The organism is Lascolabacillus massiliensis, assembly GCF_001282625.1.
Classification (GTDB): domain Bacteria; phylum Bacteroidota; class Bacteroidia; order Bacteroidales; family Dysgonomonadaceae; genus Proteiniphilum; species Proteiniphilum massiliensis.
This window is the reverse complement of sequence record NZ_CTEJ01000002.1, coordinates 694,558-752,228: the sequence shown is the minus strand read 5'-3', so window position 1 is coordinate 752,228 and position 57,671 is coordinate 694,558. Positions and strand designations below refer to the sequence as shown.

Below are 57,671 nucleotides of genomic sequence, written 5' to 3'. Positions count from 1 at the left end.
TCTCCGGAGCTTGTTCAGGATGTGGTGAAACACCATACATCAAGCTAATTACTCAGCTTTATGGAGAAAGAATGATGATTGCAAACGCAACAGGTTGTTCTTCAATCTATGGGGCATCAGCACCTGCAACTCCTTATACTAAAAATGAGGAAGGTAAAGGTCCGGCTTGGGCAAACTCACTTTTTGAAGATAACGCAGAGTTTGGTTATGGCTTTGCAATTGCTCAGGCAAGTATGCGAAACAGAATAGAAAATCTGATGAAGGATGCTATCGCTTCCGATCAGTTTACGGCAGAGCAGAAAGAGCTGTTTAATCTATGGATTGAGAATAAAGATAGTGCTGAACTATCAAAAGAGATATCTGCTAAAGTTGTTGCTTCGCTGACAGGTAGTGATATTCCATTAGCCAAGGAGATACTTTCACTTGAAAAGTATCTTGCTAAGAAATCTATCTGGGTGTTTGGTGGAGATGGATGGGCATATGATATAGGTTTTGGTGGTCTGGACCATGTTCTGGCAAGCGGAAAGGATATAAATATCCTTGTACTTGATACAGAAGTCTACTCTAACACTGGAGGTCAGTCATCCAAATCAACCCCAATTGCAGCTGTGGCTAAGTTTGCAGCAGCAGGTAAGCGCATACGTAAGAAAGATCTTGGTATGATTGCTACCACCTATGGTTATGTTTACGTAGCACAGGTAGCAATGGGTGCTAATCAGGGACAAACTCTGAAAGCTATCCGTGAGGCTGAGTCATATAACGGACCTTCAATTGTAATTGCATACTCACCATGTATCAGTCATGGATTAAGGAAAGGAATGGGACATGCTCAATCGGAACAGAAGGCTGCTGTTGAGAGTGGTTACTGGCACTTGTGGCGCTACGACCCACGTCTTGAGGAGCAGGGACTGAATCCTTTCCAGCTCGACAGTAAAGAGCCTGAGTGGGATAAGTTTGTTGACTTCCTGAAGGGTGAGGTGCGCTATACACAGTTGATGAAAGCATTCCCTGCAGAGGCAGATGAGCTGTTTGAAGCTGCAAGACAGAATGCTCAATGGAGATATAAATCCTATGTACGTATGGCAGAAGCAAACTTCGGCTCATCGGAAACCGAAGGTGAGGGAGTAAAACAGCCTGCTGAACAGATAAACTAAATTTTTAGTAACATATTTTTTTCTAAGGGTATCGCGTAATGTGATACCCTTAGTTGTTTATAACAATATGCGAATATTATAGTATCTTTGTATCCTGTTTCCATATAAAAAAATTATAAAAAGCTTTCTGATTTATGAAAATTCAAATTATAAACGGTCCCAACCTCAATCTGCTCGGAACACGCGAGCCGGGAGTATATGGAAGTATAACATTTACGGAGTTTCTGGAAAATATTAGGATTAGCTTTCCAGATATTGAGATAGATTATTTCCAATCGAATGTAGAGGGTGAAATAATCAATAAAATTCAGGAAACAGGCTTTAACTATGACGGAATTATTCTTAATGCAGGTGGATATACTCACACCTCAGTGGCAATAAGAGACTCAATTAAGGCAGTTAAGACACCAGTTATAGAAGTTCACATATCAAACATTCATGCAAGAGAGGAGTTCAGACATCAATCTATGATTTCTGCTGTTTGCATGGGTGTAATTGCCGGTTTTGGGTTAAACTCATATAAACTGGCAATTAAGGCTTTGCAGTTGGCAAACAATATTTGAACTTAAACGTTAAAATGATCAGTATCGATTACTGATAATCGAATCATTAATATAAAATATGCAGAAACAAACAAAAATAGTTGCAACGATATCCGATCAACGTTGCGAAGTACCGTTTTTAGAACAGTTGTACGAAGCCGGAATGAATGTAGTGAGACTTAATTCCGCACATTTAAACGAAGAGGGTTTCCTCAAAATTATAAACAATGTAAGAGAGGTTTCTGAAGAGATAGCCATTCTAGTAGATACAAAAGGACCGGAAATCAGAACAACGGTTGCAAATAATCCAATTGAACTTAAAACCGGGGAACTTGTGAAAATTGTGGGCGACCCGAAAGGGGTTTCTTCCAATGAAACTATCTATATTTCATACTCCAATATTGCTGAAGAGATGCGTGTTGGCGATGATATCCTTATTGATGATGGAGAAGTGGATCTGAAAGTTATTACAGTTAACAAAGATCATCTTATCTGCAGTGTGATGAATGATGGTGTGATTGGCAGCCGAAAGAGTGTAAATATTCCGGGTGTACGTATCAATCTGCCAGCAATCACAGAAAGAGATAAAAAATTCATTGCATTGTCTGCAAAGCACAATGTTGATTTTATAGCACACTCATTTGTAAGAAATGCTGAAGATATAAAGGTTGTTCAGGAGATACTTGATGAGTTGGGCAGCACAATAAAGATTATTGCAAAGATTGAGAATCAGGAAGGTGTTGATAATGCTGATGAGATTCTTGAATCGGCTTATGGTATAATGATTGCTCGTGGTGACCTTGGTATTGAGGTGGCACAGGAGAAGATTCCGGGCATTCAGCGTGTCCTTATCAAAAAGGCAATTCATCATAAGAAGCCTGTTATCGTTGCAACTCAGATGCTGCACTCGATGATTCATAATCCACGCCCCACACGTGCAGAGATTACCGACATAGCAAATGCTATCTATTACAGAACTGATGCTGTTATGCTAAGTGGTGAGACTGCCTATGGCAAGTATCCTGTTGAAGCTGTAAGGACAATGGCAAGGACAGCCTACGAAGCAGAGCTTACTAAACTGACAGATAATGATATACGTGTTCCGTATGACACCTATAAAGAGGGTGATGTTACTGAATTTCTTGCGAAACAGGCAGTAAAAACATCTAACAAGCTTAGTGTAAAAGCTATTGTAACAGACAGTCACACCGGAAGAACAGCAAGGGTGCTTGCAGCATTCAGAGGTAAGAGCCCTATATACGCCATCACAACAACAAAGAGACTTGCACGCGAACTTGCACTCTCTTATGGTATTATGGCTGAATTCCAGGAGGGTAAAGGAGATGGCAACACAAAAGAGAGTCGCAGGGCATATTTTACAGAGGCAATTCGCCGACTCATCGAAAACAAGATGATTGAACCTGATGACAGAGTTGCATATCTGGGAGGGAGCTTTGGTGAAGTGGGCGGAACAACATATCTGGAAGTTGTGGATGCCTGGAGAATTCTTGAAGCAAAAGAGAAATATAATTTGCCCGACTACACAGCGTAATTTAACCAACTGAATTATTTTAACTCTGATGTAGTAAATTTTAATTCAATTGTTTTAAATACTTGATGTTTTCATAGTAATTTAGTGATTCAAACTAGTTTTGAATCACTAAAAGTATTATTGAAATCATATTCATTTAACCGGTAAATGAGATCGATTGAAGATTATATAATTGAACATATCGATGAGGAGCCTCAGCTGTTAAGTCAGATATATCGTGAGGCTCATGTAAAGCTGCTTCACGGAGAGATGTCATCAGGTCACCTGCAGGGACGATTACTTAAAATGCTGGTACAGATGATTCGTCCTTCAAGAGTGCTTGAAATTGGAACCTACACAGGCTATTCCGCGCTCTGCATTGCTGAGGGGCTTGAAGATGGTGCTTCTCTTGAAACTATCGAGATAGATGATGAGATGGAGGATATAATACGCGAAAATTTTAGTTGCTCCTCCTACAGCGATAAGATCATTCTGATAATTGGTGATGCCAATGAAGTTGTGCTTGATTATGAGGATAGTACCTTCGATTTGGTATTTATGGATGGTAATAAACGTGACTATTGGCAGCTCTACGAGAAGATTCTCCCTAAAGTGAAACAGGGTGGTTTCATACTAGCGGATAATACTCTCTGGCATGGAAAGGTTCTGGAAAAGCCGAAGAGTAATGACTGGCAGACTAAAGGTATTTTGGAATTTAATACTCATTTGAAAAGCGATAATCGTGTCGAAAAGGTTATATTAGCAGTTCGTGACGGTTTAACGCTTATCAGAAAAAAGTAAATATTATGGACTCGAACAGACAACAAAAGATAAATCGGTTGATACAGAAAGAACTGAGCGAATTATTCCTTCTGGAAACCAAGAAGATGCAGGGGGTACTGATCTCGGTGACAAATGTGCGTGTATCGCCCGACCTCAGTGTTGCACATGCATATCTAAGTATTTTCCCATCAGATAAAGGTGAAGAGTTAGTTAAGAATATTAATGAGAACGTTAAATCTGTTCGGTATGACTTGGGTAAAAGATTGAGAAATCAATTAAGGGTAATACCAGAGCTAACTTTTCATGTTGATGATTCACTTGATTATGTTGAGAATATTGACAGATTGTTGAAAAACGACTGAAATCTCTGCTTTGGACATATCACTATTCATAGCACGCCGGTACCTCTTCTCCAAGAAATCGCACAATGCAATAAATGTGATTTCTGCCATATCCGTTTGCGGTATTGCCATTGCAACAATGGCAATGGTGGTGGTACTATCCGTTTTCAATGGCTTCGGAGGTATTGTTGAGGGTATGTTCAGTGCATTTGATCCCGATTTAAAGATAACTGTAAGAGAGGGTAAGGTATTTAACTACAATACACCCCAGTTTGATGAAGCGTTACGGGTTGAAGGGATACAGATGATATCAGAGTCACTCGAAGAGAATGCCCTGTTCAGCTTCAATGGTCAGCAGGTTCCTGTACTCATGAAAGGAGTTTCACAGGAGTTCAGTAATATGACCGATATGGAGAAACTGATGGTCGACGGATCATTCAAACTTCGAGAAGATGTGGTTGATTACACAACATTAGGTACAGGTCTGGCAGTCTCGCTGGGAGCACGTCCCGGTTTCATAAATCCGATTGAGATCTATGCACCAAAAAGAGATGTGAGAGTCAATCTTGCAAATCCAGCGGCAGCTTTCACAACAGGTTATGTGCAGATAGGAGGAGTGTTTAGCCTTAACACACCAAAGTATGATGAGCAGATGGCAATCATGCCAATTTCAAAGGTAAGGGAACTGCTTAACTATAGTAATGAAGTAACTTCACTCGATATAAAACTTCAACCGGGAGCATCAGTAAAAAGAGTGAAAAATCAGATCAGGAATATTCTTGGTGATGAATTTCTTATTGAGGATCGCTTTGAACAGCAACGAGAATCATACAGGATGCTGCAGGTGGAGAAATGGGTAACATTTCTCATTCTGGCATTTATACTGCTCATAGCTGTTTTCAATGTTGTAGGATCACTTTCTATGCTCATTGTAGAGAAGAAAGATGATATTAACAGCCTTAGAAACATGGGAGCTTCCAACACTCTTATTTCACGAATATTTCTTAATGAAGGGTGGTTGATCACTTTCTCAGGGATAGTGGCTGGTATAGTGATAGGACTGGTTCTATGTCTTTTGCAGCAGCATTTCGGGTTAATACGTCTGAGCAATATTCCAGGTGCATATATAATTGATGCTTACCCTGTAATAGTTAAGTTTACGGATATACTGATTGTTATTGCCGTAGTAAGCTTAATCGGGCTGTTAACAGTGCTTTACCCTGTAAACAACCTCAGGAAGAAGTTGACAGGCGAGTTCAATAATATGAGATATAAAGAGTGATTGGTTAATACATAAAGATCTGCTGTTTTTTTAAGATCAATTGAGATACATAATTAATAGAGATACAAGATCTATTTAAAGTTATATGCCAGTCAGCACAGTTGGATAAAAAGATAATATAGCGTATAACTCTTTATAATTTAAATAATTAAGTATAATATAAAACATAAGATATGAGGATAGCAATTGTCGGAACAGGTTATGTAGGTTTAGTTTCTGGTGCCTGTTTTGCAGAGATGGGAGTGGATGTTACTTGTGTTGATATCGACAGCGAGAAGATCGAAGGTCTCAAGAAGGGAATAATACCTATCTATGAGCCCGGATTAAAGAGTATTGTTGTACGAAATTATGATGCGGAGCGACTACACTTCACAACTGATCTGACATCTGTTCTTAATGAAATGGATATAATATTCATTGCAGTAGGCACACCCTCGGATGAAGAGGGAAATGCTGACCTGTCGTATGTTATGACTGTAGCAAACACTATCGCAGATAATATGAACAAACATCTGCTGATAGTAACCAAGAGCACAGTACCGGTTGGTACATCATACCGCATAAGAGAATTAATTCGTAAACGTCTTGATGAAAGAGGACTGAATGATCTTCAGTTTGATGTAGCCTCTAACCCTGAATTCCTGAAAGAGGGAGCTGCAATAAACGACTTTATGAGTCCCGACCGTGTAATTGTAGGCGTTGAGAGTAAAGAGGCTGAAAATCTTATGTCGAGACTGTATCGCCCATTTCTGCTCAACAATTTCAGGGTCATCTTCATGGATATTTTATCGTCCGAGATGACAAAATATGCCTCTAATGCCATGCTTGCGACACGTATTAGCTTTATGAACGATATTGCCAACCTTTGTGAAATTGTTGGAGCTGATGTAAATATGGTACGCAGAGGTATGGGAAGCGATTCCCGCATTGGCAGAAGCTTTCTCTATCCCGGTTGCGGTTATGGCGGCAGCTGTTTTCCAAAAGATATACGTGCAATAATGAAAGTAGGAGAGGATGTGGGATATGAAATGACTGTAATCAAAGCAGTCGAGGAGGTTAACAACCGACAGAAAGGTATACTGTTCCATAAATTCAACCGCTATTATAACGGAGATATTAAAGGTAAAACAGTAGCAGTATGGGGATTATCATTCAAACCCGAAACAGACGATATGCGGGATGCACCCTCACTGACATTAATTGAGAGTCTTTTAAAGGAAGGTGTAAATGTTCGTGCATATGATCCCGCTGCAATGCAGGAAGCACGCAAATATCTGGATGACAGGATATATTACGCTACAGATATTTATGATGCTGCCAATGAGGCTGATGCACTGATAGTACCAACAGAGTGGAAGGAGTTCAGACTACCCAATTGGTCGATTCTAAGTAAAATAATGAATAACCATTTGGTAATTGATGGACGTAATATTTATAATAAAGAAGATATGGCTGCCTATGGTTTCGAATACAGAGGAATAGGGCAGAAATGATCATGATCATATAAATATCATGATAAATTCAAATTTTATATATTAACTTAATACCAGAGATAATGAGCGTAAACAGGAGAGATTTCATTAAAAAGATGGGAGCCGGAGCCGCAGGCTTAGCCGTGGGAGCACCCGCCATCACTGCATCAGAAAAAGCTGCAGTAACAAGAACATCAGCAAAGAGCTACAGTAGAATAATTGGAGCGAACGACAGAATCAGGGTTGCTGTTGTTGGGCTCGGAAGAAGATTAGGTGGATTTATTGAGCCAATCGCAATGAAGAGCGCAAATGTTGAACTTGTTTATCTGTGCGATGTATATGATAAACAGATGGACAATGCGGCAAAAATATTTTCAAAGCATATAAACTATACACCAAAGCTTGAAAAAGATATCCGTAAGGTTGTTGATGATAATAAGGTAGATGCAATCTTCAATGCTACACCCGACCACTGGCATACACCAGGTTCAATTATGGCAATGAAGAACGGCAAACATGTATATGTAGAAAAACCATGTAGTCACAACATGTTCGAAAATGAGCTGCTGGTAGCCGCTTCAAAGAAGTTCAACAAGGTAGTGCAGATGGGAAATCAGCAACGCTCTTCAGACCACACAATTGAGATTATCAATGAGATACATAACGGAATCATTGGTACACCATATAAAGCGGTGGCATTTTACAGCAATACAAGAGGAGAAGTACCACTGCAGAAGAGAGTGCCTGTGCCTGCAGGACTCGACTGGGAGCTATTTCAGGGTCCGGCACCACGTCGTGAATATACTTCGGAGACATGGGATTATAACTGGCACTGGTATGGCTGGGATTATGGAACAGCTGAAACAGGCAATAACGCCACTCACGAACTGGATGTTGCAAGATGGGCATTGCAAGTTAACTTCCCCACACGTGTTGACGTAGAGGCTGCAAAGCGTCACTTCATTAATGATGGATGGGAGATGTATGACACTATGGACGCAACCTTCCGTTTCAAAGATGATAAAATCATCAAATGGGATGGCAAGAGTCGCAACGGCTACCTGACCTACAATAGTGACAGGGGAACAATAATTTATGGCAGCGAAGGTTCTGTTTTTGTAAATCGTGATAAATATTTCCTGTACGACAGAGGCGGAAAAGTTGTAAAAGATAATAAATCATCAGGAAGCGAGGCAGGCAATGTTTTAGGCGGAGGAGGCGATATGACTACAGGTCATGTTATCAACTTCTTCGAAGCAATAAGAGGCAAGGAGAAACTCACTGCACCAATTGATGATGCAAGCATAAGCATGGCCATGGTACACTATTCAAACATAGCCTACAGAATAGGCAAAGGGTTTGATATCGATGAAACCAACGGCAGAATGTTTGATCGCGATGCAATGAATTTATGGAGTCGCGAATATGAGCCAGGTTGGGAACCGGAATTATAGTTATATTCTGCAAATTTATTATTAAATTTGCAGGCCCGAATCGTTAGCTCAGCTGGTTCAGAGCGCTGCCTTGACAGGGCAGAGGTCACTGGTTCGAACCCAGTACGATTCACTCATTTGAATACCTTCATTTCAACAATATTATCCAGAACATCGTTTCTGGTTAGCAGAGCTGTTCGCAATCTATTCTCATACAGCATTTCAAGCTGATCACCCACAAACCTGCTGCCTGGCTGAGATGAGTTGCCATAACTCAGTAAAACTTCAGCTCTTACCTTATCTCCGAACTCAACAACAGCTACAAATGTATCTCCGTGATACACATAATTTCTATAGCTCCCCTTTTTAGGTTGGAAATACATAGTTCTGAAAACACCATAATCACTCTTTCCTCCATTTGCAGGGTACTCAATATTGCCAACACTGAAGCGGTTTACATAACCCCATTCAACATCCATAAAGCCATACTCCTCTTCAATCTCAATAGCCGCTTTTCTTAGTAAGACAACAGCTTTTTCAGGATCACTCAAACCATCAGGAGTTGTAACAGGACTATCGGCGCTCCATGGTACTGCAAACATGCTGTTATCAAGTTTATCAAACCATTGTGCAAAAAGAACGGCGCCTTTACTGTCAGCATCAGTAGTTCCATCCCATCTCTTTAAAATATCGGCAGCCAGTAAAGTTACTGAGTCGGGATACTGCTCCACAGCCGCCAGGAGATCATCCAGAAAGCGATCCTCAATCTCCATTCCAGTATTCAGCTTGTAGTCCACCAGTTCCTCAAAAGTGACCGACTCATCATCCTTAATAAGGTTTATAGCCCTCTGAGCCCTGAAAGATGTAGGATACTCCTCCAGTTGCGGCGACATAGAAGCAGAGTACTCCTTACTATCAAATAAGAGAGGATAGGTTGCAGTCCACGGCACATCATTTGCATTCTGCACAAACCCCGTTTCAGGGTTAAGAAGCTTAGGCAATTCATCATAATCAAGATAACTGTTCCATATCAGATCAGAACGCGTACCATCAACCTTATCTCTCCAGAAGCTCCAGTCACCCTCACTTCTATCAGGCACATTACCATTAAAAAGATACATAATGTTTCCCTCTTTATCAGCATAAATCAGGTTAAACATAGGGATCTGCATCATCTTTACAGCATCTTCAAACTCATTAAAATTATGAGCCTTACCCATCTTGTGATACTGATAAAAATAGGAATCATTCTCCATTCCCGCAATTCTGACAGAAAAAGCTACATCACCCTGCTCACCAAGAACAGGACCATGCTCCGAATACTTCATAACCAGCTCCCTCTCAGCGAAACTGCTATCCTCCTGCAAAATATTTATTGTTACGCTCTTCTCCTCAAAAGGCTTTACCTCACCATCAAGAATATACCCATCACCCTCAAGCTTCAATTCATACCTGTCAGATGCATCAATTGTATTCACAGTATGAGTCCATCCGAGGTTCTCATTAAAAGCGATATTAAGTATAGGCATACCTATTAGAGTAACCCCATACACATTAAAATCAGGAGCATTCAGATGTGCCTCATAGAATCGATAAAAGTCACCCCACGGCAAATGAGGATTAGCCACCAGCATAGCGTTGCCCGATTCAGATTTCAAAGGAGCAATTGCATAAGAATTAGATCCGGGTATAGCTGCACCCTCCATATCTTTCAGCTCGTTATAACCTGTAATCAGATCGCTAACAGCCAGAAACTCAATATTGATAACCCTCTTGCTGTGAGCCAAAACATCAATGGCTGTCAATGGCAGAAAACCCCTGTATATCACATCAATCTCATCAGGATGAGCCGCTGCATAGTCGTTCAGCCCCTTCACAAAAGCATCCAGAAACAGTTTTTCATCACCCTCAAAACCAGCATACTGAGCAGCAGCTTTTCCAGGCAGATCATATAAGTAGACCAGTCTATCCATCTGCAAAGACTTCTCACCACGAATCTCACTGCCTTTACCTCGCGACTCAATATACAACCTCATAATCTCATTAGCATGACTCTGCATCTGAGCCCATCCGAAAGCATAATACATCTCAGCCTCATTCTGAGCATAAATATGCGGCACCCCCCAGTTATCCCAAACAATCTCAGTACGATTAAAAGACCCCCGCTCATTGCACGACATAAATAACAGTGCAACGAGAACAGATAAAACAGTTGATGTTCTCATAGTTGTAAGTTCTATAATATTTAGGAAGCTCTATGATAAATTGTAATCTCAGCAATTCTCCATTTCAACAATATAATAGCCCTTGGTCTTTATCTCCTCCTCATGTTCAGGTTTCAGGGATTCGATATGGCAAAACGTGCACTCTTCAGAGGTAAGCGGCTGACCCTCCTCACCTTTGCTCTTCAAATACTCCCTGCCGTAATTATATATAGTTTCTGCATCTTTAACCTCCTCAGGAGCTATAATATCAAAATGCATAATCATGCCATCCTTTTTAGTTACATAGGTGTCCCAGACTGCTACTTGCATAATAAATTGAATTAAAAAACGTGTTTAGTTCTCATTGATGACTATATAACAATCGCAGTTTGAATTAGTTTATCGCCAATAAACGTCAGAGAACCTTTTAAATATAATAGTCATTGATTATGATTATAACGATAACTGAATCTACTAAAAAAAATTATTTATTAGGTTAACATAATGCAAAAACTTTAATAACCCATCCTTATTTGTTAATTTTGCAATTCACAAAATAAAACTTCATGTCAAATAACAAACTACCCTTTTATAAAGGGGTCACTCTCATTGTATCACTATCACTGGTGGCACTATTAATATCATCGTTGCCATTTGTTAAAAGGTTATCACTTAGTCCCCTAATCATAGGAATCATTGTAGGAATGATTTACGGCAACACCCTGCGCAAAAAACTACCCGACAGCTGGGTACCGGGCATCCTGTTCTGCAGTAAGCAGATACTCAGGGGAGCAATCATCTTTTACGGATTCAGGCTCACATTCCAGCATATTGTGGCGGTAGGACCTGCAGCCATCATTGTAGACATAATAATGGTACTCTCCGTTTTATTACTAGGCTATTTCGCAGGGCGAATGCTGAAGCTAGACCCACACATTACAACACTCACCTCAGCCGGTAGTGCTATATGCGGAGCAGCAGCCGTACTCGGTACAGAACCCGTCTTAAAAAACCAACCACATAAAACCGCCATAGCCGTCTCAACGGTAGTCATCTTCGGAACCATCTCAATGTTTCTCTACCCCCTGATGTATAAGATGGATTGGCTCAGCCTCAATCCCCATCAAATGGGAATATACATAGGATCAACAGTGCACGAGGTAGCACACGTCGTAGGAGCCGGCAATGCCCTTAACAACCCGATTATTGCCGAAAGCTCAGTAATTGTGAAGATGATAAGAGTCATACTACTTGCCCCCTTCCTCCTGATCCTAAGCATGCTTGTAGGCAGAAAAAACCGCAAACAGGGAATAGAAACAGCGGAGAAGTCCAAGATCACCATTCCCTGGTTCGCCTTCGGCTTCTTAATAGTGATAGGCTTCAACTCATTAAACCTGCTCCCCGAAGCAGTAGTAGATGGAATAAACAGAGCCGACAACTTCGCACTAACCATGGCAATGACAGCATTAGGAGCAGAAACAAACTTCAAAAAGTTCAAGCAGTCAGGCATCAAACCCTTTGTCCTTGCATTTATACTATTCATCTGGTTAGTAGTAGGAGGATACTTTATCAGCTCCCTAGTACAGTTTTAGTCAAAAAATCGATATAATATCGACCGTAAATAGATATTTATTCTAAAAAATTAAACATTGCGTCCACAAATATGTTTATAATTGAAAACATCAAAACAGTTAAAAAAAACAGGATAAAACATATATGGGAATATTACGCAGACTGTTAGGGTTACCCGATAAAAGCTTTATCAGAGATAAACTTAACAAAGGCGCCATTCTGCTGGATGTACGCACCAGAGAAGAGTATCACTACGGACACATAGAAGGGTCGATAAATATTCCGGCATCAGAAATACACAACAAGATCGACAGGCTAGACAAGGACAATGTAATAATAGCCGTATGCGAGAGCGGCGCAAGAAGTGCACAGGTAGTCAGATACCTGAAAAGCAAAGGATTTGAATCATACAATGGCGGAGGATGGAGTTCCTTCAGATAACAAATAAGAACTTAACTTTAAAAAAACTCAGCATATGGAGACAGCTAAGATCATAGTTCAGTCGGCCATACATGCCGATGTAGTAAAAGTCTGGGAATACTATAACCAGCCCGAACATATAACAAAATGGAACTTTGCCGATCCCCTTTGGCATTGTCCCAGTGCAAAGAACGATCTTCGTGTAGGAGGTAAGTACGTAGCACGCATGGAAGCAAAAGATGGCAGCTTTGGCTTCGATTTCAGTGCAACCTACACCGAAGTGATAGAGCATGAAAAAATTGCTTACAGATTAGATGATGGCCGTGATGTTGAAATAATATTCGACAATCAAGACGGAACCACCTTCGTTACAGTAACCTTCGATGCCGAAAACCAGAACCCCCCTGAAGTTCAGAAGCAAGGCTGGCAGGCAATATTAGATAATTTCAAAAAATATGCAGAAAATGAAAGAGCTTGAATACGGATTCACAGTTGACAAACACAACAACACCATAACAATCATTCGTGAATATGATGCCCCCTTAGAGAAAGTATGGAAGGCATGGACCACCTCCGAGATGTTAGATCAGTGGTGGGGACCCAAGCCCTGGAGAGCCATTACCAAGTCGCTCGATTTCCGGGAAGGCGGTCACTGGCACTATTTGATGAACGGACCCGAAGGCGAAGTTCAGTGGGGCAAGTTCGATTACCTCACCATAGAGCCTAACGAGTCGTTCACAGGAAAAGATGGCTTCAGCGATGAGAACGGAACATTAGACACAACACTCCCTCAGAACCACTGGGAGCTCAGGATGAGTCAAACAGGCAATACAGTAATGGTTGATATGCTGCTTACATTCGAAAAAGCCGAAGATATCGACACCTATATAGACATGGGCTTCAAAGAAGGCATAACACAGACATTAGATCAGTTGGAAGAGATACTATGAACAAATTATTTTTAGTGATACTGCTCTGCCTTACAGGCAGCATCACCCTTGCGCAACAACCAGAAAGAAAAACAGTTTTCATAATAACAGATGGTATACCGGTAGACATAATCCACAAAGCAAGCACCCCCAATCTCGACAGGATAGAGCAGGAGGGCATCTTTTTGGAATCATACGTGGGAGGCGAGAGAGGAGGCATCACACAGACCCCCACCATATCCTCAAACTGCTATGCAACACTTATCACCGGAACCTGGGTAAACAAGCACAACGTATGGGACAACAACATTGCCAACCCCAATTACAACTATCCCACCATCTTCAGGCTATATAAAGATGCCTATCCCGATGGCAAAACAGCCATCTACTCAACCTGGCTCGACAACAGAACCAAGCTGCTTGGCGAGGGACTCGATGCAACTAAAAACCTGAAGATCGATTATACCTTCGACGGGTTAGAGCACGACACCATCAACTACCCCCACGACAAGCATAGCAACTACATAAAAAAGATAGATGCCGCCATAGCCTCAGAAGCCGCCAGCAGCATCTCTAAGAACGGACCAGACCTCTCGTGGGTCTATCTGCAGTACACCGACGATGCCGGTCACCACTACGGCAACAGTCCCGAATTCTACAACTCCATCACCTATCACGATGCGCTGATAGGCCTCATATACGATGCCGTAAAACAGCGTGAAGAAGAGTATAACGAAGAGTGGCTGTTTATTGTAGCCACCGATCATGGTCGCACCCCCCTCACCGCCCGCAGTCACGGTGGTCAGAGCGACAGCGAAAGAAATACATGGATGGTAATCAGCAAGAAAGACATCAACGACTATGCCCTTAACTACAGGACAGCCGCAGTAGACCTTCTTCCCACCATTGCAGACTATATGAATATAGCGATAGATCAGAGCACCCTCTACGAGCTCGATGGCCTGTCTCTATTCAGCCCCGCAGACGCCTTCAATCTTAAAGGAGTACTGATAGACAACAGCAAGCTTCTTCTCAGCTGGACCTCCATCAGCAAGAACATCGATACCACAGCCGAAGTCTATATCAGCACAACTAACAACATTAAAGAGGGCAATCCCGACAGATACATAAAAATTGGCGAAGTACCATTAAAAGAAGAGCTTGCCCTACTTTCCATAGAAATGCCCGAAGTATCAGACTTTCTTAAAGTAGTTCTTAAAACCCCCAATCATACTTTGAATTATTGGGTTAGGAAGGTTGGGAGTGAGAAATAGAAAGATATATACTGTCAGAGTTTTCCGATAAGTCGTAAGAGGTAATAAATATCCAGAAATTAAGATCTTCAGGCTTCCAACCGATAGGGAGCTCAAAAAAAGCTTTACCATCAGATCGTTTAGAAATGTTGAATGTGTGCATTTCTGCCAGAAAGATTGAATTCAGACACACAATGTTCACATGATCGTCAGGTCTGCTATTAATAGCAGTATCCGCAATTTGTGTATCCCATATGAAGCCAACTATGTTAGAGCCTTCCTCATAACTCATTTGAATGTTGGAAGGAAGTTGAACCTTACCCTCAGCAACCTGAATCCTGCTATAATCCATTGAGAAATTCGGATATTCGCCAATTATAGCATTGTGATAAGCCTCACCCACAAGCTTTCTGTAACTCTTTTCACTATTTTTAAAACCAATTTTTATAACATTATTAAGTGGAGAAAGACCTTTATTAGCCAATGAAAATTTTAACCTGTGAGCCAACTGTGCCGGAGTTTTCGGATCGCGTTGCTTAGGGTTTGATCTCACAATTTGCTTGCCATTCCTCTCATAAACAACCACATTGCCAATCTTACCCGATAGGGTACCAAAAATCGAACCTTTTGCCATAATATTAAGATTTATATATAGTCCAATATAACCAAAATTGTGCACAAAAGCAACCTTCAGAGGCACTATCTTAAATATTATATATCCAGAAAAAGCTTATACTATGTATAAAATATGCTTATTCAAACATAAGCCGATAATAAAGGTAATATAAACCGGATATAAGCGGATAATAAACGGGAAGTGGAATAAGTATAAACCATTTATACTTATTGATACTGTCTAGTTCTGAAATAGGTTTACACTTAAATCAAATTAATGTAAATTAAAAACAGGACAATACAATACATATTAGTAAATAACTCTATTTCTCATTAATTCTGAAAGAGAAGCAGTAAAGGGGTATGCAGATACTCTGTGAGATTTGTAATTTTTTAGATTTCTGAAATTCCATCTCATGTTTTGGAATTAAATGTTGGTTACTTTTTCGATTTGTATAGACCTCCAGGATTTTATATTTCTATCCTATTTCATATTACAATTTTAATATGAGAAAGAAATATTCCAGAAAATAGCGCTTGGTGTTGCAGTCTCAGCAGGTGTGTTTGCAGCATTTAATGTTGGTGACAATATAACCTGGCTGGAGGGGGTGCTGACATTTGTTGGACCATTATGACTGCAGCTGTTAAAATAAACGCTTGCTTCATTGTTATAACTATTTTTTCGTTAAACCAGTTATCTTGATGTGTTAATATATATCCAGTATTGTAGGTGGTTTTTTATGTTTTAATATTCAGTAGGGAAATATCATTACATTTAACAAAAGTAGTATTTTTTTGGAAAAATGATTCTATAAAGCGACATTATTTTCATGTTTTAGACAAAAAAAATTACTGGGCACAGGTTAGCACCTTGATATTTACAAATATTAAGTATTTATTATGTCGGTATCTGGATTTATCGTATGGGTTATGTAATTTATACTCTGATAATTGCTCTGAATCCTCTTGAAGCATAATAAGATTCGGCTCCATTGTGGTAGATGAAAGTGCGACCGTATCGTTTGTCACCAAATAGTCCCCCTCCTCTCTCTCGCACACTATCTGGTGCTGTTACCCAACTGGATGTTTTGTTGTCGAAATCGCCCAGCTCCTGAAGCTTTTTGTATTGCTCTTCATTGAGCATCTCAACACCCATCTCCTCCGCCATGCCAAGGGCGCTGCCTTTGGGCTTGTACTCTTTCCTTGATTTAAGTGCAGCTTCGTCGTAGCAGAGGCTGCGGCGACCTTTTGGGCTCTCTGTTGAGCAGTCGCAAAAGATATACTCTTTGGTTTTGGGATCGTAGCCTATTACGTCGGGTTCTCCACCGGTTTCTTCCATCAGGCTGAGTGTGTGGAGTTTGGTGGGACTCTTTTCAAGTTTTTTTTGTACCTCTTCCCATTTGAGATCGGGATGTCTATTTATGTTTTTTTCGAAGCGCTTTTCCAGTGTCTGAAGCAGTTCGGTGTAGTTAGTTTGTGAGGGATTACTGTTGCTCATATTTGATATCACTTTAAATGGATATCAGACCAAACGTTTTTTCTGATGTTTTGGTTTGGTATGATTGCTGAATTAACAATAGGTCAGTATCGCCTTGTTCGCATTGTTTGCTGTGATGTGCCTACTATGTTTGATTTGTGGGTGTTGCCGACTGATCTTGGGGTTGTTGGTCGTGACTGACTTACCTCTTGTTGCCTTAATCTTTTTTCAAAATCGATAAGCTCCTGTTCTATCCTCTCTTGTTCTGCTTTCAACTCTTCAGGGGTTGTTGTCTGTTGAGAGAGGGTTCTGTTTCCGGGATTGCCTGTTTTATAGATCTCCCCATTATATCTGCGGGCTCTGAAGAAGTCGTCGATAGTGCCTCTTATACTGTTGTTGAGGGGTGAAAGCATTACCGGCATCTGTTTGGCATGGGGTGCTATTTCACTGTATGGAATCCAGAAAAGCGGGTATCGGGTGGTGCCTTCGATGTTGTTGAATCTCTGTATGATGGGGCAGATTGCTAAAGGTGTTACGCGCAGACTGGATGTTGGTGTATCGAAGTAATATACCTCTTTGAGATAGTAACCCTGAACTTCGTCTAACGGTATGTCGGTCGACTGAATGCCAAACCGTTCTGTAAACTCTGTAAAGTTAATGAGATAGTCTTCGGTGAACAGTTCTTGGCCATCGAGGTACTCATAAGCTTTTATCTCATTATTTTGCAGCAAGGTAAAGATCTTAGTAAATAATAGGAGAGGTGAGTTCTCAGGTTTTGAGAGATCGAGGTAGCGGTAGATTATGCGTGACCATCGTGAGTTCTCGAGAATGTAGGTCAGCTCATCCTCACTATGACTGATGTTGTATTGGCTGGTGGAACTGCTTCTGGCGGCTTCTGCCTGTCGTCGCTGTTCTATCCTTTCTCTGGCTGTCTCTTGTGGGTAGGCGATCTGTGCTGTTGCTGCCAGCAGGAGAATTACAAATATTTTTGTTTTCATTGCATGTAATGTTGTCATTTCTTTTGATATGTTTCTCTCTTTATAGAGTGGAACCTGTTATAATTGACAGAGTTTTCGAAATTCATGTTTTTTATCAGTTTACTCTAACTTCAATAACTGCAATTTCGCGCTCTACTCCATCAGGACCTGCAGCACGAATGCCTGAAATATAGAAATAGCTTCCACGCGAAAGTCGCCTTATCTGCTCTCTCTGCCTCTGGGAGAAACGACTGCCGTCGGAAACTTCAGGAATTGCATTCCCCATTGAGTCGAAGAACAGTGTGCGAAATTCTGTAACTCTGAATGGTATGTTGAGAATTCCGTCATCAATGGCTGCCTCTATTCCATCTGCATTGATTAGTACCGATTTTGCAATGCTTCCTCCCTTAAATATTACAGGCTTGCCATCCGAATCCCTATATATAATGTAAGGAGTGGGGTCGGGCAGTGCTCTTACCCCGAACTCTCTGGAGGTTAGCTGTTGTGCCGCTCCTGAGGGTGTGGTAACTGTTACTGTAATTGTTGCATCTGTACCAACTTGTGATGGTGTTGCATACCACATATTTCCTCTTCTTGTGACTGTTCCGTTGGTCATGACAGCACTTATATTTTGTGGGGAAATTCCTGGTACTGATATGCTTACCTCATTTTCGATTCCGGCATATAACACATTCATGAGTGAGGGGGCAATTGTTGCCATTGGCTCGATGACTGTATAGCTGCTTTGGAAATCTCGACGGATTACAGTGCCGTTGTTTCCGCTGATTTCAAGATGGCCATCAATAGGGAAAGTTCCAGTGGTGTTGGCGGGAAGTGTGAAGCTGTTGTTTCCCTCAATTACAGGGGTTGCTGAGCTGTTTATTATTAGCTGTGGCTGTTTGGTTGTATCTTCAGCTGTAAGCACCACACGGGCTCTGTAATTGCTTCCACGGAAGACTATATCCGACTCAGGAATGAGGTATGCATTGAGTTGATTAACGCGAAAGTCTCCTGCATCTACACTGTTTAGGATGTTTTCAAGGGCTTCGCCTTCGGCTGTTACGATATCGTTTTCAATTTTAGTGAGTATTGTTACTGCTGCTGCAAGTGGCATGTTTTCGAAGTGTGATGCTTCCCAGCTTTTGCCTGATGTTTGCGTACTCAGACTCCTTTCTATTATTTCTCTGCGTGCTGGGTTATGAACAAATTGGGTGATGTTGTTGCGATAGTTATCGATTGCGTTTTTAAGCTTTTTACCTTCTCCTTTTACGGGTGATAGCATTACTACTGATGCTGCTTCGAGATCATCTTTGTGCCTGATGTTACTGATGTCTGCTTTGCGGCCATCGGCTTCTCTGACCATGAGATATTTGAGCTGCTGAATATATTTGGTTAGTGAATCGGTCATTGTGCGTACTTCCATGCCACGGTTGTACCACTCTTCAGCCTTTTCAGGATTTAACTCTTTGTACTGTGCAAGTTCATTCAGGATGAGATCATTCCTGCTGGACAGGGTGGTGGAGGAGTCGCGCAGACTGTTATCTACCAGACCAAAGCCGTCGAGTACCTCTGCCGACACGTTGAGAGCCAGCATGGCAATGAAAACCAGATACATCAGGTTTATCATTTTTTGACGGGGGGAATTGGGACTGTTTACTGCCATTTGCTGAGTTTTGAATTATTTCTCACGATTGGCTGACATCGCCTTTAGCATCCGAGCATATATGTCGTTAAGCTCCTGTATCTGCTTTGTCATCTTTTCTGTTTCTGCAGTGAGATCTTCAAGTTGTTTTGAGTATTTCTCGTTCTGTGGTGTTATATCAACTCGGTTATCTGGGAAAACCGACTGCCCATAAGTTTTATATGTTTCTTTATAATGTTGATGATCATCAGGTTTATGAGATGTTTCTGTTTGTTGATCTTTTAATACTTTTTCTGTTGTGGAATTTATATTTATATTGGGCTGATCATCACTGTTATCTGATGTGAGAGCCGGGAATATCCTGTCCCAGTTATAATCCCTTATGGGGGTGTCGAATGCTGAGAGTGTAAATACTATTACCTCTGTTATCATTCCAATGAATAGAAGTTCATTGCCATATGGGAAGTGGAGCAATTTGAACATGGCTCCGAGAATTACGATTGCCGCACCGATGCTGTAGGTGAAGTTGATGAGTCGTTTGCCTCTCTCTGTTTGCAGGTACTTCTCGATTCGGTTTCTATATTTTTTATATGCGTTCATTTTACTTTCATTAATGATTATTGTCTTTAATCCATATGGTTTATCTGCAGAATTCTGAATCTTGTTTAAACTGTCATATTCAACGCAGTTAAGCAGATTGTTACTTATTCATCTCTGTTTAAATCATCGAGATCCGGGTATTTGAGTTCTGACACAGCGGAATCCTATATATGACCTGCCTCTGTTTTGATATTCAGAGTCTCTCATATCGGCACGGATAAAGAGTGCATTGTCTTTCCACGATCCCCCCTTAACAACTTTCCTCTTCATAAAAGGAGGGGCATCTTCTGATGCACTGTAACTGTATTCCGGGTTGATATTACTCATTAGCTCATTGCCCGATTCGCTATAGGCGGTTGAAGTCCATTCTGCCACATTGCCCGCCATATCATATAGTCCTATATTATTTGGCTTGAAGCTTCTGACAGGTGCGGTTATTAGGAAGTTGTCGGCGGCATAGGCACCGTCACCGGGACTAAAATTGGCTTGATAGCATCCATTTTCCGCTAATGTTCCATCTGATCCCCAGGGGTATATGTTGTCGGAGCTTCCACTGCGTGCCGCAAGTTCCCATTCAGCTTCGGTGGGTAGTCGGTATTTTTCAACCTGTACTCCTGCACTGCTAACGCTTCTGCGAAGGAAGAGTGTGCGCCATTCACAAAAGGCTGTGGCTTGCTGCCAAGATACTCCTACAACAGGATAGTGGGCATAGGCAGGATTTGAGAAGTAGTTACGCATGTATATCTCATTGTTGCTATTGTGAAAGTCGTTTATCCAGCATGTTGTGTCGGGATAAACGTTAACTATGTAGGTGTGTACGAAGTCGTAGTGACTACTGAAAGGGCGTGTAATTGTTTCGTTTACAATTGAGCCATCCTGTGCTATATATGCTGTATCTTTTGAGATTAAGATTGGGGTACTGCCATTGCCTGATACGTTGCGGTATTTGCTCTTTGCGGCCTCTGCAGCGTCGTACAGTTCGTAGCGGAAGTTAAGCTGACTGCCATCAAGCATCTTTTCTCCTGTTATTGGGTGTGTGATGTAGAGGCTGTTTATGGTTGCTTCTTCTTCCTCTGTATTTCGGGTCCAGGGTATGGGTATCGACCAGTTTAAATGTGGTGTAACAGGATCTCCATAGATATCTTCAGTGATTTTGTAGAAGTCGTCACCCGCATACCTGGGATCAGCCATCCGCTCACGAATTATTGAGTCGCGTACCCAGTAGACAAACTGCTTATATTGTGAGTTGGTGATTTCTGTTTCGTCCATCCAGAAGTTATCAACTGAGACTCCGCGTGTTGGGATATTAATTCCCCAGAGAGAATCAATCTCGCCGGGACCCATTGTATAGGCTCCACGGGAAACTAATACCATATTATATGGTGTTGGCTCATCCCAGACTCTGCCCACAGGTACACCAGTAAGTTCTCCGCCAATTGTTCCAATTCTCCCCATTCTTCCACCACCACATGAATAGGTTAGAGTGATTATCAGCAACAATAAAAAATATTTCCTCATGTTTATATTATAGTTTATTCTCTATAAAAGTCGTATGCTTGTAACCATAACTTCTATTAATCCCAGCATATATGGATTCTTAGGAACCTTATCTGTAAGTTTGAATAAGCAAACATACTACCGGTTGTATTTCTAACGAGTTAAAAGGTCCGTTATTGTATCCTGCAATAAAATTAATGTGCATGTGATCTGTTTGCCACGCACAACTGTATGGTTATTACTAAATTTCACCACCGTTTCTCCATTATCTATATAACTGAGAAACGGCGGTGAAATTGTGTTATAAGAGATGTTTATTCTCCTATAAGTTCTCGGATTATTCTATAAGCTTTCAGGTTTGACTTTCATAAATCTAAGCATTCCCAGCATTTTCTTTGACAGTGGTTTTCTGGGATCACGTTTACGGAGATCAAGATAGAGATTGAGTTTTTTCAATAGTGGTATTTTGTGTGCTTCAACTAACTCTATGAGTGTGCCATCGGGATCTTCGATATAGGCAAACTGTCCTGCAGCTTCTCCCATGTCGAACGATTCTCCCTCCTTGAAACTTTGTGAGCTGTCTACTGTAAATGGGTAGCCCATCTCTTCGCACTTTTTTCTTAAGACGTCTGTGTTGCGTACATCAAAGCAGATTTGTATAAAACCTGGATCGCCCCAGAAGCGACCTTCATATATCTTACGGGGTGCACGTTCGAGGGGTTGCACCAGCTCTATGTATGATTTTCCAAATAGTTCACTGAAACTGCCTTGTCGCGGTTTACTGTGTGAAAGTATGCGGCGACGGAATTGTCCCTCGCCGGAAGGGAGTACTTTTATATCATTAAAGGTGCCGGTTTCATCTGCTATAACTATATCATATCCAAGGATGTCGCGGTAGATTGGCATTGCTTTTTCTATGTCTGTAACTCCAATCATTGCTCCAACTATTCCTCCGGTTAAACGACCCTCATTTCTGTATATTGTTGTGTCATGAACAATCTGAAAGATATTTCCATAGGGGTCTTTCATGAAAAAGGTTTTATTACCATCGATACTGATTTCGGGTTTCCCTAACAGGTTAATATTGGGTTTTTTACTAAAGAGCTCGTATGTCTTTTCTACATGCTTGCTTTTTATCTTTGCAGCAAATACTCCAAGATCGCCTGCCTGAATCTCGAAATCAGCAGGTTTGGGTTTGCGATCTGAGTACTGCCATATCTCGAAACCACCACCTCCCTGAAGGTTGAGTGCTATTGCTGCTCTTCGCTTCTGAGGTTTGCCTCCTGTATATGGAAGCATCAGCTCTGCTACTTTATCATCTTCAAGGATTCGGATATCCATATTAAATACTTCGATGTAGTACCTCCAAGCTTCAGCAAAATTCTCTACTCCAATACCAATCTGTTGAATTCCGGATATTATATAATTTTCTTTCATTGTTTTAATCTCCTTTTATTTTCTTCATTGAAAGGATTACAGTTAGAACATAAAATTAATTTACTGTAGAGTTGCGAATTTATTTTCCTTTCAATGATTCGTGCAGAATGAATTATTAAGTTGAACTGACTCTTCTTACCATCTTTCTGGATAATCCGGGCAGGAACCGTTTGATATATATCATCAGGAGTTCTTTACCACCTACAAGCACTTCTGGTTTTTGCTTTATAATTGCTTTTACTATCTTTTTTGCCGCTTTCTCTGCTGACATTCCGCTGTTTTGCCCTTCATCCATTTTGGCATGCTTGCTGCCATCAGCCTCCAGAGCATTGTATGATATGTTTGTTTTGATGCGGCCGGGGCATACCATCACAACGCGTATATTGTTGTCGTAATACTCAGCATGTACTGTTTCAAAGAATCCGTAAACAGCAAACTTTGATGATGCATAAGCTGAACGCAGAGGAAATCCGAATTTTCCTGAGATACTGCTGGTTACCGCTATTGTGCCTCCTCCGTTTTCTATCATTGATGGTAAAATACGCTTAGTTATCTTTACCGGGGCAAAGAAGTTGACATTCATTATTTTCTCATCTACGGAGAATGAGGTATCGAGTGTTTTAGAGCGCTGACTGATGCCTGCATTTAAAAAGAGTGTATCAATTTTGCCAAAAGCGGCTAATGCATTGTCGGTTAGTTCATCAATGTTTTCGAGATCGGACAGGTCGTATGGAATTATGACACAACGTGCGCCCAGATTAACACATGTACATTGCACCTCTTGCAGCTTGTCAACACGTGTTGCAGTAAGTATAAGATTAAACTTCTCCTTAGCGAATTGATATGCACAAGCTTCGCCAATTCCTGACGAGGCTCCTGTAATCCATATTGTTTTACTGTTTTGCATTAACCTTCCAGAATATCATTCCATAGTTTGGTGCGGAAGTCTTCAATATGGTGAGGTGCACAATCTTCCACACTATTTACACTCTTAGTTGTATAAATCATCTGTTCCAAAAAGTAAGGTGCGCGATTTGCACCCTCGCCTAAGTTGATTAGTACAGTCTCTCCATCTTTGATTTTATTCTTTTTCAGTGCTATGAAGAAACCAGCCATACAAACTGCCGATGCGGGTCCCGGTATCACCTTCTTCTCATATGCCATAATTTTACCTACAGAAAGCAGTTTGCTCTCATGCATTCTGAGAAAACTTCCACCTGTTTTCTGAACTAGCTTTGCTAGTATTGGATATGTGGCCGGATTACCCGTTGCAAGTGTTGGTACCTCTGTCTGTGGGTTATATATAATGGGGTATTCATTTTCGAATCCTTCCGGAAATCCTTCTTTTTCAGCTTTCTCCCAGGCTTGTACCATAGGGTCGCACCCATCTGTCTGAACAAGCAGAAATCGTGGATTCTTAAGTTTAGGATATATTCCCTTTAACTCTCTGATACCTTTATCTATGGCAAGAGGCCCTGTTCCTCCGCTAATAGCTTGAATGTATACATCAGGAAATTTGTCCATCTGACGTATCCACTCGAACACCATTGTCTTTTTTGCTTCAATTCGTATTGGGTCGATATTGCCTGTTGACATAGGTATATTATGTATCCTGGCGTAGCCTGCAGCAATCTCCTTTGCTTTGGCATAGTCGCCAAGCACCTTGAACACCTGCTGTCCGTATGAGCTGATAGTTGCTTCAGAGGCTTTTAAAGTATCTTCGGGCATGAAAACCGAGCAGTTTACTTTTGCCATGGAAAGATATTTGGCATAGGCTGTTGCAGAGTTACCTGTAGAAGCGATACAATATTGATCTATTCCTATTTCTTTAAAGAGACTTGCCGCTAAAGAAGCAGCAATATCCTTAAATGTGCCTGTTCCACCATTTAGATCGTTACGGTAGACATGAACATTGATGTTCAATCCAAATTTTTCTTTTGCAAACTCCTCAAGGAAAGTCCATTTTTCAACAGGTATAGCGCCTTCTTTAAGTGAGATTATGTGTCTTCTGCGTAAAAGAGGAAGGTATGGGAAATAGAGCCAGAAGCTGTCCGGTTCACGTTTCATGATACGGGGCAACCTCTGGTACCTTCTGTTGTATGATACTTCCGAATGTTTACTACCACACTTTGGACATTGCTGGTTTTGATCAAACCATGTCCAGAAGTTGGGTGTTACGTAACCGCATTTGGTACAGGTTAACTTGTACTTATGCTGAACTTTTACTCGTAGCATCTGGTATGTTTTTTTATTCGACTGACATCGACGGCATCTCTTCGGATTTATATTTTCCGGCTTCGAGATTTGATTTTATAATTTTGAAAACTTTGATTGTCTCTTCTACTTCCTTTACTGTATGTGCAGCTGTGGGAATAAGTCTGAGCATTAGTACATCTTTAGGAACCACAGGATATGCAACAATTGAACAGAATATTCCATGGTTTTCACGCAGGTCGACTACCACATTTGTTCCTTCAGCTACATTTCCTTTTACATATACAGGAGTAACGGGTGACTCGGTATCACCGATATTGAATCCTTCTTCAATCAATCCATTCTGAAGCATTTTGGCTACTTTCCAAAGATTTTCTTTGTGTTGTGGCTGATTCTGCAGAATATCAAGGCGCTTGAGTGCTCCTATAACCATCGGCATAGGAAGAGACTTGGCAAATATTTGTGAGCGCATATTGTATTTGAGTGAATCAATAATATCCTTGTCTGTAGCTACAAAAGCGCCAATGCCTGCCATGGATTTTGCAAATGTTGAGAAATAGATATCAACCTCGTCCATTAGTCCAAAATGCTCACTTGTGCCTGCACCTGTTTCACCCATTGTACCAAATCCATGTGCATCGTCTATCATTATTCTGAAGTTGAATTTCTCCCTTAGCTTAACTATTCCGGGCAAGTAGCCCAATCCTCCAGACATTCCAAAAACACCTTCTGTTACAAGAAGTATTCCTCCACCGTTCTCTTCTGCTTTTGTTGTTGCAAAACCTAGCATCTTTTCACAACGTTCCATATCGTTGTGTGGGAATACATAACTCTTGCCACCCTTTGCTTTATGAAGGAAAATACCATCCATAATGCAGGCATGACATTCTGAATCATATACAATTACATCGTTTCTTGAAACTAATGAGTCGAGTATTGAAACCATTCCCTGGTAGCCATAATTAAGCAGATAAGCTGCCTCCTTTTTCTCAAATCTGGCTAGTCGTTCTTCAAGTTCTTTGTGATATTTTGTTTGTCCAGACATCATTCTGGCACCCATGGGGTAAGCCATACCCCAATCGGCTGCAGCTTTAGCATCAGCTTCACGCACTTCGGGATGATTGGCTAGACCGAGGTAGTTGTTCAAACTCCATGTTATAACCTCTTTGCCATGGAATATCATTCTAGGTCCTATTTCTCCCTCTAACTCAGGAAACATAAAATAGCCTTCAGCTTTTCTGCGATACTGCTCAAGTGGTCCCTGAACACTTTTCAGTCTGTCAAAAATATCAGTCATGTTTTTTAGTATATGATGTTAATGATTTTCCAATAATAAAGTAAATAGCTCTGTTCCGTTATTTTTCATTTATCTCAATAAACTCGGCATCTTCAGCTTCGGTAGATTCAAATGTCTTTTTCTGGTACTCAATGATACGATCCTCCTGTGATTCAGGCTGTTTGGGTTGCTCAGGCCGAGATCTGTATTGTCTGTATGGATTTGATTTACCGGATCTTTTGCCACCTAATACGAAAGCCACAAGACCTTTAAGTATAAGGTATATAAATACGAAGAATAAGAAAAATTTTATTAGAATACCCATAAGTATATAATACTTTTATATTTAGTAAAGATACAATGTTTACTTTGAACCTTTCAACTTTATTTAATTATTTAACGCTTCGGCTCGATATGCCTGTTGTAAATACTGAGATTATTATGTACATAGTTATCACTCCTGCAAGTCCTGAAATACCCCATAGTGATGTGAATATTATGAACAGGGCAACCAGTAAGAGTTGTCTTTCATTTCCTTTGATTGTCAACTTTTTAATCTTAAGTGAGAACATTGGAATTTCTGAAATCATCAGCCATGAGAACAGAAAAATCAACATTATAGTAAGGTAGAAAATCAGATCGTTTAATGGTGTTAGCTTATGTAAACCATAGCAATAACTTATCCAGAAGAGTCCGTTCGCCGGAGTAGGCAAACCGAAAAATGTAGTAGACTGTCGCTCATCTATATTGAATTTTGCAAGTCTGTAAGCCGCAAACATTGGTATAATGAAAGAAAGATAAGGAGCGAAATGACTTATTGTATGTGGTGATACGTATAGAAGAAAGTGATTATTCATCAAGATGAATAATGCAGTTGCGGGAGCTACTCCAAAACTTACCACATCTGCTAATGAGTCAAGTTCCTTGCCAAGAGGAGAGAATGTTTTTAGAATTCTTGCTGCCATCCCATCAAGAAAATCAAAAAGAGCTGCAATGGCGACCCAGATTACCACTCCCTCAAAATTGCTTTTAAAGGCCATTGTTATCGCAATACAGCCAGAGAATAGGTTTAGGAGTGTTAAGATATTTGGAACATGTTTTCTCATTTGTTCTCTTCTTTGGTTAAACGTGCAAGAAATGTAACATTAGCTCTGACCTCTTCCCCAATATTTACTAGTATCTCACTATCTAAGGGAAGATAAATATCCATCCTTGAACCGAGTTTGATAAATCCTAAAGGAGAGCCTATATGCACAATCTCGCCCTCTTTTACATATGTTACTATTCTGCGGGCAATAGCTCCTGCTATCTGTTTAGTGAGAATAGTGCCATGTTCAGGGGTTTCGATTAATATGTTTGAATGCTCGTTTTCTGTACTTGATTTTGGCAGATAGGCAGCGTAAAAATTACCAGGTACATGAGAGCAATGAACTACTTTACCTGATACGGGAATCCAATTTGAATGGGCATTGAAGAAAGTCATGAAAATGGAGATCTGTATTCTCTCATCATTAAAAAAATCTTTCTCAAATACTTTCTCTATTGCTACTATTCTGCCGTCTGTAGGGGCATTTACCAATCCATGTAAATCACCTTTATATTCTCTGTTTGGCTTCTTGTAAAAGTTCATTGACAAACCAAACAGTATTAGTGAAACAGCTAACACTATTACTGCGAAAAGTGTATCAGGTAGAAAATAAGTTATTACGACATTTATCAGAAGCAAAACGATAAATATCCTGATCAGTGGTTTTTTTCCTTCATTATGTATAGCCATACCTCTAATCTACCTTAAAATGTCTTTGCTGAAAAGATGAATCAATATTGATATAACCAGGCATTTCATGAAGTAAACTGTCTCCTTTATTTTCTATCTCATTACGATAATTTTCGGGTATAAATTCTTCCCATAACTCTTTATCCAAGTAGGGAACAATTGCTGGAACAACTGCTTCAACACGTTCGAAGAAAAAAGACTCCTGTTTTATCTCTTTAGTAATAATGTTTTCTCTCTTATCAAGCATAAGTACCAGGTTCAAGACGATACTTAAAATTACCATTATTGTTCCTAACGCAATTACACAACCCAAAAGCCTGTTTAAGAAACTCAAGGATACTAAATCAATGAACTTCTCGATAAGTCTTCCTATAATTGAAATAACAACAGCAATAAGTCCAAAGGCAATCAGAAAGGATAGTACTCTAGCAAAGCTTGGAGAGATCTCCATAAATCGGTTAATCTCCGGAAGGATTGAAGCTGCTAGCTTACCACCGAATATTGCAGCGAGTACAATAGTTGCCAGTCCCACCAATTGCATAACAAAACCTTTCTTATAGCCATTTACCAAGGCTATCAATAGAAAAATAAGAATAGTTAAATCAAACCAGTTCATAGTAATAATTATAACATTGCATATTCGGCAACTATTTGTTCTTCTAAAAATATTGAAGCCTGATGAGTGAATTTGTCAGGTGAATCGGTTGTAAAGTAACGTGTAGTACCTCCTTTAGTACATTTTTCATCAATTTCAGGATGCCTTCTCAGATAATCTTTTAGACTGTAGGCTACAACTTCTCCTTGCGAAATTATAGAAATGTTTTCAGGCAGATACCTTCTTATTTTTTCCATTAAAAGAGGATAATGTGTGCATCCCAATATTATGGTATCTATCTGAGGATCTCTGGTTAAAAGATTATCCACATGTTGTTTAATGAAATAATCTGCACCCGGTTTATCATACTCTCTGTTTTCCACTAATGGAACCCACATAGGGCAAGCTTCACCGATAACAGTTATATGAGGATGCAGTTTTGATATCTCAATCTGATAAGATTTTGATTGAATAGTGCCTTCTGTCCCCATTACGCCAATATGTCCGCTTTTAGAAGCGAGTCCTATCTGCTCTGCAGTTGGGCGTATTACGCCAAGAACTCTTTTCTCAGGATCAATCTGAGGCAGATTTACCTGCTGAATGGTACGAAGTGCTTTTGCAGATGCTGTATTGCATGCCAGTATAACAAGATGGCATCCCTGTTTAAAAAACCATTTTACAGCTTCGAGTGTAAACTCATATACTCTTTCAAATGAACGGTTTCCATAGGGTGCTCTGGCATTATCTCCAAGATATATATAGTCGTATTCAGGCAAAACTGATTTTATTCCCGATAATACCGTGAGTCCACCGTAGCCGGAATCAAAAATTCCGACTGCACCTGATCTATCGGGATCTGTCTTTTCCACCTGCTACCACTTATTTGATACCTAACTTTTGTTTTACGTAAATATTGGCATCTTCAGCAAGAGGAGAAACAAAGGCTATTCCAGGATTGGCTAAATCGTAAATTACTGTATAATTACGCTCAATACCTACCTGTCTGATAGCTTCCTTAATCTTTTGCTGTAATGGTTCAAGTTTTTCTTTTTCCTGATATTCAATATCTTTTTGGGCCATACTCATGAACTCCTGAATTCTGTTCTCCAGTTCAGTTAGCTCCTGCATTCTGCGTAGTTTGATATTTTCTGCTAGAGATGCTTGATAAGTGATATAGTCGGAATATTTCTTGTTATACTCACTCTGCATTAACTGTAATTCACTTTCATACTCTTTACTTAAGTTAAGCAATTGCTCAGTAGCCTGATTCTTTTCAGGAAATTCTTTAAGAATATCATTTGAGTTTACAAATCCTATCTTTATCTGCTGAATATTTTGCTGTTGGCCAAAATTTTGTGTTTGATTAAAATCTTGAGAAAAGACCTTACCACTAAATGCCACTATAAACAAGCAAAGACCTAAAAGTTTTATTTTTCTCATAAACATATTATTAATGAAATGAATATTTTTTCTTATAAAGTTTTCTTTACTTCTATCTCCTCATAAGCTTCAATTATATCACCCACTTTTATATCGTTGAAATTATGTATTGTTATTCCACATTCGTAGCCTGAAGTAACCTCTTTAACATCATCTTTAAAACGTTTAAGAGAATCAATTTCTCCGGTGTAGACAACAATTCCATCACGAATTAGTCTAATCTTACTTGAGCGTTTCACCTTTCCGTCACGTACCATACAACCGGCTACAGCACCAATTTTAGATACTTTGAATACTTCCAGTACTTCTACGTTTCCTGTTACCTCTTCTTTAATATCAGGTGAAAGCATACCTTCCATTGCAGCAGTAACCTCTTCAATAGCATCATATATGATTGAGTAGAGTCGTATATCAACACCCTCTTTTTCAGCTTCTTTACGTGCATTTAGTGATGGACGTACCTGGAATCCGATTATAATTGCTTCTGATGCTGCAGCTAGTGTAATATCAGACTCTGAAATCTGTCCCACTGCCTTATGAATTACATTTACCTGTATTTCTTCTGTTGACAGACGAATAAGTGAGTCAGAAAGAGCTTCTACTGAACCGTCCACGTCACCTTTCACGATTATATTTAATTGCTGGAAGTTACCGATTGCAATTCTTCTGCCGATATCATCAAGTGTAAGTAATTTCTGCGTACGCATAGACTGTTCACGCTGTAATTGCTCTCTTCTATTAGCAATTGCACGTGCTTCCTGCTCAGTATCCATAACATTGAATGTATCTCCAGCCTGAGGTGCTCCATTAAGTCCCAGGATAAGTGCCGGCTCTGAAGGACCAGCTTCGGTTATTCGCTGATTGCGCTCATTAAACATCGCTTTAATGCGACCAAAATAAGCTCCAGCAATTACAATATCTCCCTGTCTCAATGTTCCGTTTTCTACCAGTACAGTGGCGATGTAACCACGACCTTTATCAAGCTCAGACTCAATTATCGAACCTGTTGCCTTACGATTAGGATTTGCCTTAAGCTCTAGCAAATCAGCTTCAAGAATTACTTTTTCCAACAGTTCGCGAATTCCAGTACCTTTCTTTGCTGAGATTTCCTGTGACTGATATTTACCTCCCCAGTCCTCAACAAGGTAGTTCATCTCGGCCAGTTTCTCTTTAATCTTTTCAGGATTAGCTCCTGGTTTATCTACCTTATTAATTGCGAATACTATCGGAACTCCTGCTGCACCGGCATGGTTGATCGCTTCAACTGTCTGAGGCATCACATTGTCGTCTGCTGCAATAATTATTATAGCTACGTCTGTAACCTTAGCTCCTCTAGCACGCATAGCAGTAAATGCTTCGTGACCCGGAGTATCGAGGAATGTGATTTTTCTACCATCTGATAGTTCTACATTATAAGCACCAATATGCTGAGTAATACCACCAGCTTCACCGGCAATAACATTTGTACTTCTGATACTGTCAAGAAGTGATGTTTTTCCGTGGTCTACGTGACCCATCACCGTTACAATAGGAGAGCGAGGTACCAGATCTTTAGGATCATCTTCCTCTTCGGCTATTGCTTCAATAACATCTGCACTTACATATTCTGTTTTGAATCCATATTCTTCAGCAACAAGGTTAATAATTTCAGCATCAAGACGCTGGTTTATAGCCACCATAACGCCAAGACTCATACATGTAGATATAACATCTGTCACGGATACATCCATCATGTTGGCAAGGTCATTTGCAGTTACAAATTCAGTAAGCTGCAATATGCGGCTTTCTCTTTCCTGCTGTTTTAGTTCCTCTCTTTGTCTTGTTGCACTTGCTTCACGTTTCTCTCGACGATATTTGGCCCCACCTTTCTTGCCTCTTTTTGCAGTTAGTCGTGCTAATGTTTCTTTAATCTGTTTCTGCACATCCTCTTCACTAACCTCCGATTTAATTGGCTTTCTAAGTGTAGCTCTTCTGTCGCTTCTTGGTGTCTGGTTAAATGTTGCAGGTTTATCTATATTTACTTTACTAGAACGTATTCTTTTACGTTTTTTCTTTTTGCTGTCTTCTGTAGCTTCAGCATCATCTATATGTTTCTTCTTTTCGTCAATAGCCTCTTTCTTGAGAAGTTTAACTTTTTCTTCTTTCAGTTTTTTGCTATCGAGGAGCTTCTGTTCTCTTTCAAGGCGTTCTTTTTTGCGTTGAGCACGGGATTTTCTAGGTGGACGAGTACGGTCATTAATTGTACTTAAATCAATGGAGCCTTTTACTACTATGTTCGATTCCAGTTTATTTTTATGTAATCGGAATACCTTTTCCGACCTGGAACCTTCAGCAGCAGTAGTAGTATCCTCTGATACTTTTTCCTGTTCACCTTCAATGTTTTTGTCAACCTCCAGTTCTGTTTCTTCAGCAGCTTTAATTTCAACAGTTTTTACGTTCACTTCTTCTTCGTCCTTAGAATATATTTCTTGTTCTTTAATTTCTTTTTTAATTGAAGGTTTTGATTCAGTATCAATTTTACTGTCTGTCTCAGCTGCTTTTTCTACTGTTTCTTCAACTTCAGTTTTCTGTTTAGTTTCAGCAGAAGTTTTAGTTTTAACCTCTTCTTTAACCTCCGCTACTGGTTTACTCTTTGATGCTGTTTCTTTTACTACTTCTGGAGCCGAATCTACTTGTGGTATCAGTTTTTCTTCAGCAACCTCTTCAATTTTGCTCTCTTTTTTAGCAGTAGCTTCAACTTTAGGCTCTTCTTTTACAGGAGTTTCTGCAACAATTTCTTCTTTTACTTCAATTTTAGGTTGAATGTTTTCTTGAGTCTGAACTTCTTCTTCCTTGTGAGCTTTTTCAACTTTTGATACGCTCTTTTTAGGTTCTGTTTTTTTCTTATTCAGTTTATCAAGATCGATACTGCCAATCACATTTACCTGTGGTTTCAGTTCTTGTGGAACTTCTGTTTCAATAGTCTCTTTTTCAACGGCTTTTTTAGAAACATTATCTTCTGGCAATTCATAACCTTCTATAGCTACAGTTTCACGCTTATCATCACGACGATGCATCTTTTCACGTGTTTCTGTAGCCTCTTTCCGGATATTCTTATCCTTGCCAAATTCAGCGATCAGTATATCATAGTGCTCATCCTCAATCTTAATATTCGGATTTGCTTCTATTTCAATACCTTTCTTGTGCAGAAACTCAACAAGACTGTTAATTCCCACATTTAAATTTTTCGAAACTTTAATTAGTCTAATAGGCATATATATATCTTCTAACCTTACTCTTTTTTTGTTGATTTTACAATGTGAAACGATTTAAATTATTCTTCCACATTATCATCCTCTATTTCCGGCTCCTGCGCCTCATTTAAATCAATATCAGCAGAATCATCAAATTCTTCAGAATCTTCTTCATCCTCGAATTCATATCGAAGAATAGCAAGAACTTCATCTACTGTACTCTCTTCTAGATCAGCCTCTCTGATCAGCCTTTCCCTGCTTGTTGCAAGTACATTCTTGGCTGTAGAACATCCAATCTTCTTTAGCTGATCAATTACCCAGCCATCAATTTCATCGCGAAACTCATCCAGGTAAATGTCCTCTTCATCCACTTCATCAATATCTCTGAACACCTCAATATTATACCCAGTAAGCATAGATGCAAGTTTAATGTTTGCACCCCCTTTGCCAATTGCCAGTGAAACCTCTTCAGGATTAAGGAAAACCTCTGCGCGGTGTTCTTCCTCTTTAACTGTAATTGAATTGATTTTTGCTGGGCTCAGAGCACGCTGTATATACAGAGAGGTATTGTTTGTATAGTTAATTACGTCAATATTTTCATTGCGCAATTCACGAACTATACCATGAATACGAAATCCTTTCATACCTACACAGGCACCAACAGGATCTATTCTGTCATCATAAGCTTCAACAGCCACTTTTGCACGTTCACCAGGAATTCGGGCAATACCTTTTATTGTTATTAATCCGTCTGCAATCTCAGGTATTTCCTGTTCAAATAAACGTTCTAAAAATACTGGAGATGTACGTGAAAGTATAATTTTAGGGTTGTTGTTTTTATTCTCCACTCTGGCAACTACTGCACGGACATGCTCTCCTTTACGGAAGAAATCACTTGGAATCTGCTCAGTTTTTGGTAGTATGAGTTCATTATGATCATCATCAAGAAGTAAGAGTTCTTTCTTCCATACCTGATATACCTCTCCAGATACAATCTCTCCAACCTTTTCTTTATACAGATTGTATAAATTATCTTTCTCAAGTTCCAGTATCTTAGAAGAAAGTGTTTGTCTTAGATTAAGTATGGTGCGGCGACCAAAATGCTCAAGTGGCACCTCGTCTGTTACCTCTTCACCTACTTCAAAATCCTCATCAATCTTTAAAGCTTCTGAAAGCTTAATTTCCATGTTTGGATCCACCAGTTCATTATCCTCAACAATTACTCTGTTACGCCATATTTCAAGGTCACCCTTATCAGGGTTAATAATTATGTCGTAATTTTCGTCAGTACCGAGTGACTTGGAAATTACAGTTCTGAATGCTTCTTCCAGAACGCTGATAAGTGTAGCCTTATCGATATTTTTCAGCTCGTTAAATTCAGAAAATGTATCTATGAGACTTATGGATTCTTTCTTCTTGCCCATGTGTTATTAAAATCTTAAAAGATATTTTGTATATTTTACTTCATCAAACTTGTAATGGATATCCTCTTCGATTTCCATTTTACGTTTGGCTCCCTCAGGTTTAACCTTTTTGATCACCGTTATAGTAAACCCGTTGTCATCTGATGATTTTAGAACTCCAGCCAGTTTAACACCTTTTTTGTCTACTACCTCAATTTCTTTGTTTTCATACTTCTTATACTGACGTATTGTTTTAAAAGGCGATGTCAGTCCTGCTGAGGTTACTGTCAGTTCGAAATCTTCCGATTCACGATCTAATTTAGACTCAATGTCTCTGCTCAGTGCTACACAATCGTCAATATCTACTCCATTATCATTATCAATTTCTACCGTAATAGAATTACCAGTACCCAAAATGACATCCACCAGGTAATTCGATGAATCTTTAAGATACTCCTCGACAATATTGACAAGTTCTTTTTTATCAACCATAAATTTGGTATGTATTGAATAAAAAAGGAAGCCATTTTTCCTGCTTCCCTTCATTCATTTCAGATGCAAAGATATTGTTTTTAAACGTATTCACAAAATGTTTGGGATTTTTTTTAAACTATATGAATGTATGAGGTGATAGTTGATGTTCACTTTATATCATTATCGAAAATATTATGTACTTTTGTTCATACAGATGGTTGACCAAATGACATCTTAATGAATTTTTATAATATGAAAAAACGTGACATAGATGAAATAATTTATGATAAAAACGTAATTGAATTTCTGACTGTGGCAGTCAATTTTTGTTCATATCTTGAGGCAGAAGAAAAGCTTTCTCGTTCAGAATGGATCGACAAAATGCTTAAAATTCTTCCACTTATGTATATGAAGGCATCTATGCTCCCGGATACAATAGAAACTTTTGAGGAGCCGCCTGCACCTTTCGTTCGTGAAGAAGATTATGCAAGGGTTGTTTATACGATAAGTGAAATTATGGGAGAAGAGGATGTTTATCTTGATGTTTTTATGGATGAAATGAAGTATAGCGAAAGACCTATTTCTGCTACTGTTTCTGAAAACATTGCTGATATTTATCAGGATGTAAGGAATTTTGTTTCTGTATATCAGATGGAGCTCACAGAGCAGATGCAGAGTGCAATAAATATCTGCACTGTAAATTTTCGCACATATTGGGGACAAAAGCTTGTAAATGTTTTACGCCCATTACATTCAATCAAAAGCAGAGAGTTTGAAAATGAAGATTATGATGATTTCTTAAATATGGAGGATTCGTGGGATTAACTATTACTAAACAGGAGTTGGCAGAGTTGGAAAAGGTAAATTTTGAAGGAGAAATTTATGTTATAGATCATCCGGCTGAAGTAGACAATGCTGTTGCATATCTTTCTACTAAATCTGCTCTGGGATTCGATACCGAAACTAAGCCTGCTTTTAAACGCGGTCAGGTTAATAATGTTGCCTTGCTTCAGCTTGCAACAGAAGATGAGTGTTTTTTATTCAGGCTTAATAAAATTGGCTACCCGGAATCACTTGAGAAGTTATTGTGTAATGAGTCAGTTAAGAAAATTGGACTTTCTCTTAGAGATGATTTTGCCGCACTGCGTAAAAGAACTGGAAAGAAACCACAAAACTTCATCGACCTTCAACTTTTTGTAGATAAGTTTGGTATAGAAGATAACAGCCTGCAAAAGATTTATGCAATCATATTTGGAAAAAAAATATCAAAAAGTCAGAGACTTTCTAACTGGGAAGCAGCTGAATTAACTCCGGCACAACAGTCCTATGCCGCCATAGATGCCTGGGCTTGTCTGAAAATATATAATTATCTAACTCAATCTAAGAAGAATAACAATAGAAAGAAACAATAGATAATACTCCAATAAATTAAATATATAATTCATATGAATACCTACAAAGAAGTTGTTCTGAAACCCAAAAAAGATGAATTTTTAAAAAGATTTCATCCATGGGTGTTTTCAGGTGCAGTAGCATATAAATCCAAAGAAATAGAGGAAGGCGAGATAGTCAAAGTGTTGTCACATGAAAAAGAATTTCTTGGTGTAGGGCATTATCAGATAGGGAGTATCTCAGTTCGTATTTTATCGTTTAAAGATGTTGTTATAAATGTAGATTACTACATAGAGCGTCTTTCTGAAGCCTATAAAATGCGTAAACATATCGGATTAATTAATTCTGAAAATAATACATACCGCCTTGTTCATGGTGAAGGAGATAATCTTCCGGGATTAATAATTGATATATACGGTAATACTGCAGTGTTGCAGGCTCACTCTGTAGGAATGCACAGTGACAGAGAGAAAATCTCAGAAGCATTGAGAGCTGTTTATGGTTCTGATAATCTTAAAAATATATTTTATAAATCAGAAGGGACCTTGCCTTTTAAAGCTGATATTGATCCGGAAGATTCATATATTTTTGGTGGAGCAGATGTTGATGATATTGCGGTTGAAAATGGACTGAAATTCAAAATTGACTGGCTAAAGGGGCAAAAAACAGGTTTCTTTATTGATCAGAGAGAGAATCGCACTCTTCTCGAAAAATACTCACATGGTCGCACCGTACTTAATATGTTTAGTTATACAGGTGGATTTTCTGTATATGCACTCAGAGGTGGTGCTGTAGTAGTGGATTCTGTTGACAGCTCTTCTAAAGCAATATCGATCACAGATAATAATGTGCAACTAAATTTTGGCGATGAACCGCGTCATAATTCATATTCGGAAGATGCATTCAGGTTTTTAAATGAAATACCCGATGGTAAATATGATCTGATTGTACTTGATCCTCCTGCTTTCGCTAAACATAGAGGAGCTGTTAATAATGCACTTCAGGGATATAAAAAGCTGAATCATTCAGCATTCGCAAAAATCGCTAAGGGAGGTATTCTATTTACGTTTTCATGTTCCCAGGTTATCTCCAAAGAGCAATTCCGCCTGGCAGTTTTCAGTGCTGCAGCAATAAGCGGTAGAAAAGTACAAATTCTTCACCAACTTACTCAACCTGCAGATCACCCAATTAACATTTATCACCCAGAAGGGGAGTATCTAAAAGGTTTAGTTTTGTATGTAGAATAATCAAAATTATATAAAAAACCAACATAGACTAACAAAATTCTGTTTAATCATCTTTTTAATGGTTAAACTGTGTAAAATGTAGAGTTTTTTCTTTCAAATGTTTTGGAGGATATAAAAAAACATACTATATTTGCAACGTGTTTTTCATGGTATTAGATTTAAGGTTAACAATGAAGATTGGTTGTCGTGAGACAACCTTTCCTTTTTTATAGAAACCATCTTCCTCACATTCAATCTCATTTTCAAGTTTCACAATTTATAATCCTTTCAATTAGTTAATTGGTCTCTTTATTTATATTTTTGTATTGATAAAAATAAAGAGATGGATTTCAGAACACGTATACATATTCCTGAGGTGGACTTCAAAATTGATCATACCTCTAAAATGATGCTGTTTGGATCATGCTTTTCCGAAAATATAGGAATAAGACTTCAACAAAGCAAATTTAATGTAGATGTTAATCCATTTGGCATACTCTACAATCCCATGTCTGTCTCATCATCAATCAGAAGACTCCTGGATAAAACAGAGTTCACAAAATCTGATCTTGTATTCGGTAATGAAATGTATCATAGCTTTATGCATCATGGTAATTTTTCAGATACTGATAAAGATATATGCCTTAAAAACATATCAGACAGATTTAATAAAGCTTCTGATTTTATAGAGAAAACAGATCTGCTTTTTATTACTTTCGGAACAGCGTATGTATATCGATTAAATCAATCTGTCGAAGAAGCGAGAAATGATGTGGTTAGTAATTGTCACAAATTCCCAGCAGATAATTTTGTTAGAGCCAGATTAACAGTTGAAGAGATAACAGAAGATTGGATAAATCTGATCACTGTATTGAAAAGTGTTAATCCGAAACTTAAGTTTATTTTTACGGTAAGTCCCATTCGTCACTGGAAAGATGGTGCACATGAAAACCAAATCAGTAAATCCATTTTACATATTGCTATTGATAAGTTAATTAGTAATTTTATAGATGATATGTACTATTTCCCAGCTTATGAGATAATGTTAGATGAGCTTCGTGATTACAGGTTTTATGAAGAGGATATGAATCATCCTTCATCATTTGCTGTAGATTATATATGGAAGCAGTTTTCGAAGACCTATTTTACTGATATTACAATGACAATAAATAAGGAGTGGGGGCAAATAATGAAGGCTGTAAATCATAAACCTTTGTTTCCAGCTACCAGCTCATACAGGAATTTTCTAAAAAAGACTGTTAGTAATATGAATGATTTTGCTCTGAAATATCCTTTTTTAAGTTGTGAACAGGAGATTAATCATGTGTTATCTCTGCTGAAATCACAAGATAATTGAGATTAGTTTAACTGTAAACAATGAATGTTTTTTTATGAAATACGAAATAAAAGAAATTGCATCTACTCTTGGAGTTTCATCAAGTAATCTTAATTATTCCGAAATAACCACACTCTTAACGGATAGCAGAAAGATTACAGACCCATCAAAGACTCTCTTTTTTGCTCTGGAATCAAAGAATAACGATGCTCACAATTATATAAGTGAATTGTATGCATCGGGGGTGCGTAATTTTGTTGTTTCCAAACAACGAAACGAATGGAAAGATCTCAAAGGTGCAAACTTTTTCAAAGTAAGGAATTGCCTGTCTGCATTACAAAAGCTGGCTCAGCATCACAGATCAAAATTTAATATACCTATTATAGGTATAACCGGAAGTAATGGTAAAACAGTTGTTAAAGAGTGGTTATATCAGTTATTGGAAAAAGATTATAATATTGTTCGTTCCCCAAGAAGTTACAACTCTCAGATAGGAGTACCACTTTCGGTATGGCAACTCGATAATGATGCAGAACTGGGAATATTTGAAGCGGGGATATCCAAACCTGACGAAATGGAGAACCTGGAACCAATAATCAGACCTACTATTGGGGTGTTAACTAAAATAGGGGATGCACATCAGGAAAATTTCGACTCACTTCAGCAGAAAACTCTCGAGAAACTTGAGCTCTTCAAAAATTGTGAGGTCTTTGTTTATGATGAGGACAATGAACTGGTGAGTAGTTGTGTCGACCTTAAAGTGCTATCTCAGAAGACCTTCTCATGGTCAAGAAAAAACAGAGAAGCTCATCTTTTTATTTCAGATATTGAGAAATTAGAAAATAGCACTAAGATTGAATATTCATTCCTGAATTTCTACTACAGCTTTGAAATACCTTTCATAGATGATGCATCAATAGAAAATGCAATTAATTGTCTTGCAATTGCACTATATCTTCATGTGTCACCCAATGAGATTTCAGAACGTATGAGTACACTTGAGCCTGTTGCGATGAGACTTGATGTCCGTAAAGGCAAGCATGGTTCACTAATCATAAATGACAGCTATAACTCTGATGTGAACTCAATCAAGATTGCTCTTGATTTTCAGCATCAGCGTAAAATGGATCGTAAATTAAAAAAAACTCTTATCCTGTCAGATATTCTTCAGTCGGGTGTTCCACCAAAGCGACTTTATAAAAGAGTTGCTGACATGGCAGAGCAGAGTGGGATAGAAAGAATAATAGGTATTGGAAAAGATATTCTTGCAAATGCTGATCTGTTCACAATGCCTGATAAAACTTTCTTCTTAACTACTGATGATTTTCTCAAGTCATGTATTCAAGACTCATTTCGGGATGAGCTGATTCTTCTTAAAGGTGCAAGGAGATTTAACTTCGAAAGAATCAACAATATTCTGGAAGAGAGAATTCATGAAACCGTACTTGAGGTTGATCTTGATGCAGTGGTGCACAATTTTAATTTCTATAAATCTAAGCTCAACTCCAATGTAAAGCTGGTATGTATGGTCAAAGCCAATGCATATGGTGCAGGAGCCGTAGAAATAGCAAAGACTCTGCAGTATCATAGATGCGATTATCTCGCAGTTGCTGTGGCAGAGGAGGCAGTCACACTTAGAAATGAAGGTATATCACTTCCAATAATAGTTCTCAATCCAGAGGTAAATGGCTTTGAAGAGCTGATTACGAATAATCTGGAGCCAGAAGTTTATAATATGCGCATACTTGAGAGTTTTATAAATAATTCAGAAAGAAGCGGTATAACTAATTATCCAATTCACCTGAAAATAGATACAGGTATGCATCGCCTGGGGTTCCTTCCTGAGCAAATAGAGGAGCTTGTTGAGACTCTAAAGAAGCAGAAGGGGCTTAGGGTTAGCTCCATATTTTCACACCTCTCAGCCAGTGAGAGTTGGTCTTTCGATGATTTCACACATCAGCAGATGGAAACTTTCAGAGCCGCTGCACAAAAAATTGAGAATGAACTTGGATACAGTGTGCATAAACATATACTTAACTCTGCAGGTATTGAGCGTTTTAATGACTATGAGTGGGATATGGCACGATTGGGTATCGGTCTGTATGGTGTCAGCCCAAGTGGTCTTTCCGGACTCAAGAATGTTTGCACTTTAAAAAGCACAATACTGCAGATTAAAAAGATATCAAGTAATGAGACCATTGGTTACGGTAGAAAGGAAAAGCTGGACCATGATGCCCGGATCGCTACAATAAGATTTGGATATGCAGATGGTATGGACCGACAGTTTGGCAATAGAAAAGGTAAAGTACTTATAAACGGGCAGTATGCACCTATTGTGGGAAATGTATGTATGGACCTCTCTATGGTTGATGTTACCGATATAAAAGCAGAAGAGGGTGATACTGTTGTACTGTTCGGAGAAGGGTTACCGGTTACTGATTTAGCCGAGAGTATTGGAACAATCCCGTATGAAATACTTACTTCTGTTTCTCCACGTGTGAAACGTGTTTATATAAAGGAATAATCTATTATTTAGCTTTGTTCAACTTATCTCATATAACCTGTTAATGAATAGATAGTTTAATATCAAGCATAAAAAAAGCATCTCGTACGAGATGCTTTTTTTATTTATATAATCTTGTTGATTAGTCAACGAAGAAAATTGCTACACGGTTCCAGTCGTTTTCTGCATATGGCTGTTCAGTGTCACCTTTCCAGTCAATTGAGATACGATCGCTGTCAATTCCGTACTCGTTGATAAGTGCATCAGCAACGGCTCTTGCACGTTTTTCAGAAAGTGCGAAGTTGTATGCAGGTGTACCAGTCTGTTTGTCAGCATAAGCAACGATGTTTACTTTTGCATCTGGGTTAGCCTTCATGTATTCAGCAGTGTTGTATACACTTACTTGCTGACCTCTGTCAATTTTTGCAGAGTTAATACGGAAGAATACTACGTTAGGTACATAAACTGCTTCATTAACAACTGGCTGTACTTCTGGACATTCTGGGCAAGATTCTGGTCTCTGTCTCAGCTGTTCGTTTTCAGCACGAAGTCTGTTAATCTGGCTGTTCAGGTCGTTGATCAGGTTGTAATCCATAAGTTCAGCTGGTGTGAAATCCTGTTTGCCACCTAAACCAAATTTGATACCTGCAGTTCCTGTGAACATGCTGTCATATTCATAATCACCACTTACTGGTGAACCATCAAATGATTCTTGTAAAACTCTCCAGCCTAATTCAACAAAAATACCTACGCTTTTTGAAACCTGGAAGTTGTTGATTAAACCAACATTGTAAGTAAGTGTTTGATTCTGACCTTTGAAAAGATCACCATCAGGGTTTGGTTTTTTCCAATCTTCATCAAGTCCATACATGTAACCAATACCTAAATAAGGAATCAGACTGTATACTCTGTCAGGATTGTAAGAACCCCAAGCGTTAATAATATTGTACATCAAGTCAACGTGTCCGCCTAGCCAGTTTTGTTCTGCTGGGATACCTGCTGCTACGTGAGCAATGTTACCACCATCAACTACTAAACGAGCTCCCCAGTTTGGAGAATTCCAACGACCAACCTCAAGTTGACCCATCCAGCCTAAACGGTCTCCGAAACTTGCATCAGCGTCATTTTCACCCTGAGTCATATAAATGTTGGTTCCGCCACCTAGACCGATGTACCAATTGTCACTTGCTTTGTTTTTCAGATACACGGTACCTTGAGAAACGTTTTGTACTTCTTGTGCACTTATGCTAAACGCAACAAGAGCAGTAAATAAAAGTAAACTAAACTTTTTCATAAATTTTCAATTCTAATTAAACATTTTTTATTACAATAACTCGATATTTTTTTGTCATGGTGCTTCTGTACTTCAATGCAGAACCACTTTATAAAGTATTATTTATAACACTCCCGTTATAAAAAAGTTCGGAAAAATTAATGAAAACTAATATAGTTCCATAATTAAACCTTAATAGCCATGCATTTAACTTAACATTAAAACTATTAAACGCAAATATAAAACTTAATTTTCACATTTATCCCTTTTTGTGTAAAAAATCTTCAAAAAACAGAGATAATGGGTGATTTTTCTACATTTATTTCTTTAAGTAAAGATTTATCAACCCAGGTAGCTTTTCAGCAATTTGCTCCTTGAGTCTTGTCTTAGCCTGCGAATAGCTTTTTCTTTTATTTGTCTAACACGCTCACGGGTTAGTTGGAATTTATCACCAATTTCTTCAAGTGTCATTTCCTGGCATCCAATGCCAAAAAACATCTTAATGATATCACTCTCTCTTTCGGTTAGTGTAGATAGAGCTCTGTCAATCTCTTTTTGAAGTGATTCATTTATGAGTGTCCTGTCGGCTACCGGTGCATCATCATTTACGAGTACATCTAACAAACTGTTATCTTCACCTTCTACAAATGGTGCATCCATTGAGATATGTCTACCTGATACCTTTAATGAGTCGGTTACCTTATCCACAGGTATATCCAGAACAGCAGAAAGCTCCTCAGCGGAAGGACGGCGTTCGTTTTCCTGTTCAAATTTTTGAAAAGCTTTGCTGATTTTATTAAGTGAACCAACCTGATTTAAAGGTAGTCTCACAATACGTGATTGTTCAGCAAGTGCTTGTAGAATCGACTGACGAATCCACCATACTGCATAACTGATAAATTTAAAACCTCTGGTTTCATCAAACTTCTCAGCAGCTTTTATCAACCCAAGGTTGCCTTCGTTAATCAAGTCAGGTAAACTCAACCCCTGATTCTGGTACTGTTTTGCTACTGAAACCACAAATCTGAGGTTAGCTCTGGTTAGTTTTTCCAATGCCTGGCGGTCACCCTTTTTAATAGCTTGCGCCAACTCCACTTCTTCTTCCACAGTGATCAGGTCTTCGCGACCTATTTCCTGCAAATATTTATCTAAAGAAGCACTCTCACGATTAGTGATCGATTTTGTAATTTTTAATTGTCTCATCTATATCTTATCCTTCTGAATATTTTCTTATTAAAACACTTTGGGGGGTGCAAAAATACAAAATATTTTTATCATCCCACAAGTAATGAATGCAATAGTATAAAAACTAAAGCAAAGGAAGCCGAATCAATCCCGATTTCCTTTGCATAGAAACATTTATAGATCTGATTTTGTTACTTAAAAAGCCTGAATTAACTTTGCTTAACTTAATGATTTATTGTCCGGACAGATCGATAGCAATGTATTGTGTTCTACCATTGGGATAAAAGCCTGCGATCAATAGTACTTTATCCTGTCTGTTTTGAGTAGAAGCAACTATAGATTTTATATCATTTTCCGTGTTTACAGGAGTATTGTTTATCCTCATAATGATAAATCCTTTGTTAATACCCTCTTTTCTGAATAAACCGCTGGGTTCAACAGTTGCAACTTCAATACCACTTGAGATTCCAAGTTTTGCTTTTCTTTCGCTGGAAATTTGACTGAATGTTGCTCCAAGCTGACTCAGGGCATCTGTACTGCGTGTAATTTCAGTATTGCCTTCATCATTCTTGAGTTCAATGTTGAACTTATGTTCCCTGTTATTTCTTTTTGCTGTAACAGTTATTTTGTCACCTGGTCTGTATCTGTTCAGCTGATTCTGCAGTTCTCCAAAATTACGGATAGGTACATTGTTTATTTCAGTAATTATATCTCCTTTCTCTATTCCAGCAGCTTTAGCTGCACTTCTGTCAGAGAAATCTTCAACTAAAACTCCTGATATTTGTGATAATTCTCTAGCCCTTTCAGGATCATCACGTCTGATATTCTCAATGTTAGGTACCTGAATTCCGAGGTATGCACGTTGTACTGCTCCATATTCCTTTAAGTCTGCAGCAACCTTGCCTGCAATTGAAATTGGTACTGCAAAAGCATATCCGGTGAAATTACCTGTCTGAGAGAATATAGCAGTGTTTATACCAACTAATTCTCCTCTTGTATTTACTAGTGCTCCACCACTGTTCCCGGGGTTTACAGCAGCGTCAACCTGGATGAACGACTGAATACCTCCATTCATCACATTGCTTCTGTTTTTGGCACTTACTATACCGGCTGTTACTGTTGATGTAAGATTAAATGGGTTCCCTACTGCAAGTACCCATTCTCCAACCTGTAGCTCGTCTGAATTTCCAAACGTCAGGTATGGGAAATCATCGCCTTCTATCTTAATAAGAGCGATGTCGCTCTGTGGATCCGTTCCAATAACCTTAGCTATGAACTCTCTGTTATCATTAAGTGATACAGAAACCTCATTTGCGTTTTCTACTACGTGGTTATTTGTGATTATATATCCATCACTTGAGATGATAACACCTGAACCAAAACCAACTCTTTCGCGAGGCTGAGAGGGCATGCGATCACCAAATCCAAAGAAAAAATCGAATGGATTGATGTATTGCTGCTGACTAACAGTCTTGGTTTTTACGTGTACAACACCGTCAACTGATCTTTTTGCTGCTTCTGTAAAATCAGGGTATCCATCTGAAGTTGTAAGATTGGTAAGGACAACATTTTTGTTCTGATCAAAAGTTGCTGAGTAAGCTCCAATCTCTTCAGAAGTTACTGTATTGCCTGAAGTGTTAGCAACACTATTTCTGTTTATTACATTATATCCAAGTAAAGTAACTACAGAACTTACAACTGCTATCAGTACAATGAAAAGTACATTTTTTGTTTTATTTGTATTCATATCCTAGTTAATTAATACTTATAACTCTATTACACCAAATATAACGCAAATAATATACAATTTTATTTTTACAGGACTAGCTTTTAACACTTTTAACTGAATAAAAATCGGATTAACCCGTTTTAACCTTAAAAGTAACTATTTATACCACTTCTTTACTGACAAAATGGCGCGATTTCGACTATTGGCATATTTTGTAAAACGTTGATTACTTATTGGTTGCAGTAGGTCAAATATAAGCAGCCGGATGTTAAATTTGCCTGAACCAAATTGCTTACTGTTTTTATTGATTACAGATATTCTGATAAAGAGGAGTAGTAAAAAAAGCAGAATAGCCGAACCAAGCAAAATATAGTTAGTAGTATAGACAGACAATAATATTGATGATATAAATAAAAGGGCAAATGAGTATTTTGAGAAATTTTCAAACCCAAAAAACAGGTGAGAAAACCCCTTGTAAAGCTGTTTTGTATAGAGATGCTTTGATTTAAATGATCTCCAGGTTGAGAAGTTCTCCACGCTGTCTGTCTCGGTTATACTCTTAGTGGAAACTACAACATCTGTATTTCTTTTATTTGCTATACGGTTTATAAAGAGATCATCCTCTCCACCATCAATTCCCAAAATAGATGAAAAGCCTTTGTTGGAGAAAAACAGCTCTTTTTTATATGCCATGTTTCTTCCTGTTCCCATAAATGGTTTGCGTGAAATGGCCCTTGATAAAAATTTAATCTGGTGAATCAGATTGTCATACCTTATAAAGCTGCCCCGCATAATTTTCTTAGGTAAAAGCAGATTGCTATAACCAAGTATAATATCCTTACCTCGTGTAAATTGCTTGCCAAACTCCCTTATCCATTCCGAAGAACAAGGTCTGCAGTATGATTCAGTAAAAAGAAGATAATCATACTTTGCAGCTTTTATACCCACAGTCAATGCCAGTTTCTTTTCATTAATCTCATCAGCTTCAGGAGGTATGAATGTGTGATAAAGCCGAGGATATTTAAGTGAAGCAGCCTTTAAAACAGTATCTGTTTCATCTGTTGACCCACAATTAACAACTATCACTTCAAAGTTGGGATAATCCTGCTCTAATATAAATGGAAGATTCTTCTCTAACTGTACTGAATCGTTTTTCGAACTTATTATTACTGAAATTCCGGGCAGATTGCTGTCATCAACAGATATCTCTTCTCTTTTCATCTCATATTTGTACGGCTTTCTATATACAGTGAGATTATAACACAAAAGTGTTAAAAAGAAAAAAAGAAGAAAAGCCCCCATAATCCATTCGTATATAGAGAATTGGGCAATATAAGAAAAAATAAATTCCATTTTATATCAATTTTCTAAGCAAATATGAACAGATAAGATTATAATGTGTCTGAAAAATATGAAGCCGGCAGATCCCTGCAATTATACCTGGATACCATTGTTTCTCCATAAGCACCCGCAGATCTTATTGCAATCAGATCACCTCTTTTAGAACGGTTTAGCATAATTTGTTCGGCAAACATATCACTTGACTCACAAATTGGTCCTACAACATCATACGGGGTGTATTCTTCATCTGAACTGATATTTTCTATATGGTGAAAAGCTTGGTAGAGAGCCGGTCGGATCAGGTCAGTCATACCTGCATCAATGATAAGAAAATTCTTTTTTATTCCCTCTTTAATGAAGACAGCGCGACTAATCAGCGATCCGCAGGGGGCAACTACCGACCTTCCCAACTCAAAATGCAGGGTCTGATTTTCCCACAAATCAAGATATTTTTCAAAAAGTCTGAAATATGATTCAAAGTCAGCCATTGGAAAATGATTAGGGTGCTGGTAATTTATACCCAGTCCTCCACCAACATTCAAAACAGGCAGGTCAATTCCTTCCTGTTTAAACCAGTTACGAATACTTTTTACCTTAACACATAAATCCTCAAATGATGTGAGATCAGTGATTTGTGAACCTATATGAAAATGTATTCCTATAAGTTTAATATTTGGTGATGATTTTACAGTCTGGATGGTATTGGGAAGATCCTGCTCATTAATGCCAAACTTATTCTCGTAAAGTCCTGTGGTAATATATTTATGTGTTCTGGCATCTACATTAGGATTTATTCTCAAAGCCACGGATGCAATCTTTCCCTTTTTTTCTGCAAGTTTGTTTATTACTTCAATTTCAGGAATTGACTCTACGTTAAAACAGAAGATGTTGTTGTCCAGACCAATATTTATCTCTTTATCTGTTTTTCCAACTCCTGCAAAAGCAATTTTTGAAGGATCAAATCCACACTCTATTGCTCTGAGTATTTCATTTCCACTTACGCAGTCGGCTCCAAATCCAAATGATGCAATCTCCTTCAGTATTATTGGATTAAAATTTGCTTTTAATGCATAGTGTACATGAAATGGTTTATTTTCAGTTTCTTTTGTTATTGCTATCAATGTTTTGCGAAGCAACTCCATATCATAATAGTAGAACGGAGTTTCAAGTTGTTCGAACTTATCGTTTGGGAATTTTCCTTTTATCATTTATAATCGGTTTATGTAGTTTAGGGAATGGACCGATCACAAAAATACAAAAAATGTATTCAAATTTCACAGAACATTAAAAATTGAGTGATTGATATTTTAATCATTTGTATATTCCAGGATATCACCCGGCTGACACTCCAAAGCTTTGCAGATTGCTTCCAGTGTACTAAAACGAATTGCTTTAGCCTTTCCTGTCTTCAGTATAGAAAGGTTGGATAACGTTAAACCAACTCTTTCAGATAGTTCATTAAGAGAGATTTTTCTCTTTGCCATCATCACGTCTAAGTTTACAATTATTGGCATAGCTTAGATAGTTAATTCATTTTCAGATTTTATATCGATAGCATTTTGTAGAAGTTTCTCAAATATTGCAGCTGCAGTTGCCACGACTACAGAAACAATTGCGGCCACAAAGCATAGTACTATAAAGCCTGCAGGGTCATCCTCTTCAGGATGAAATATTTTTATATATAGTCCACCACCAACAATCAGTATACTTATTGCTATTGCACAATATTTTATACTTCTTAAAGCCTTTACCGCATTTATAGAGAATATACTGTTTTCTCCTATATAACCAAGTAGTTTGAAGGCTTTGTATAATGCAACAAAGTAAATTATTGATGATGCATAAACATACAAAATGAGTGGATCAATATAAACATGAAGCAGGTCTAAATTTTCTGCCCGCCCTTCAACTAAAGGAAACCATATCAGAGCAGTTATTGAAAGGAGAGCGATAATTACAATTACAGCCTGAAGGAAAAAAGTTGATTTCTTTTTCATGATTATTCTTTTTTATCATTTTACCATTATCTTAGAGAACTAAAGTAATATGACACAAAAATAATATATATTTATTGATAAACAACAAATATATATCTTAATTCAAAAAAAATATTGCATTTTATTTTTCTTGTTGAGTTGGAATATACTCAATCAATTTTAGGGATTCTTCAAGCTTTTTCTCAATTGGGAGAGTTACATCTATCCAGTTTATTGTGAATCCTCTTCGTTCCATTCCTCTAAACCAGGTCATCTGCCGTTTCGCAAACTGGTGAATTGCAATCTCAAGACCTCTATACATCTCATCATAGCTTATCTCACCTGTTACATATAGTGTAACAAATTTATATTCTAGTCCATAATATATCAGATCTTCTGCAGAGACTCCAGAATTAAGAATACCCTCCACCTCTTTAATCATTCCCTCCTCTAATCTCGCCTTTAATCTTTTTGAAATCTTTTCCCTACGAAGTTCTCTCTCAATATTCAATCCTAGAATTATACTTTCAAGTGGTGGGAACTCAAGTTTGGAGAGATCCTGTTTCGATTGAAAATCAGCAATCTCAATAGCACGTATTGCACGCTTTTTTGTATCTGTATCTGTGGTATTATGCAGAGAACGATAACTTTTAAGAATCTCGGTCAGTTCTTCAAGCGACCGATGTTGAAGCGACTCTCTAAGCTCAGGATTTGCAGGTACATCAGGAAGGTTATATCCTTTTAGAACTGATTCGATGTATAGTCCGGTTCCACCGCATAGAATAGGTGTTTTGCCCCTTGACAATATATCTTCGTACACTTTATGGAAATCGTGCTGATAATCGAATAGTGTATATTTATCGCCTGGTTCACGTATATCTATAAGATGATAGGGTATTGTAACATCATTGATAATGTATTCCGATAGATCCTTACCTGTACCAATATCCATTTTTCTGTAGATCTGACGAGAGTCGGCACTGATTATCTCACCATTAAGCCTATACGCAAGCTGCACGGCAAAAGCAGTTTTACCACTGGCAGTTGGTCCAAGGATCGTTATAAGTTTGCTTTTCATTTTACCAGCTTCCACCTGCTCCTCCACCGCCAAAACGACCTCCTCCTCCGCCACCGAAGCCTCCTCCAAAACCTCCGCCTCCGAATCCGCCAAATCCATCGCCAAATCCACCACGGCGACGTCCTGACATTGGAGGAAAAAAGATAGGAGGAAAGTTTGTCGTGTGGTGACCACCGCCACCAATATTCTGATCACCTCCACCGGTTATGATAACAAGTATCACAATTATTCCGGCAATAATTATAATAACTGCAACCCAGGGAAATTCTTCTGCTTCGCTCTCTTCCGCAACATATTCACCCGAAAGTCTTTCAATCATCACATCAACAGCAGCATTTACACCACCAAAATAGTCATCTACGATAAAGTAGGGGATCATAACGTCCCTTACAATCCTGCCTGCATAGGCATCATTAATTCTGGCTTCCAGACCATAGCCGGTTGCAATAAAGGCCTGACCTCTGCTATTTCCTATTTTGGGTTTAATTAGAATTACTGCTCCATTATCTTTGCTTTTCTGTCCTATTTCCCATTTTTCACCTAGTCGGAATGAGAAGTCTGAGGCAGCATAACCACCAAGATCAGACACAGTAATTACATATATTTGTGTGGAAGTAGAATCATTATAGGCAAGCAGCTTCTGCTCCAGCGCCTGCGATTCAGCACCTGAGAATATATTGGCGAAGTCATTCACCAAACGGTAGGGAACCATAGGGTCCGGAATGTCCTGGGCCGTAACCTCAATAGAGAGTAGTAAAAGTGTAAAAATAAGAAGAAATTTATTCTTCAATAATAACCTCATTGTCAAGTTCGTTTATGTCGTTCTCCAATAACGGGAAACATGATCTTAAAACTTCTCCTACCTTGCCAACGCCTTTACAGACACCTTCCGTAATAAGCTCCTTTTTAAAATAGGAAAGCATCAAGTCGAGAGTTTCCTGCCAGAAATCAGAATCATCAATCATAGCATTAATGCCTTCATCTGCATAAATAGCAGCTTTGTGATCTGATGGTGAAAGGTAGATAAGAACACCATTTCTCAACTCAGTTGCATCCATTTTAAGCTGATGAAATACTTTATGTGCAGTCTCCAGAGGAGATCCCTTACAATGCCTGGCAATGTAAACACGTATCTCGGCAGAGGTGTCGCTTTCTGCTAATCTTATCGATTCAGAAATCTTATCTAACTCTTCTTTCTTTAGCATACTCTAAAATTGTACTTGCGGAGCTGTCTGTGCATCAGGTTGTGCCTCAAAATATGCTTTGGAGTCAAACTTAAACCACTTGGCATATATAACCTGAGGGAATTTTCTGATATATGAATTATAGTCCTGCGCAAGTTGATTAAACCTGTTGCGTTCTACCGATATTCTGTTTTCAGTTCCGGCAAGTTCATCCTGAAGTGCAAGAAAATTCTGGTTTGCTTTCAGTTCAGGATAGTTTTCCTGAATTAGCAATAACCTTCCCAATGCCTGGCTCAGTTCGTTTTGTGCCTGCTGATACTCCTGCAGACTTTCTGCTGTCAGATTTTCAGGATTTATAGTTGTCTGAGTTGCTTTTGCCCTTGCCTCTGTCACCTGAGTGAATGTTTCCTGCTCATGCTCTGCATAACCTTTCACAGTGTTCACCAGATTAGGAATAAGATCAGCCCTTCGCTGATATGCATTTTGAACATTACCCCATTGTGCAGTCACTGCTTCCTGCTTTTCAACCATTCTGTTATAGCCTGAACAGCTCGTGAGTGTGATTGCACTTATAACAATTAATAAAAGGTAGGATATTTTCTTCATAACTTTAATGAATTAGTTTATCTAATTATTTTATACAAATATATCATTTTTTTGGTGAATTATATATCACATTGTACTCTTCACTCCTTAAATATATATTTTTTATATATCTTTGTAATTAGATGGGGCTCTGAGAGCCGACGCAAGTCTTAACCAAATTTTCCCAATTATGAAACAACTGTTTTTATCTCTGATTATATCTGTTTTTTCATTGTCTGTCACAGCAGCTGATCTATCTCAGGTAAATGATAGTCTGGATTTATTTGAAGATATTACCGATATCAGCCGTTTAATTCAAAATCGTACCACCCATGGTGAGATTATTGTTAATGACACAATTTTACCAAAGGAACGAGTTACAGATTATGTTATACCTGCTCAAGTGATTCAGCCTGTACTGCCTGTTTCCAGAAATCCTCTCGACTCAATCTACGTCAGGAATGAGAGAGGTATTCTGCAGTTACCGGAAAACTATTATAATCCTGATGCATTGAGAGGTTTAACTTTCAGAGATACTCTTTTTTATAACCCGTTGTTCCTTCCAATGATTTTTAATGGCAGGATGTTACCACGTGATATATCTTTCTATAATCCTGATAAAGATTATGAACCGGGAAAACTCATTGACAAAGATAAAACTTTTGAACCAAGGCTGGAGAGATCCGATTTTATTCAAAAGATAAGACGTAACTATTACACCGACCATCCAGACAGAGTTAAGTATTCGATTTTAAATTTTGAATCTCTTCCGCAAGTGGCAACTGATGATGAGATTGTAAGAGAGACTTTTAATCCGTTCCGCGAACTTCTGAGATCTGAAACAGCATACTCTCTGGAGGCTCCTGGAGTGGAATTAACTACAATAAATAGAAAATACTGGGTTCGTTCCGGCGAGCACTCTTTTCAATTCGCACAGAACTATTTCTCTGATAACTGGCACAAGGGTGGTACAAATAACCTTAACTTCAATAGCTATCATGTGTTAAGGGCTAACTATAAAAAAGATAAGGTTAGGTTCAACAATACACTTGAATGGAGACTGTCAGTATTTAATGCTCCTGATGACTCTCTGAGAGAGTATAGAATTGGTAATGACCTTATTCGCTATTATGGTGATTTTGGACTTGATGCTTTTGCAAAAGGATGGTCCTACTCAATGAATATGGAGGCTAAATCGCAATTGTTTAATTCATATCCTACAAATTCAAATCAACTGCGTTCAGCGTTATTGTCTCCTCTATATGTAAATGCTGGTGTCGGTTTGAAATTTAACCTTGACAAAAAATCAGAAAAGGTACGTGGTCGTCGTGTTCGCTGGGATCTGGCATTAGCTCCTATTTCACTTAATTTTAAATATGTATCAAATGATTCGGTAGATGTTGTACGCTTTGGTATACCAGAAAATAAAAAATACAATCTAGATATGGGTACCACGGTAACATCAATACTCAAATATGATATAACTAGATATATTACCTGGGATTCGCGTCTGACATACTTTACAAGCTACGATAAGGTTGAGGCGGAATTTGAGAACAGTTTGAATATGGCTTTGAGTAATGCATTCTCTACAAGAATTTATTTAAATGTGAGGTTTGATGATGGTGTTCCGCCACATCCCGATTTAAAATATCTGCAATACAACCAAACACTTAGTTTTGGACTTAACTATAAGTGGTAATTATACTACAACTGTTTATAAAAAAAGATCCCTTATTTAATTTTATAAGGGATCTTTTTTGTTCAGACTATTGGAAACTGTCTTTATTATCCAGCTTATATCCATTCAGGAAATCCACACTTTTCATTCGCTTCTTTCCTGAAAGCTGCAGATCTGTTATCCGGAGCAGTCCGTCACCTGTTGCTACATCAATATAGGTTTTATTATCGGTTATAATTGTTCCGGGAGTTAATGAATTAATCCTATAATCTTCTGTGAGTGCAATCTTTTCGCTTGCAAACAGCTTTATACGAAGAGTTTCATCTGAATCATGGCGCTGTAACTCGGTCCAAGCAGCAGGATAGGGCGACAAGCCCCTTATGAAATTAAATATTTCAGCACTTTTCCTGTTCCAGTCTATTTTGCAGGTCTCAGTAAATATCTTTGGAGCCGGTTTAAGTACTGTTTCACTGCCGACAAGCTCTTCCTGAGGAATTGCCTTAGCATTATCTTCAAGAATTGCATCAATCGTCTTTTTCACAAGTGATGCACCCATAACCATCAGTCTGTCATGCAACGTTTCTGCGTTATCGGACTCACTTATCTCTGTTTTCTCACGGAATATTATCTCTCCTGTATCAATTTCATGGGATAGGAAAAATGTGGTTACTCCTGTCTCCTTTTCTCCATTTATTATTGCCCAGTTGATGGGTGCTGCACCCCTGTATTGAGGGAGTAAAGAGGAGTGAAGATTAAATGTTCCTTTCTCAGGCATACTCCACACAACTTCAGGAAGCATCCTGAAAGCCACCACAACCTGAACATCAGCTTTTAATTTTCTAAGCTCACTCAAAAACTCTTCATCCTTAAGCTTCTCAGGCTGTAACAGATGCAGACCTTTTTCCAATGCATACTGCTTCACAGGTGATGGTTGTAATTTATAACCTCTACCTGCCGGCTTGTCGGGCATTGTAATCACACCCACTACATTATAACCATTCTCAACCAATGTTTTCAGTGATTCAACCGCAAATTCCGGTGTACCCATGAAAACTATCCTTAAATCTTCTTTTTTCATCTTACTAACTTACATTTCACCTTAATTACTATTCATCACCTTCAGAATAATTTTCCACTAACACCTCGCGGTATGAGTTGAAAACTGATGATTGCGAAAGCAATCCCTGATACACCCCTTTGTCATCAACAACAGGCAAGTTCCAAGCTTTTGTCTTTTCAAACTGATCCATCACCTCCTCCATACTGTTGCTGATATTTATTATGGCGGGAGATCCAACCATAAATTTATTCACCATAAACCGATCATAGAGCTCAGACCTGAACATTATATTGCGAATATCATTCATTAGTACCAAGCCCAGCAGTTTGTTTTCTTTGTCAACAACAGGGAATATATTTCTATTTGAGTTAGAAATAACCTTAACCATATCACCCAGCGTCATATCAGGTGTAACAGTTGGTATATTCTTTTCAAGAAGGTTCTCTACCTTCAGGAATGTGAGTACAGCTTTATCTTTATGATGTGTGATAAGTTCCCCTCTTTTTGCAAGCCTTATAGCATATATACTGTGCTTCTCAAAAATAAGAATTGTACCGTAGGAAACAAGGGATACAATCATTAGAGGCAGGAAAAGGTCATATCCCCCGGTGAGCTCAATTATAAGAAACATTCCAGTCAACGGTGCATGCATAACCCCCGCCATTAGCCCCGACATCCCCATAAGCGCAAAATTCTCCTGGGGTAAGTATGTTGCAACTCCAATATGATTTAATGTATATGAGAATATGAAACCTGCAATACAGCCAAGGAACAGCGTAGGAGCAAATACACCGCCTGTACCTCCACCACCGTTTGTGGCACTTGTGGCAAAAACTTTAAATAGTACTACCAACGCAAGGAATATGATTGCCGACCATGGACTTTTCCAGTTGTAGAAATAGCTCTCATTGGTTAATCTATGAAATGAGTCACCTCCTTCAAGCAATGTTTCTATTGTATGATACCCTTCACCAAAAAGTGGGGGGAAAAAGAATATTAATAGACTTAATGTAACTCCTCCCAGCAGGAATCGCCTCCATGGCGAAAGTTTATGGAATATATTCTCGCACCAGCTCATCATGCGGATAACATAGAGTGATATTAGTCCACACAGTATACCAAGTAGTACAACATAAGGAATGCGGTCGAGAGTAAACTGTTCAAGCAGTGTAAAGGCAAACATGGCATCCATTCCTGTTAGCATATATGATACCACGGTTGCGGTTACTGCTGTAACAAGCAGAGGCATGATTGATGACATGGTAAGGTCTAAAAGCAGCACCTCTATCACAAAAAGAATGCCTGCAACAGGAGCTTTAAATATGCCTGCAATGGCTCCTGCAGCGCCACACCCAACAAGAATCATCAAACTGTGCTGCTCCAGTCTGAAAAACCTTCCAATGTTAGATCCGATGGCCGAACCGGTAAGCACAATTGGTGCCTCGGCTCCAACTGATCCTCCTAAACCAATAGTTATGGAACTTGCCACAAGTGATGAGTGCATGTTATGTGGCTTTATTCTGCTCTTGCGTTGTGATATAGCAAACAGGATTTTTGTAACGCCGTGACTGATATCGTCTTTCACTATATATCTCACGTAGAGTCCTGCAATCAGAATTCCAACTATCGGGAACAGAAGGTATGAGTAGTTGTGGCTTACCTGACTGAAATTCTCCGTTAGGAATACCTGTATAAACTCTATGCTAAGCTTAAGCAGATATGCTGCAAATGCAGTAAGTATTCCAACAATGAAACATACAAACAGCAAAAAATGGCGCTCTTTTATATGCTCATCGCGCCAGAGGAGAAATTTATTATGTATTTCTTTAAATTGTATCGGCATAAACAGTCTCACAATAGCAAAGATAATAAATAATGTTATTTTCTAATAACCTGAATTGTCCCATTCCTACCCAGCTTAATTATACTGGATGGCTTAACTTCACTATTATCTTTTCTGCGATAGTTTACCACATAGTCAACTCCATTCTTGATTTCAGCTGATATTTTTGAAAATTTAGTAGGGGATACCTCTCCGCTTATATTTGCTGATGTGGAGACGATAGGTTTTCTGAACTGTTTGCACAGCTCTCTTGAAAACAGTTCGTCGGTTATTCTTATCCCTATTGATCCATCAGGAGCTATAAGGTTTGCTGCAAGATTTTTTGCTCCATCATAAATGATTGTGAGTGGCTTGTCGGTCAAATCTATCATATCCCAGGCAATTTCCGGCACATCCTGAACGTAGGTTTGCAATTTTGCAGGATTGTCCAGCAGTACAAGCATAGATTTACTGTCGTCACGCTGCTTCAGATCATAGATATGTTTAACAGCCTCTTCGTTGGTAGCGTCACATCCTATACCCCATATTGTATCAGTTGGATATAGTATGATTCCTCCCGACTTTAAAACCTCAATTGCTTTTTTTATATCTTCCTGCATCTTTGTTTAAATTAGTGAACCGTTTATTCTTTGCATTATTAATGCATTCTCATATATGCTTCCGCTTGAAAGCCACTCTTTCAGTATCCCGGCCTCAGAATATCCCG

At 38.7% G+C, this 57,671-nt stretch carries 55 protein-coding genes and 1 tRNA gene (2 of these 56 only partly in view); 20 read left to right on the top strand and 36 right to left on the bottom strand.

The window, feature by feature from the left end; translation table 11 throughout:
- The 9 genes from nifJ to BN1354_RS07910 all read left to right on the top strand — a co-directional run.
- Window positions 1-1,154, top strand: the 3' end of a protein-coding gene (gene nifJ, locus BN1354_RS07950) for a pyruvate:ferredoxin (flavodoxin) oxidoreductase (protein WP_053826784.1). Its footprint begins 2,431 nt before the window's first position; 1,154 of the gene's 3,585 nt are visible here — the last part of the coding sequence; its start codon lies off the left edge, out of view; the stop codon is at window positions 1,152-1,154.
- A 134-nt stretch (window positions 1,155-1,288) separates the two neighbouring features.
- Complete coding sequence (gene aroQ / locus BN1354_RS07945) at window positions 1,289-1,717, top strand: type II 3-dehydroquinate dehydratase (protein WP_053826783.1); 429 nt, start codon at window positions 1,289-1,291, stop codon at window positions 1,715-1,717.
- A gap of 58 nt (window positions 1,718-1,775) precedes the next feature.
- Window positions 1,776-3,248 (top strand): pyruvate kinase, encoded by a 1,473-nt coding sequence (gene pyk, locus BN1354_RS07940; protein WP_053826782.1) that lies wholly within the window; start codon window positions 1,776-1,778, stop codon window positions 3,246-3,248.
- 147 nt (window positions 3,249-3,395) lie between these two features.
- Window positions 3,396-4,028, top strand: a complete 633-nt coding sequence (locus tag BN1354_RS07935) for an O-methyltransferase (protein ID WP_053826781.1) — start codon at window positions 3,396-3,398, stop codon at window positions 4,026-4,028.
- Between the two features lie 5 nt (window positions 4,029-4,033).
- On the top strand, window positions 4,034-4,372 hold the full coding sequence (gene rbfA, locus BN1354_RS07930; RefSeq protein ID WP_045088966.1) for a 30S ribosome-binding factor RbfA: 339 nt from the start codon (window positions 4,034-4,036) through the stop codon (window positions 4,370-4,372).
- Window positions 4,373-4,382: 10 nt separating this feature from the next.
- The gene (locus BN1354_RS07925) at window positions 4,383-5,633 is read left to right on the top strand and encodes an FtsX-like permease family protein (protein WP_045088967.1); all 1,251 of its coding nucleotides are present in this window, start codon (window positions 4,383-4,385) and stop codon (window positions 5,631-5,633) included.
- Between the two features lie 173 nt (window positions 5,634-5,806).
- Window positions 5,807-7,126: a UDP-glucose dehydrogenase family protein gene (locus BN1354_RS07920; RefSeq protein ID WP_045088968.1), complete on the top strand. Its 1,320-nt coding sequence runs from the start codon at window positions 5,807-5,809 to the stop codon at window positions 7,124-7,126.
- A 62-nt stretch (window positions 7,127-7,188) separates the two neighbouring features.
- Window positions 7,189-8,559 (top strand): Gfo/Idh/MocA family protein, encoded by a 1,371-nt coding sequence (locus BN1354_RS07915; protein WP_053826780.1) that lies wholly within the window; start codon window positions 7,189-7,191, stop codon window positions 8,557-8,559.
- Between the two features lie 37 nt (window positions 8,560-8,596).
- Window positions 8,597-8,671, top strand: a tRNA-Val gene (locus tag BN1354_RS07910).
- Window position 8,672: 1 nt separating this feature from the next.
- Here BN1354_RS07910 and BN1354_RS07905 read toward each other — a convergent pair.
- Together BN1354_RS07905 and BN1354_RS07900 are read right to left on the bottom strand one after the other, a co-directional pair.
- Window positions 8,673-10,763, bottom strand: coding sequence for an acylase (locus BN1354_RS07905; RefSeq protein WP_053826779.1), 2,091 nt, complete (start codon window positions 10,761-10,763; stop codon window positions 8,673-8,675).
- A gap of 48 nt (window positions 10,764-10,811) precedes the next feature.
- Window positions 10,812-11,072, bottom strand: a complete 261-nt coding sequence (locus tag BN1354_RS07900) for a DUF2024 family protein (protein WP_053826778.1) — start codon at window positions 11,070-11,072, stop codon at window positions 10,812-10,814.
- Between the two features lie 236 nt (window positions 11,073-11,308).
- Here BN1354_RS07900 and BN1354_RS07895 point away from each other — a divergent pair, with 236 nt between their 5' ends.
- The 5 genes from BN1354_RS07895 (at window position 11,309) to BN1354_RS07875 (ending at window position 14,937) form a co-directional block, all read left to right on the top strand.
- Window positions 11,309-12,334 carry a YeiH family protein gene (locus BN1354_RS07895; RefSeq protein WP_053826777.1) on the top strand — a complete coding sequence of 342 codons (1,026 nt, stop codon included), beginning with the start codon at window positions 11,309-11,311 and terminating at the stop codon, window positions 12,332-12,334.
- Window positions 12,335-12,458: 124 nt separating this feature from the next.
- On the top strand, window positions 12,459-12,755 hold the full coding sequence (locus BN1354_RS07890; protein WP_045088973.1) for a rhodanese-like domain-containing protein: 297 nt from the start codon (window positions 12,459-12,461) through the stop codon (window positions 12,753-12,755).
- A 34-nt stretch (window positions 12,756-12,789) separates the two neighbouring features.
- Window positions 12,790-13,212, top strand: coding sequence for an SRPBCC family protein (locus BN1354_RS07885; protein WP_053826776.1), 423 nt, complete (start codon window positions 12,790-12,792; stop codon window positions 13,210-13,212).
- 100 nt (window positions 13,213-13,312) lie between these two features.
- Window positions 13,313-13,684 (top strand): SRPBCC family protein, encoded by a 372-nt coding sequence (locus tag BN1354_RS07880; RefSeq protein ID WP_231623093.1) that lies wholly within the window; start codon window positions 13,313-13,315, stop codon window positions 13,682-13,684.
- Entirely contained in the window at window positions 13,681-14,937 is a 1,257-nt protein-coding gene (locus BN1354_RS07875) for an alkaline phosphatase family protein (protein ID WP_053826775.1), read from the top strand. Before BN1354_RS07880 ends, BN1354_RS07875 begins: the two co-directional genes overlap by 4 nt.
- Here BN1354_RS07875 and BN1354_RS07870 read toward each other — a convergent pair.
- The 19 genes from BN1354_RS07870 to rimP all read right to left on the bottom strand — a co-directional run bounded on the left by BN1354_RS07870 (window position 14,912) and on the right by rimP (window position 35,591).
- A complete protein-coding gene (locus tag BN1354_RS07870; RefSeq protein ID WP_154904837.1) occupies window positions 14,912-15,550 on the bottom strand; it encodes a DUF6266 family protein in 639 nt (212 codons plus the stop codon). The genes BN1354_RS07875 and BN1354_RS07870 overlap by 26 nt on opposite strands.
- Before the next feature lie 918 nt (window positions 15,551-16,468).
- Window positions 16,469-17,029, bottom strand: a complete 561-nt coding sequence (locus BN1354_RS07865) for a DUF4256 domain-containing protein (RefSeq protein WP_053826774.1) — start codon at window positions 17,027-17,029, stop codon at window positions 16,469-16,471.
- 83 nt (window positions 17,030-17,112) lie between these two features.
- Window positions 17,113-18,006, bottom strand: coding sequence for a type IX secretion system ring subunit PorN/GldN (gene porN / locus BN1354_RS07860; RefSeq protein WP_197272045.1), 894 nt, complete (start codon window positions 18,004-18,006; stop codon window positions 17,113-17,115).
- Between the two features lie 94 nt (window positions 18,007-18,100).
- Window positions 18,101-19,648 carry a type IX secretion system motor protein PorM/GldM gene (gene porM / locus BN1354_RS07855; RefSeq protein ID WP_053826772.1) on the bottom strand — a complete coding sequence of 516 codons (1,548 nt, stop codon included), beginning with the start codon at window positions 19,646-19,648 and terminating at the stop codon, window positions 18,101-18,103.
- 15 nt (window positions 19,649-19,663) lie between these two features.
- Window positions 19,664-20,227 (bottom strand): type IX secretion system motor protein PorL/GldL, encoded by a 564-nt coding sequence (gene porL, locus BN1354_RS07850; RefSeq protein ID WP_045088976.1) that lies wholly within the window; start codon window positions 20,225-20,227, stop codon window positions 19,664-19,666.
- 123 nt (window positions 20,228-20,350) lie between these two features.
- Window positions 20,351-21,745 carry a T9SS ring complex lipoprotein PorK/GldK gene (gene porK / locus BN1354_RS07845; RefSeq protein WP_045088977.1) on the bottom strand — a complete coding sequence of 465 codons (1,395 nt, stop codon included), beginning with the start codon at window positions 21,743-21,745 and terminating at the stop codon, window positions 20,351-20,353.
- A 321-nt stretch (window positions 21,746-22,066) separates the two neighbouring features.
- A complete protein-coding gene (locus BN1354_RS07840) occupies window positions 22,067-23,161 on the bottom strand; it encodes a VOC family protein (RefSeq protein ID WP_053826771.1) in 1,095 nt (364 codons plus the stop codon).
- A gap of 115 nt (window positions 23,162-23,276) precedes the next feature.
- A complete protein-coding gene (locus BN1354_RS07835; RefSeq protein ID WP_053826770.1) occupies window positions 23,277-24,068 on the bottom strand; it encodes an SDR family oxidoreductase in 792 nt (263 codons plus the stop codon).
- The gene (locus tag BN1354_RS07830; RefSeq protein ID WP_082331559.1) at window positions 24,068-25,396 is read right to left on the bottom strand and encodes a threonine synthase; all 1,329 of its coding nucleotides are present in this window, start codon (window positions 25,394-25,396) and stop codon (window positions 24,068-24,070) included. The genes BN1354_RS07835 and BN1354_RS07830 overlap by 1 nt, the downstream gene beginning before the upstream one ends.
- 13 nt (window positions 25,397-25,409) lie before the next feature.
- Complete coding sequence (locus BN1354_RS07825; RefSeq protein WP_045088981.1) at window positions 25,410-26,672, bottom strand: aminotransferase class I/II-fold pyridoxal phosphate-dependent enzyme; 1,263 nt, start codon at window positions 26,670-26,672, stop codon at window positions 25,410-25,412.
- A 58-nt stretch (window positions 26,673-26,730) separates the two neighbouring features.
- Entirely contained in the window at window positions 26,731-26,976 is a 246-nt protein-coding gene (locus tag BN1354_RS07820; RefSeq protein ID WP_045088982.1) for a hypothetical protein, read from the bottom strand.
- Window positions 26,977-27,043: 67 nt separating this feature from the next.
- The gene (gene pssA, locus BN1354_RS07815; protein ID WP_045088983.1) at window positions 27,044-27,757 is read right to left on the bottom strand and encodes a CDP-diacylglycerol--serine O-phosphatidyltransferase; all 714 of its coding nucleotides are present in this window, start codon (window positions 27,755-27,757) and stop codon (window positions 27,044-27,046) included.
- Window positions 27,754-28,428, bottom strand: a complete 675-nt coding sequence (locus tag BN1354_RS07810) for a phosphatidylserine decarboxylase family protein (RefSeq protein WP_053826768.1) — start codon at window positions 28,426-28,428, stop codon at window positions 27,754-27,756. Before BN1354_RS07810 ends, pssA begins: the two co-directional genes overlap by 4 nt.
- A 4-nt stretch (window positions 28,429-28,432) precedes the next feature.
- Window positions 28,433-29,044, bottom strand: a complete 612-nt coding sequence (locus tag BN1354_RS07805) for a CvpA family protein (RefSeq protein WP_053826767.1) — start codon at window positions 29,042-29,044, stop codon at window positions 28,433-28,435.
- A gap of 8 nt (window positions 29,045-29,052) precedes the next feature.
- A complete protein-coding gene (gene murI / locus BN1354_RS07800; protein WP_053826766.1) occupies window positions 29,053-29,892 on the bottom strand; it encodes a glutamate racemase in 840 nt (279 codons plus the stop codon).
- A 10-nt stretch (window positions 29,893-29,902) separates the two neighbouring features.
- The gene (locus tag BN1354_RS07795; RefSeq protein ID WP_074010786.1) at window positions 29,903-30,463 is read right to left on the bottom strand and encodes an OmpH/Skp family outer membrane protein; all 561 of its coding nucleotides are present in this window, start codon (window positions 30,461-30,463) and stop codon (window positions 29,903-29,905) included.
- A 32-nt stretch (window positions 30,464-30,495) separates the two neighbouring features.
- Window positions 30,496-33,717 carry a translation initiation factor IF-2 gene (gene infB, locus BN1354_RS07790; RefSeq protein ID WP_053826765.1) on the bottom strand — a complete coding sequence of 1,074 codons (3,222 nt, stop codon included), beginning with the start codon at window positions 33,715-33,717 and terminating at the stop codon, window positions 30,496-30,498.
- A gap of 59 nt (window positions 33,718-33,776) precedes the next feature.
- A complete protein-coding gene (gene nusA, locus BN1354_RS07785; RefSeq protein ID WP_074010745.1) occupies window positions 33,777-35,120 on the bottom strand; it encodes a transcription termination factor NusA in 1,344 nt (447 codons plus the stop codon).
- 6 nt (window positions 35,121-35,126) lie between these two features.
- Window positions 35,127-35,591, bottom strand: coding sequence for a ribosome assembly cofactor RimP (rimP, locus tag BN1354_RS07780; protein ID WP_045090772.1), 465 nt, complete (start codon window positions 35,589-35,591; stop codon window positions 35,127-35,129).
- Between the two features lie 234 nt (window positions 35,592-35,825).
- Between rimP and BN1354_RS07775 the strand changes: the two genes are divergently transcribed.
- From BN1354_RS07775 to BN1354_RS07755, 5 genes are all read left to right on the top strand, one after another.
- A complete protein-coding gene (locus BN1354_RS07775) occupies window positions 35,826-36,398 on the top strand; it encodes a DUF5063 domain-containing protein (RefSeq protein ID WP_053827243.1) in 573 nt (190 codons plus the stop codon).
- Window positions 36,389-36,985, top strand: coding sequence for a 3'-5' exonuclease (locus tag BN1354_RS07770; RefSeq protein ID WP_045088988.1), 597 nt, complete (start codon window positions 36,389-36,391; stop codon window positions 36,983-36,985). The genes BN1354_RS07775 and BN1354_RS07770 overlap by 10 nt, the downstream gene beginning before the upstream one ends.
- A gap of 33 nt (window positions 36,986-37,018) precedes the next feature.
- Complete coding sequence (locus BN1354_RS07765) at window positions 37,019-38,212, top strand: class I SAM-dependent rRNA methyltransferase (RefSeq protein ID WP_053826764.1); 1,194 nt, start codon at window positions 37,019-37,021, stop codon at window positions 38,210-38,212.
- A gap of 322 nt (window positions 38,213-38,534) precedes the next feature.
- Complete coding sequence (locus BN1354_RS07760; protein ID WP_053826763.1) at window positions 38,535-39,548, top strand: GSCFA domain-containing protein; 1,014 nt, start codon at window positions 38,535-38,537, stop codon at window positions 39,546-39,548.
- Between the two features lie 34 nt (window positions 39,549-39,582).
- Window positions 39,583-42,051, top strand: coding sequence for a bifunctional UDP-N-acetylmuramoyl-tripeptide:D-alanyl-D-alanine ligase/alanine racemase (locus BN1354_RS07755; protein ID WP_053826762.1), 2,469 nt, complete (start codon window positions 39,583-39,585; stop codon window positions 42,049-42,051).
- Between the two features lie 121 nt (window positions 42,052-42,172).
- On the opposite strand, the gene BN1354_RS07750 is transcribed toward BN1354_RS07755, so the two are convergent.
- From BN1354_RS07750 to BN1354_RS07700, 11 genes are all read right to left on the bottom strand, one after another.
- Window positions 42,173-43,324 carry an OmpA family protein gene (locus BN1354_RS07750; protein WP_045088992.1) on the bottom strand — a complete coding sequence of 384 codons (1,152 nt, stop codon included), beginning with the start codon at window positions 43,322-43,324 and terminating at the stop codon, window positions 42,173-42,175.
- Between the two features lie 321 nt (window positions 43,325-43,645).
- On the bottom strand, window positions 43,646-44,506 hold the full coding sequence (locus tag BN1354_RS07745; RefSeq protein WP_045088993.1) for a sigma-70 family RNA polymerase sigma factor: 861 nt from the start codon (window positions 44,504-44,506) through the stop codon (window positions 43,646-43,648).
- 214 nt (window positions 44,507-44,720) lie between these two features.
- Window positions 44,721-46,235 carry a Do family serine endopeptidase gene (locus BN1354_RS07740; protein WP_053826761.1) on the bottom strand — a complete coding sequence of 505 codons (1,515 nt, stop codon included), beginning with the start codon at window positions 46,233-46,235 and terminating at the stop codon, window positions 44,721-44,723.
- Between the two features lie 138 nt (window positions 46,236-46,373).
- Complete coding sequence (locus BN1354_RS07735; protein WP_053826760.1) at window positions 46,374-47,570, bottom strand: glycosyltransferase; 1,197 nt, start codon at window positions 47,568-47,570, stop codon at window positions 46,374-46,376.
- A 38-nt stretch (window positions 47,571-47,608) separates the two neighbouring features.
- Window positions 47,609-48,766 (bottom strand): diaminopimelate decarboxylase, encoded by a 1,158-nt coding sequence (gene lysA / locus BN1354_RS07730; RefSeq protein ID WP_053826759.1) that lies wholly within the window; start codon window positions 48,764-48,766, stop codon window positions 47,609-47,611.
- Window positions 48,767-48,865: 99 nt separating this feature from the next.
- Window positions 48,866-49,072, bottom strand: a complete 207-nt coding sequence (locus tag BN1354_RS07725; protein WP_053826758.1) for a helix-turn-helix domain-containing protein — start codon at window positions 49,070-49,072, stop codon at window positions 48,866-48,868.
- A gap of 3 nt (window positions 49,073-49,075) precedes the next feature.
- The gene (locus BN1354_RS07720) at window positions 49,076-49,555 is read right to left on the bottom strand and encodes a DUF2975 domain-containing protein (protein ID WP_045088997.1); all 480 of its coding nucleotides are present in this window, start codon (window positions 49,553-49,555) and stop codon (window positions 49,076-49,078) included.
- 121 nt (window positions 49,556-49,676) lie between these two features.
- Entirely contained in the window at window positions 49,677-50,612 is a 936-nt protein-coding gene (gene miaA / locus BN1354_RS07715; RefSeq protein ID WP_053826757.1) for a tRNA (adenosine(37)-N6)-dimethylallyltransferase MiaA, read from the bottom strand.
- A 1-nt stretch (window position 50,613) separates the two neighbouring features.
- Window positions 50,614-51,414: a TPM domain-containing protein gene (locus BN1354_RS07710; RefSeq protein ID WP_045088999.1), complete on the bottom strand. Its 801-nt coding sequence runs from the start codon at window positions 51,412-51,414 to the stop codon at window positions 50,614-50,616.
- Window positions 51,392-51,817: a TPM domain-containing protein gene (locus tag BN1354_RS07705; protein WP_045089000.1), complete on the bottom strand. Its 426-nt coding sequence runs from the start codon at window positions 51,815-51,817 to the stop codon at window positions 51,392-51,394. Before BN1354_RS07705 ends, BN1354_RS07710 begins: the two co-directional genes overlap by 23 nt.
- A 3-nt stretch (window positions 51,818-51,820) precedes the next feature.
- Complete coding sequence (locus BN1354_RS07700) at window positions 51,821-52,402, bottom strand: LemA family protein (RefSeq protein ID WP_045089001.1); 582 nt, start codon at window positions 52,400-52,402, stop codon at window positions 51,821-51,823.
- A gap of 169 nt (window positions 52,403-52,571) precedes the next feature.
- On the opposite strand from BN1354_RS07700, the gene BN1354_RS07695 reads away from it, so the two are divergent.
- Complete coding sequence (locus tag BN1354_RS07695) at window positions 52,572-54,083, top strand: DUF3078 domain-containing protein (RefSeq protein WP_052673070.1); 1,512 nt, start codon at window positions 52,572-52,574, stop codon at window positions 54,081-54,083.
- Window positions 54,084-54,150: 67 nt separating this feature from the next.
- On the opposite strand, the gene fmt is transcribed toward BN1354_RS07695, so the two are convergent.
- The 4 genes in view from fmt to BN1354_RS07675 are tightly spaced (at most 35 nt apart) and all read right to left on the bottom strand, a layout consistent with a single transcriptional unit that may run on beyond the window.
- Window positions 54,151-55,140 carry a methionyl-tRNA formyltransferase gene (gene fmt, locus BN1354_RS07690; protein WP_053826756.1) on the bottom strand — a complete coding sequence of 330 codons (990 nt, stop codon included), beginning with the start codon at window positions 55,138-55,140 and terminating at the stop codon, window positions 54,151-54,153.
- Between the two features lie 28 nt (window positions 55,141-55,168).
- On the bottom strand, window positions 55,169-56,965 hold the full coding sequence (locus BN1354_RS07685; protein WP_053826755.1) for a chloride channel protein: 1,797 nt from the start codon (window positions 56,963-56,965) through the stop codon (window positions 55,169-55,171).
- Window positions 56,966-57,000: 35 nt separating this feature from the next.
- Window positions 57,001-57,564 carry an L-threonylcarbamoyladenylate synthase gene (locus tag BN1354_RS07680; protein WP_053826754.1) on the bottom strand — a complete coding sequence of 188 codons (564 nt, stop codon included), beginning with the start codon at window positions 57,562-57,564 and terminating at the stop codon, window positions 57,001-57,003.
- Between the two features lie 6 nt (window positions 57,565-57,570).
- On the bottom strand, window positions 57,571-57,671 hold the final stretch of the coding sequence (locus BN1354_RS07675) for a GNAT family N-acetyltransferase (RefSeq protein ID WP_045089004.1). 436 nt of this gene lie beyond the right edge of the window; only the last 101 of its 537 coding nucleotides appear in the window; the start codon falls outside the window, past its right edge — the gene reads right to left on this strand; it ends in the stop codon at window positions 57,571-57,573.

Excerpts from the sequence above, each read along its gene's own strand:
- BN1354_RS07870 (WP_154904837.1), bottom strand. The coding sequence starts at position 15,550 with ATGGCAAAAGGTTCGATTTTTGGTACCCTATCGGGTAAGATTGGCAAT.
- BN1354_RS07700 (WP_045089001.1), bottom strand. The coding sequence starts at position 52,402 with ATGAAGAAAATATCCTACCTTTTATTAATTGTTATAAGTGCAATCACA.
- rimP (WP_045090772.1), bottom strand. The coding sequence starts at position 35,591 with ATGGTTGATAAAAAAGAACTTGTCAATATTGTCGAGGAGTATCTTAAA.
- infB (WP_053826765.1), bottom strand. The coding sequence starts at position 33,717 with ATGCCTATTAGACTAATTAAAGTTTCGAAAAATTTAAATGTGGGAATT.
- BN1354_RS07935 (WP_053826781.1), top strand. The coding sequence starts at position 3,396 with ATGAGATCGATTGAAGATTATATAATTGAACATATCGATGAGGAGCCT.
- BN1354_RS07865 (WP_053826774.1), bottom strand. The coding sequence starts at position 17,029 with ATGAGCAACAGTAATCCCTCACAAACTAACTACACCGAACTGCTTCAG.
- BN1354_RS07830 (WP_082331559.1), bottom strand. The coding sequence starts at position 25,396 with ATGCTACGAGTAAAAGTTCAGCATAAGTACAAGTTAACCTGTACCAAA.
- BN1354_RS07740 (WP_053826761.1), bottom strand. The coding sequence starts at position 46,235 with ATGAATACAAATAAAACAAAAAATGTACTTTTCATTGTACTGATAGCA.
- BN1354_RS07840 (WP_053826771.1), bottom strand. The coding sequence starts at position 23,161 with ATGAAAGAAAATTATATAATATCCGGAATTCAACAGATTGGTATTGGA.
- BN1354_RS07750 (WP_045088992.1), bottom strand. The coding sequence starts at position 43,324 with ATGAAAAAGTTTAGTTTACTTTTATTTACTGCTCTTGTTGCGTTTAGC.
- BN1354_RS07885 (WP_053826776.1), top strand. The coding sequence starts at position 12,790 with ATGGAGACAGCTAAGATCATAGTTCAGTCGGCCATACATGCCGATGTA.
- miaA (WP_053826757.1), bottom strand. The coding sequence starts at position 50,612 with ATGAAAAGCAAACTTATAACGATCCTTGGACCAACTGCCAGTGGTAAA.
- BN1354_RS07755 (WP_053826762.1), top strand. The coding sequence starts at position 39,583 with ATGAAATACGAAATAAAAGAAATTGCATCTACTCTTGGAGTTTCATCA.
- pssA (WP_045088983.1), bottom strand. The coding sequence starts at position 27,757 with ATGAGAAAACATGTTCCAAATATCTTAACACTCCTAAACCTATTCTCT.
- BN1354_RS07680 (WP_053826754.1), bottom strand. The coding sequence starts at position 57,564 with ATGCAGGAAGATATAAAAAAAGCAATTGAGGTTTTAAAGTCGGGAGGA.
- BN1354_RS07725 (WP_053826758.1), bottom strand. The coding sequence starts at position 49,072 with ATGCCAATAATTGTAAACTTAGACGTGATGATGGCAAAGAGAAAAATC.
- BN1354_RS07735 (WP_053826760.1), bottom strand. The coding sequence starts at position 47,570 with ATGGAATTTATTTTTTCTTATATTGCCCAATTCTCTATATACGAATGG.
- porM (WP_053826772.1), bottom strand. The coding sequence starts at position 19,648 with ATGGCAGTAAACAGTCCCAATTCCCCCCGTCAAAAAATGATAAACCTG.
- BN1354_RS07825 (WP_045088981.1), bottom strand. The coding sequence starts at position 26,672 with ATGACTGATATTTTTGACAGACTGAAAAGTGTTCAGGGACCACTTGAG.
- BN1354_RS07685 (WP_053826755.1), bottom strand. The coding sequence starts at position 56,965 with ATGCCGATACAATTTAAAGAAATACATAATAAATTTCTCCTCTGGCGC.
- BN1354_RS07915 (WP_053826780.1), top strand. The coding sequence starts at position 7,189 with ATGAGCGTAAACAGGAGAGATTTCATTAAAAAGATGGGAGCCGGAGCC.
- BN1354_RS07795 (WP_074010786.1), bottom strand. The coding sequence starts at position 30,463 with ATGAGAAAAATAAAACTTTTAGGTCTTTGCTTGTTTATAGTGGCATTT.
- porK (WP_045088977.1), bottom strand. The coding sequence starts at position 21,745 with ATGAGGAAATATTTTTTATTGTTGCTGATAATCACTCTAACCTATTCA.
- BN1354_RS07905 (WP_053826779.1), bottom strand. The coding sequence starts at position 10,763 with ATGAGAACATCAACTGTTTTATCTGTTCTCGTTGCACTGTTATTTATG.
- BN1354_RS07765 (WP_053826764.1), top strand. The coding sequence starts at position 37,019 with ATGAATACCTACAAAGAAGTTGTTCTGAAACCCAAAAAAGATGAATTT.
- rbfA (WP_045088966.1), top strand. The coding sequence starts at position 4,034 with ATGGACTCGAACAGACAACAAAAGATAAATCGGTTGATACAGAAAGAA.
- BN1354_RS07775 (WP_053827243.1), top strand. The coding sequence starts at position 35,826 with ATGAAAAAACGTGACATAGATGAAATAATTTATGATAAAAACGTAATT.
- BN1354_RS07920 (WP_045088968.1), top strand. The coding sequence starts at position 5,807 with ATGAGGATAGCAATTGTCGGAACAGGTTATGTAGGTTTAGTTTCTGGT.
- BN1354_RS07705 (WP_045089000.1), bottom strand. The coding sequence starts at position 51,817 with ATGCTAAAGAAAGAAGAGTTAGATAAGATTTCTGAATCGATAAGATTA.
- fmt (WP_053826756.1), bottom strand. The coding sequence starts at position 55,140 with ATGAAAAAAGAAGATTTAAGGATAGTTTTCATGGGTACACCGGAATTT.
- porN (WP_197272045.1), bottom strand. The coding sequence starts at position 18,006 with ATGAAAACAAAAATATTTGTAATTCTCCTGCTGGCAGCAACAGCACAG.
- BN1354_RS07760 (WP_053826763.1), top strand. The coding sequence starts at position 38,535 with ATGGATTTCAGAACACGTATACATATTCCTGAGGTGGACTTCAAAATT.
- BN1354_RS07890 (WP_045088973.1), top strand. The coding sequence starts at position 12,459 with ATGGGAATATTACGCAGACTGTTAGGGTTACCCGATAAAAGCTTTATC.
- porL (WP_045088976.1), bottom strand. The coding sequence starts at position 20,227 with ATGAACGCATATAAAAAATATAGAAACCGAATCGAGAAGTACCTGCAA.
- aroQ (WP_053826783.1), top strand. The coding sequence starts at position 1,289 with ATGAAAATTCAAATTATAAACGGTCCCAACCTCAATCTGCTCGGAACA.
- pyk (WP_053826782.1), top strand. The coding sequence starts at position 1,776 with ATGCAGAAACAAACAAAAATAGTTGCAACGATATCCGATCAACGTTGC.
- BN1354_RS07710 (WP_045088999.1), bottom strand. The coding sequence starts at position 51,414 with ATGAGGTTATTATTGAAGAATAAATTTCTTCTTATTTTTACACTTTTA.
- BN1354_RS07820 (WP_045088982.1), bottom strand. The coding sequence starts at position 26,976 with ATGGGTATTCTAATAAAATTTTTCTTATTCTTCGTATTTATATACCTT.
- BN1354_RS07835 (WP_053826770.1), bottom strand. The coding sequence starts at position 24,068 with ATGCAAAACAGTAAAACAATATGGATTACAGGAGCCTCGTCAGGAATT.
- BN1354_RS07900 (WP_053826778.1), bottom strand. The coding sequence starts at position 11,072 with ATGCAAGTAGCAGTCTGGGACACCTATGTAACTAAAAAGGATGGCATG.
- BN1354_RS07880 (WP_231623093.1), top strand. The coding sequence starts at position 13,313 with ATGTTAGATCAGTGGTGGGGACCCAAGCCCTGGAGAGCCATTACCAAG.
- BN1354_RS07695 (WP_052673070.1), top strand. The coding sequence starts at position 52,572 with ATGAAACAACTGTTTTTATCTCTGATTATATCTGTTTTTTCATTGTCT.
- BN1354_RS07720 (WP_045088997.1), bottom strand. The coding sequence starts at position 49,555 with ATGAAAAAGAAATCAACTTTTTTCCTTCAGGCTGTAATTGTAATTATC.
- BN1354_RS07875 (WP_053826775.1), top strand. The coding sequence starts at position 13,681 with ATGAACAAATTATTTTTAGTGATACTGCTCTGCCTTACAGGCAGCATC.
- BN1354_RS07805 (WP_053826767.1), bottom strand. The coding sequence starts at position 29,044 with ATGAACTGGTTTGATTTAACTATTCTTATTTTTCTATTGATAGCCTTG.
- BN1354_RS07895 (WP_053826777.1), top strand. The coding sequence starts at position 11,309 with ATGTCAAATAACAAACTACCCTTTTATAAAGGGGTCACTCTCATTGTA.
- BN1354_RS07810 (WP_053826768.1), bottom strand. The coding sequence starts at position 28,428 with ATGGCTATACATAATGAAGGAAAAAAACCACTGATCAGGATATTTATC.
- lysA (WP_053826759.1), bottom strand. The coding sequence starts at position 48,766 with ATGATAAAAGGAAAATTCCCAAACGATAAGTTCGAACAACTTGAAACT.
- BN1354_RS07745 (WP_045088993.1), bottom strand. The coding sequence starts at position 44,506 with ATGAGACAATTAAAAATTACAAAATCGATCACTAATCGTGAGAGTGCT.
- nusA (WP_074010745.1), bottom strand. The coding sequence starts at position 35,120 with ATGGGCAAGAAGAAAGAATCCATAAGTCTCATAGATACATTTTCTGAA.